Origin of the sequence: Streptomyces sp. NBC_01546 (genome assembly GCF_045208355.1) — a bacterium.
GTDB lineage: Bacteria > Actinomycetota > Actinomycetes > Streptomycetales > Streptomycetaceae > Streptomyces.
In genome coordinates, this window is the sequence record NZ_CP109380.1 from 230687 (window position 1) to 288357 (window position 57671).

43 protein-coding genes and 1 pseudogene (2 of these 44 running past the window's edge) are annotated in these 57671 nt (G+C 70.8%); 19 read left to right on the forward strand and 25 right to left on the reverse strand.

All coding sequences use genetic code 11. The features are described from left to right. Positions 1-19495, forward strand: partial view of a non-ribosomal peptide synthetase/type I polyketide synthase gene (locus tag OHA89_RS39790; RefSeq protein ID WP_331761765.1) — the 3' portion only. The gene continues 4223 nt to the left of window position 1, outside the view; 19495 of the gene's 23718 nt are visible here — the last part of the coding sequence; the start codon falls outside the window, past its left edge; the stop codon is at positions 19493-19495. Positions 19496-19569: 74 nt separating this feature from the next. Here OHA89_RS39790 and OHA89_RS39795 read toward each other — a convergent pair whose 3' ends face one another. After that, entirely contained in the window at positions 19570-20976 is a 1407-nt protein-coding gene (locus OHA89_RS39795; protein WP_266616081.1) for an MFS transporter, read from the reverse strand. A 179-nt stretch (positions 20977-21155) separates the two neighbouring features. Here OHA89_RS39795 and OHA89_RS39800 point away from each other — a divergent pair, with 179 nt between their 5' ends. Both OHA89_RS39800 and OHA89_RS39805 read left to right on the forward strand, forming a co-directional pair. Next, positions 21156-22073: a DMT family transporter gene (locus tag OHA89_RS39800; RefSeq protein WP_331761768.1), complete on the forward strand. Its 918-nt coding sequence runs from the start codon at positions 21156-21158 to the stop codon at positions 22071-22073. Positions 22074-22111: 38 nt separating this feature from the next. Then, positions 22112-22999 (forward strand): isocitrate lyase/phosphoenolpyruvate mutase family protein, encoded by an 888-nt coding sequence (locus OHA89_RS39805; protein WP_331761770.1) that lies wholly within the window; start codon positions 22112-22114, stop codon positions 22997-22999. 350 nt (positions 23000-23349) lie between these two features. Here the strand turns inward: OHA89_RS39805 and OHA89_RS39810 are convergent, their stop codons facing one another. Continuing rightward, positions 23350-23535: a DUF1737 domain-containing protein gene (locus OHA89_RS39810; RefSeq protein ID WP_266616085.1), complete on the reverse strand. Its 186-nt coding sequence runs from the start codon at positions 23533-23535 to the stop codon at positions 23350-23352. A gap of 558 nt (positions 23536-24093) precedes the next feature. Between OHA89_RS39810 and OHA89_RS39815 the strand changes: the two genes are divergently transcribed. Both OHA89_RS39815 and OHA89_RS39820 read left to right on the forward strand, forming a co-directional pair. Then, positions 24094-24573 carry a hypothetical protein gene (locus tag OHA89_RS39815; protein WP_331761772.1) on the forward strand — a complete coding sequence of 160 codons (480 nt, stop codon included), beginning with the start codon at positions 24094-24096 and terminating at the stop codon, positions 24571-24573. Positions 24574-25511: 938 nt separating this feature from the next. Next, entirely contained in the window at positions 25512-26321 is an 810-nt protein-coding gene (locus OHA89_RS39820; RefSeq protein ID WP_331761774.1) for a M15 family metallopeptidase, read from the forward strand. Here OHA89_RS39820 and OHA89_RS39825 read toward each other — a convergent pair. Further along, positions 26285-27247 (reverse strand): AraC family transcriptional regulator, encoded by a 963-nt coding sequence (locus OHA89_RS39825; RefSeq protein ID WP_331761777.1) that lies wholly within the window; start codon positions 27245-27247, stop codon positions 26285-26287. The genes OHA89_RS39820 and OHA89_RS39825 overlap by 37 nt on opposite strands. 87 nt (positions 27248-27334) lie before the next feature. Here OHA89_RS39825 and OHA89_RS39830 point away from each other — a divergent pair, with 87 nt between their 5' ends. Then, complete coding sequence (locus OHA89_RS39830) at positions 27335-28243, forward strand: MBL fold metallo-hydrolase (RefSeq protein ID WP_331761779.1); 909 nt, start codon at positions 27335-27337, stop codon at positions 28241-28243. A 97-nt stretch (positions 28244-28340) separates the two neighbouring features. Here OHA89_RS39830 and OHA89_RS39835 read toward each other — a convergent pair whose 3' ends face one another. Together OHA89_RS39835 and OHA89_RS39840 are read right to left on the reverse strand one after the other, a co-directional pair. Beyond that, complete coding sequence (locus OHA89_RS39835) at positions 28341-28694, reverse strand: transglycosylase family protein (protein WP_266616095.1); 354 nt, start codon at positions 28692-28694, stop codon at positions 28341-28343. Positions 28695-28824: 130 nt separating this feature from the next. Further along, on the reverse strand, positions 28825-29301 hold the full coding sequence (locus OHA89_RS39840; RefSeq protein WP_331761781.1) for a lamin tail domain-containing protein: 477 nt from the start codon (positions 29299-29301) through the stop codon (positions 28825-28827). Positions 29302-29831: 530 nt separating this feature from the next. Here OHA89_RS39840 and OHA89_RS39845 point away from each other — a divergent pair. Beyond that, positions 29832-30764 carry a sigma-70 family RNA polymerase sigma factor gene (locus tag OHA89_RS39845; protein WP_331761783.1) on the forward strand — a complete coding sequence of 311 codons (933 nt, stop codon included), beginning with the start codon at positions 29832-29834 and terminating at the stop codon, positions 30762-30764. 88 nt (positions 30765-30852) lie between these two features. Here OHA89_RS39845 and OHA89_RS39850 read toward each other — a convergent pair whose 3' ends face one another. From OHA89_RS39850 to OHA89_RS39870, 5 genes are all read right to left on the reverse strand, one after another. After that, positions 30853-31614: a PIG-L family deacetylase gene (locus tag OHA89_RS39850; protein ID WP_331761785.1), complete on the reverse strand. Its 762-nt coding sequence runs from the start codon at positions 31612-31614 to the stop codon at positions 30853-30855. After that, positions 31611-32735, reverse strand: a complete 1125-nt coding sequence (locus OHA89_RS39855) for an NUDIX domain-containing protein (RefSeq protein WP_331761786.1) — start codon at positions 32733-32735, stop codon at positions 31611-31613. Before OHA89_RS39855 ends, OHA89_RS39850 begins: the two co-directional genes overlap by 4 nt. A 116-nt stretch (positions 32736-32851) precedes the next feature. Then, positions 32852-33295 (reverse strand): NUDIX domain-containing protein, encoded by a 444-nt coding sequence (locus OHA89_RS39860; RefSeq protein ID WP_266616105.1) that lies wholly within the window; start codon positions 33293-33295, stop codon positions 32852-32854. Continuing rightward, positions 33292-34695 (reverse strand): MFS transporter, encoded by a 1404-nt coding sequence (locus OHA89_RS39865; RefSeq protein WP_406368875.1) that lies wholly within the window; start codon positions 34693-34695, stop codon positions 33292-33294. Before OHA89_RS39865 ends, OHA89_RS39860 begins: the two co-directional genes overlap by 4 nt. Continuing rightward, positions 34692-35240 (reverse strand): NUDIX domain-containing protein, encoded by a 549-nt coding sequence (locus OHA89_RS39870; protein ID WP_331761790.1) that lies wholly within the window; start codon positions 35238-35240, stop codon positions 34692-34694. Before OHA89_RS39870 ends, OHA89_RS39865 begins: the two co-directional genes overlap by 4 nt. A gap of 323 nt (positions 35241-35563) precedes the next feature. On the opposite strand from OHA89_RS39870, the gene OHA89_RS39875 reads away from it, so the two are divergent. After that, positions 35564-36829 carry a hypothetical protein gene (locus tag OHA89_RS39875; RefSeq protein ID WP_331761792.1) on the forward strand — a complete coding sequence of 422 codons (1266 nt, stop codon included), beginning with the start codon at positions 35564-35566 and terminating at the stop codon, positions 36827-36829. Positions 36830-36853: 24 nt separating this feature from the next. Here the strand turns inward: OHA89_RS39875 and OHA89_RS39880 are convergent, their stop codons facing one another. The 4 genes from OHA89_RS39880 to OHA89_RS39895 all read right to left on the reverse strand — a co-directional run bounded on the left by OHA89_RS39880 (position 36854) and on the right by OHA89_RS39895 (position 39754). Further along, complete coding sequence (locus OHA89_RS39880; protein ID WP_331761794.1) at positions 36854-37519, reverse strand: nucleotidyl transferase AbiEii/AbiGii toxin family protein; 666 nt, start codon at positions 37517-37519, stop codon at positions 36854-36856. Next, positions 37516-37881 (reverse strand): hypothetical protein, encoded by a 366-nt coding sequence (locus OHA89_RS39885; protein WP_257559793.1) that lies wholly within the window; start codon positions 37879-37881, stop codon positions 37516-37518. Before OHA89_RS39885 ends, OHA89_RS39880 begins: the two co-directional genes overlap by 4 nt. A 191-nt stretch (positions 37882-38072) precedes the next feature. After that, positions 38073-38648, reverse strand: coding sequence for an ester cyclase (locus tag OHA89_RS39890; protein ID WP_266616120.1), 576 nt, complete (start codon positions 38646-38648; stop codon positions 38073-38075). 74 nt (positions 38649-38722) lie between these two features. Continuing rightward, positions 38723-39754, reverse strand: a complete 1032-nt coding sequence (locus OHA89_RS39895; RefSeq protein WP_331762029.1) for a medium chain dehydrogenase/reductase family protein — start codon at positions 39752-39754, stop codon at positions 38723-38725. A gap of 165 nt (positions 39755-39919) precedes the next feature. Here OHA89_RS39895 and OHA89_RS39900 point away from each other — a divergent pair, with 165 nt between their 5' ends. Next, a complete protein-coding gene (locus OHA89_RS39900) occupies positions 39920-40588 on the forward strand; it encodes a TetR/AcrR family transcriptional regulator (RefSeq protein ID WP_266616122.1) in 669 nt (222 codons plus the stop codon). 449 nt (positions 40589-41037) lie between these two features. After that, entirely contained in the window at positions 41038-42195 is a 1158-nt protein-coding gene (locus tag OHA89_RS39905) for an alpha/beta fold hydrolase (RefSeq protein WP_406368879.1), read from the forward strand. A gap of 156 nt (positions 42196-42351) precedes the next feature. Here OHA89_RS39905 and OHA89_RS39910 read toward each other — a convergent pair whose 3' ends face one another. Together OHA89_RS39910 and OHA89_RS39915 are read right to left on the reverse strand one after the other, a co-directional pair. Continuing rightward, a complete protein-coding gene (locus OHA89_RS39910; protein WP_331761799.1) occupies positions 42352-43611 on the reverse strand; it encodes an MFS transporter in 1260 nt (419 codons plus the stop codon). 50 nt (positions 43612-43661) lie between these two features. Beyond that, positions 43662-44420 (reverse strand): GntR family transcriptional regulator, encoded by a 759-nt coding sequence (locus OHA89_RS39915; protein ID WP_331761800.1) that lies wholly within the window; start codon positions 44418-44420, stop codon positions 43662-43664. A 512-nt stretch (positions 44421-44932) separates the two neighbouring features. Here OHA89_RS39915 and OHA89_RS39920 point away from each other — a divergent pair. Both OHA89_RS39920 and OHA89_RS39925 read left to right on the forward strand, forming a co-directional pair. Further along, a complete protein-coding gene (locus tag OHA89_RS39920) occupies positions 44933-45898 on the forward strand; it encodes a hypothetical protein (RefSeq protein WP_331761803.1) in 966 nt (321 codons plus the stop codon). A gap of 62 nt (positions 45899-45960) precedes the next feature. Then, the gene (locus OHA89_RS39925) at positions 45961-46731 is read left to right on the forward strand and encodes a transposase (protein WP_331761805.1); all 771 of its coding nucleotides are present in this window, start codon (positions 45961-45963) and stop codon (positions 46729-46731) included. On the opposite strand, the gene OHA89_RS39930 is transcribed toward OHA89_RS39925, so the two are convergent. Next, entirely contained in the window at positions 46661-47161 is a 501-nt protein-coding gene (locus OHA89_RS39930) for a DUF6191 domain-containing protein (protein WP_406368882.1), read from the reverse strand. The genes OHA89_RS39925 and OHA89_RS39930 overlap by 71 nt on opposite strands. Positions 47162-47293: 132 nt before the next feature. Here OHA89_RS39930 and OHA89_RS39935 point away from each other — a divergent pair, with 132 nt between their 5' ends. Then, positions 47294-47920, forward strand: a complete 627-nt coding sequence (locus tag OHA89_RS39935) for a hypothetical protein (protein ID WP_331761807.1) — start codon at positions 47294-47296, stop codon at positions 47918-47920. A 331-nt stretch (positions 47921-48251) separates the two neighbouring features. On the opposite strand, the gene OHA89_RS39940 is transcribed toward OHA89_RS39935, so the two are convergent. Next, positions 48252-48512, reverse strand: a complete 261-nt coding sequence (locus OHA89_RS39940) for a hypothetical protein (protein WP_331761809.1) — start codon at positions 48510-48512, stop codon at positions 48252-48254. A gap of 119 nt (positions 48513-48631) precedes the next feature. Next, entirely contained in the window at positions 48632-49306 is a 675-nt protein-coding gene (locus OHA89_RS39945; RefSeq protein WP_331761811.1) for a hypothetical protein, read from the reverse strand. Positions 49307-49371: 65 nt separating this feature from the next. Between OHA89_RS39945 and OHA89_RS39950 the strand changes: the two genes are divergently transcribed. Further along, complete coding sequence (locus OHA89_RS39950; protein ID WP_406368885.1) at positions 49372-49686, forward strand: hypothetical protein; 315 nt, start codon at positions 49372-49374, stop codon at positions 49684-49686. Positions 49687-49727: 41 nt separating this feature from the next. Continuing rightward, on the forward strand, positions 49728-50309 hold the full coding sequence (locus OHA89_RS39955) for a hypothetical protein (RefSeq protein WP_331761815.1): 582 nt from the start codon (positions 49728-49730) through the stop codon (positions 50307-50309). Here the strand turns inward: OHA89_RS39955 and OHA89_RS39960 are convergent. Both OHA89_RS39960 and OHA89_RS39965 read right to left on the reverse strand, forming a co-directional pair. Further along, complete coding sequence (locus OHA89_RS39960) at positions 50215-50685, reverse strand: hypothetical protein (RefSeq protein WP_406368973.1); 471 nt, start codon at positions 50683-50685, stop codon at positions 50215-50217. The genes OHA89_RS39955 and OHA89_RS39960 overlap by 95 nt on opposite strands. 7 nt (positions 50686-50692) lie before the next feature. Next, positions 50693-51838 carry an RNA-guided endonuclease InsQ/TnpB family protein gene (locus tag OHA89_RS39965; RefSeq protein ID WP_406368887.1) on the reverse strand — a complete coding sequence of 382 codons (1146 nt, stop codon included), beginning with the start codon at positions 51836-51838 and terminating at the stop codon, positions 50693-50695. A 753-nt stretch (positions 51839-52591) separates the two neighbouring features. Here OHA89_RS39965 and OHA89_RS39970 point away from each other — a divergent pair. Both OHA89_RS39970 and OHA89_RS39975 read left to right on the forward strand, forming a co-directional pair. Next, positions 52592-53791 (forward strand): hypothetical protein, encoded by a 1200-nt coding sequence (locus tag OHA89_RS39970; protein WP_406368889.1) that lies wholly within the window; start codon positions 52592-52594, stop codon positions 53789-53791. A gap of 27 nt (positions 53792-53818) precedes the next feature. After that, positions 53819-54727 (forward strand): hypothetical protein, encoded by a 909-nt coding sequence (locus OHA89_RS39975; protein ID WP_406368891.1) that lies wholly within the window; start codon positions 53819-53821, stop codon positions 54725-54727. 6 nt (positions 54728-54733) lie between these two features. On the opposite strand, the gene OHA89_RS39980 is transcribed toward OHA89_RS39975, so the two are convergent. Further along, positions 54734-55087, reverse strand: a complete 354-nt coding sequence (locus tag OHA89_RS39980; protein ID WP_331761823.1) for a hypothetical protein — start codon at positions 55085-55087, stop codon at positions 54734-54736. A gap of 235 nt (positions 55088-55322) precedes the next feature. Here OHA89_RS39980 and OHA89_RS39985 point away from each other — a divergent pair. Both OHA89_RS39985 and OHA89_RS39990 read left to right on the forward strand, forming a co-directional pair. Further along, positions 55323-56521: pseudogene (locus OHA89_RS39985) on the forward strand (IS110 family transposase). 50 nt (positions 56522-56571) lie between these two features. Continuing rightward, positions 56572-57054 carry a hypothetical protein gene (locus OHA89_RS39990; protein ID WP_331761824.1) on the forward strand — a complete coding sequence of 161 codons (483 nt, stop codon included), beginning with the start codon at positions 56572-56574 and terminating at the stop codon, positions 57052-57054. Between the two features lie 66 nt (positions 57055-57120). Here the strand turns inward: OHA89_RS39990 and OHA89_RS39995 are convergent, their stop codons facing one another. The 3 genes in view from OHA89_RS39995 to OHA89_RS40005 are tightly spaced (at most 21 nt apart) and all read right to left on the reverse strand, a layout consistent with a single transcriptional unit that may run on beyond the window. After that, positions 57121-57330 carry a hypothetical protein gene (locus OHA89_RS39995; RefSeq protein WP_331761825.1) on the reverse strand — a complete coding sequence of 70 codons (210 nt, stop codon included), beginning with the start codon at positions 57328-57330 and terminating at the stop codon, positions 57121-57123. 21 nt (positions 57331-57351) lie between these two features. Next, a complete protein-coding gene (locus OHA89_RS40000; RefSeq protein ID WP_331761827.1) occupies positions 57352-57630 on the reverse strand; it encodes a hypothetical protein in 279 nt (92 codons plus the stop codon). Next, positions 57627-57671, reverse strand: the final stretch of a protein-coding gene (locus tag OHA89_RS40005; RefSeq protein WP_331761829.1) for a hypothetical protein. The gene runs 396 nt beyond the window's last position; only the last 45 of its 441 coding nucleotides appear in the window; the start codon falls outside the window, past its right edge; its stop codon occupies positions 57627-57629. The genes OHA89_RS40000 and OHA89_RS40005 overlap by 4 nt, the downstream gene beginning before the upstream one ends.

Here is a 57671-nt window from a genome sequence, read left to right on the forward strand (position 1 = left end):
CCCGGTCGACCCGGAGCCGGAAGGCGCCACCGGGGGAACTCCGGTACCGGAGGGAACGGCACTGGTCACCGGCGGAACCGGTGAGCTGGGCCGGGAGCTCGCCCGGCACCTGGTGCGCACCCGCGGCGTCCGGCGCCTCGTACTGACCTCGCGTCAGGGCGAGCGGGCCCCGGGGGCCGCCGGCCTCGCCGCCGAACTCACGGGGGCCGGGGCCGAGAGCGTACGGATCGTGGCCTGTGACGTCGCCGACCGGGAAGCCCTCGCCGGTCTGATCGGTTCCATCGACGATCTGGACTCGGTGTGGCACCTGGCCGGCGTACTGGACGACGGACTGCTCCCGGACCAGAACGCGCAGCGGCTGGAGCGCGTACTGGCTCCGAAGCTGGACGCGGCGCTGCACCTGCACGAACTCACCCGAGAGCACTCGCTGTCCGAGTTCGTCATGTTCTCCTCGCTCGCCGGAGTGCTCGGAAGCCCCGGCCAGAGCACGTACGCCGCGGGCAACGCCTTCCTCGACGCCTTCGCCGTATGGCGGACGCACGCGGGCCTGCCCGCCAGGAGCCTGTCCTGGGGCCTGTGGGAGCAGGCCGGCACGGGGCTGACCGCGCATCTCGGCCGGGCCGAGCTGACCCGGATCCGGCGCATGGGCGTCGAGCCGCTCTCCGTGGACCAGGGGCTGCGGGCACTGGACGCGGCGCTGGCGGTGGATTCGCGGGGACACCTGGTTCCCGTGCGGCTCGGGCTGGCCGCGCTGCACCGCGGCCAGGACGAGGTGCCGGTACTGCTCCGCGGCATGGTCAGGACGCGCCTGCGGCGGGCGAACGCGGGGGATGCCCCCTCGGGCCTGCGCGGCAGGCTCGCGGCGCTCTCCCCCGACCAGCGGCGGGAGACGGTGACGCTGCTGGTGCGGTCGGCGGCGGCGAACGTGCTCGGCCTTCCGGACAAGGGCGCGGTGCCGGCCCAGCAGGTGCTCAGGGACCTCGGCCTCGATTCGCTGATGGCCGTGGAACTGCGGCGCCGGATCTCGCAGGAGACCGAGGTCCCGCTGCCCGCGACACTGGCCTTCGACCACCCGACCCCGGCTGCCATGGCGGAGTTCCTCCTGGAACGGATGGACCTGTCACCGGCCGCGCCGCCCACCGGGGCCGTCGTCCGGGCCGCGGACGAGGACGACGATCCGGTCGCGATCGTGTCGATGGCGTGCCGGCTGCCGGGCGGGGTGGGGACTCCGGAGGAGTTCTGGGAGCTGCTGTCCTCGGGTGGGGACGCGATCGAGGGGTTCCCGTCGCGGTGGGACGGCTGGGACGTGTACGACCCGGATCCGGAGGCCGTGGGCAAGAGCTATGCGCGCACCGGCGGATTCCTGCGGGACGTGGAGGAGTTCGACGCGGGCTTCTTCGGGATACCGGCGCGCGAGGCGCGGGCCATGGACCCGCAGCAGCGGCTGGTGCTGGAAGCCTCGTGGGAGGCTCTGGAGCGCGCCGGATTCCGCCCCGAAAGCCTCGAGGGCAGCAACACCGGCGTGTACCTCGGTGCGATGGGGTCGGACTACGACCGTTTCCACCAGCACGACCTGAGCGCGCTCGACGCGTACGGCTCGATGGGCAGCGCCGGCAGCGTGCTGTCGGGCCGGGTGTCGTACTCCCTGGGGTTGCAGGGCCCGGCCGTCACGGTGGACACGGCGTGTTCGTCTTCGCTGGTGGCCCTGCACCTGGCGGTGACGGCCCTTCGCCAGGGGGAGTGCGACGTCGCGCTGGCCGGCGGTGTGACCGTGATGTCGACGCCGTCGGTGTTCGTGGAGTTCTCCCGGCTGCGGGGCATGGCCGCCGACGGCCGGTGCAAGAGCTTCTCCGCCGACGCGGACGGGGCCGGCTGGTCCGAGGGCTGTGGCGTGCTCGTACTCAAGCGGCTGTCGGCGGCGCAGGCCGACGGTGACCGGGTCCTGGCGGTCATCCGCGGCTCGGCCGTCAACCAGGACGGCCGGTCCCAGGGGCTGACCGCCCCGCACGGGCCCTCGCAGCGGCGGGTGATCCAGCAGGCCCTCTCGCGTGCGGGGCTGTCCCCGGCGGACGTGGACGCCATCGAGGCACACGGCACCGGCACCCCCCTCGGCGACCCGATCGAGGCGGGCGCCCTGGCCGAGGTCTTCGGACCGGGCCGTTCCGCGCAGCGGCCCGTGTACCTCGGTTCGTCGAAGTCGAACATCGGTCACGCCCAGGCCGCCGCGGGCGTCACCGGCGTGATCAAGATGGTTCTGGCGCTCCAGCACGAAGAGCTGCCCGCGACCCTGCACGCCGACGAGCCGAGCCCCCACGTCGCATGGGAGGGCAGCGGGCTCGAGCTGTTGGGCGAGGCACGCTCCTGGCCTCGGGAGGACTCCCGGGTACGGCGTGCGGGCGTGTCGTCGTTCGGGCTCAGCGGGACCAACGCCCACCTCGTCCTGGAGGAGGCCCCTGCCGTGGGGACCGTCACCGAACAGGCCGTTCCGGAAGGCGTGTTCCCGGTGGTGGTGTCGGGCCGGGACGCGGGTGTGGTGCGGGCGCAGGCCCGGCGCTGGGCCGCCTGGTGGCGCGAGCACCCGGAGGTGTCCCTGGAGCGGGTGGCGTCCACCGCGCTGTGGCACCGTGGCTGGTTCGACCAGCGGGGAGCCGTCCTGGCCACCACCCGGGACGAGGCCATCAGCCGGCTGGAAGCGCTGGCCGAGGGGATCGAGACGCCCGGTGTGATCGCCCCCGTCGAGGGACTGGGCGACGAGGCCCTCCAGGGGGCCGGTGCCGGGGGTGTGTGGGTGTTCCCGGGTCAGGGGTCGCAGTGGGAGGGCATGGGCCGGGCGCTGTACGAGCGTTCGCCGGCGTTCGCCCGAGCGGTCGCCGCTTGTGACGCGGCTCTGCTGCCGTGGACCGGGTGGTCGGTGACCGAGGTCCTCACCGGGCAGCGGCCTCTGTCCGGGGTGGAGGAGGTGCAGGCGGCGCTGTTCACGATGAGCCTGGGCCTGGCCGCCTGGTGGGAGTCGATGGGCGTCGCCCCGCGGGCCGTGATCGGGCATTCGCAGGGTGAGGTGGCCGCGGCGGTGGTCGCGGGCATCCTGACCGTCGAGCAGGGCGCGAAGATCGTGGCGGCCCGCTCCCGGGCCGTGGCCACCTGCCGCGGGCAGGGCGGCATGGCCGTCGTCGAACGCGGCCATGAGTGGATCGGCGAGCGCCTGGCCGGCACCGGCCTGTCGATCGCCGCGGTCAACACCCCCACGTCCACGGTGATCTCCGGCGACGCCCATGCCCTGGACACCCTGCTGGCGCAGCTGAAGACCGAGGACGTGTTCGCCCGCCGGGTGCAGGTCGACTACGCCTCCCACAGCGCCCACATGGACCCCCTCCTGCCCGCCCTGGCCGAGGAGCTCGCCGGCCTCCAGCCGGCAGCCGGACGGATCCCGCTCTACTCCACCGTCCACGGCCGTCTGATCCACGGCACCGAGATGGACGCCGGCTACTGGTGCGCCAACCTGCGCCGGCCGGTCCGCTTCGACCAGGCCGCCCAGGCGGCCACCGCCGACGGCCACCACACCTGGATCGAGATCAGCCCTCACCCCGTCATGGCCATGGCCCTCGACGAGATCACCCAGCACCACGGCGGGGTCGCCGTGGCCAGCGCCCACCGGGACCAGGGCGACACCACCGACGTCCTGTCCTCATGGGTCCGCGCCGGCCTCGCCCACGCGGACGCATGGCCCTGGCAGCAACTCGTCCCCCGGGCACCGCTGGCGAGCGAGTTGCCCACGTACGCCTTCGACCGCCGGCGCCACTGGCTCGCCGCCTCCGGCACCACCCCCGTGGACGCCTCCGGCCGGGGCGTGGGCGGGGCCGACGGGGTGGACCACCCGTGGCTCACGCTGTCGACACCGCTGGCCTCCGGCGACGGACTGATCCTCACCGGCACGATCGATGCCACCGACGGCGGGCAGGCCTGGCTGGGCGACCACCGCGTGTTCGGCACGACGCTGCTGCCCGGTACCGGGATCCTGGACATGGTCCTCACCGCCGCCGAACGGGTCGGCGCCGGCACGGTGGAAACCCTGACCCTCGCCACCCCGCTGGTCCTGCCCGAGACCGGGCGGCTGCGCCTTCAGATCGCCGTCACCGACATCGACGGCCACGGGCGCCGCCAGGCCACCGTCCACACCCACCCCGATTCCGACACCCACCCCGACACGCCCTGGACCACCCACGCCACCGCCCAGCTCACCCACGGCGCACCCCCGAACGACCCCGAACCCCTCGACTGGGCGGCGGCGGTCGAGTCCGCGCAGCACGTCTCCCTGGACGGGTTCTACGAGCGCTTCCGCGAGCGCGGACTCGACTACGGCCCCGCCTTCCAGGGCCTCAGTGCCCTGTGGCGGCACGGCGACGAGCTCTACGCCGTCCTCCGCCTCCCGGAGGACCTGCGGCCCGAAGGCTTCGGTATCCACCCGGCCCTCCTGGACGCCGCGCTCCACACGATCCTCACCGCCGAGGAAGCCGACGACGAGAACACGCGGCACCGCGACGGCAAGCGGGTCCTGCTGCCGTTCGAGTGGAACGACGCCCGGCTGTACGCGACCGGGGCCTCGGTCGTGCGGGTGCGCGTACGCCTCGACAGGACGCGCGAGCAGGCCGAGCTGTGCGTGACGGACGAGCACGGGGACCTGGTCGTCACGGCGGGCCTCCGCCTCCGGGAGGCCCGCGCGGAGGGCGTGCGGACGGCGGCGCAGCAGCACCTGTACCGGCTGGAGTTCCAGGAGTGCCCGTCGTCGCCCGCCGCCGCCGGGCCCGCGGACACCGTGATCACCGCCGGCCCCCTCGCGGCCGCGCTCGGACTGCCCGCGTTCGACACGGGAACCGCGACCGGACCGGCTCCTTCCCGCATCGTCGTGGATGCCACCCAGCCCTCCGGTACCCCGGAGGAGTTCACCGCGGCGGCCCTGGTCCGTGCGCGTGACCTGCTGGCCGATCCGCGGCCGGCCGGCACCGAACTGGTCTGGGTGACCCGCCGGGCGATCTCCGCGGACGAGGACGAGAGCGTCGACCTGACCTCGGCGCCCCTGTGGGGCCTGCTGCGTGCGGCACGCGCCGAGGGGCACCCGGTGCGGCTGCTGGACGTGGACGCCGGCGCCGATCCGGACACGGTGCGGGCGGCACTGACCCTGCCCGAGCCGGAGCTGGTGGTCCGCGGCCGTACGGTACGGGTACCCCGGCTGGTCCGGTTCTCCCCGCACGACACGGCACCCGACGGCGGCGCCACCGCGTCCGCGGCCGAGGGCACGGTGCTGATCACCGGCGGTACCGGTGAACTGGGCCGGCAGGTCGCACTGCACCTGGTGAGCGCGTGGGGAGTGCGCAAGCTGGTCCTGGCCTCCCGCCGGGGCGACGCCGCGGCCGGCTCCGACGAGCTGGTCGCCGAGCTGACCGCCGCCGGGGCCGCAGACGTGCGCGTAGTGGCCTGCGATGTCACCAGTCGCGAACAGCTGGCCGGACTCGTGGAGTCCGTCCCGGACCTCAGCGGCGTGTGGCACCTGGCCGGCGTACTCGACGACGGGCTGCTCACGGACCAGACTCCGGAGCGACTGGAACGCGTCTGGGCGCCCAAGGCACGCGCGGCGTGGTGGCTGCACGAGCTGACCGCGGACCGCCCACCGGCCTGGTTCGTGGTGTTCTCGTCCGCCGCGGGTGTCCTCGGAAGCGCCGGGCAGAGCGGTTACGCCGCGGCGAACGCGTTCGCGGACGCGGTCGTGCTCGAGCGCCGCCGGCAGGGACTTCCCGCACTGAGCCTGTCCTGGGGACTGTGGGAGCAGGCCGGTACGGGCCTGACCGCGCACCTGGGACGGGCCGAACTGGCACGGATGCGCAGGCAGGGAGTGGCCGCGCTGACCGGCGCCCAGGCGCTGGGGGCTCTCGACACCGCGCTGACCGGCCGGCGGGCGCATCTCGTACCCCTGCGGATCGATCTGTCCGGGGCCGAGGACGACCGCTCGCCGCTGCTGCGCGGCAGGACCCGGATGCGCAGGCTCGCGGACACCCGGACCGGCAGCGCCGACACCGGCTGGTCCGCTCTGCCGCAACCGCAGCGCGTTCGCGCGCTGGCCGACCTCGTGCGGCGCGAAGCGGCCGCGGCGTTGGGCCGCCCCGACGAGATCCGCCCCGACGCGGAGTTCACCGAACTCGGGCTGGACTCCCTGATGGCCGTGGAACTGCGCCGCAGGCTGTCCGCCGAGACCGGGCTGTCCCTGCCCGCGACGGCAGTCTTCGACCACCCGACGCCCGCCCGCCTGGCGGAGTACCTGAACGGCTGCCTGCGGGACCGGGGGGAGGACACGGTCCGTGCGCGCGTGGAACGCGTGGAGCGGCGCGACGTCCATCCGGCGACCGAGGGGCAGCGCAGGCTGTGGTTCCTGGAGCAGATGCGTCCCGGCACGGCCGAGTACAACGTGACGATGCCGGTCCGGGTCGCCGAACCGCTGGACCGCGCGGCGTTCGCCTCCGCCGTCGAGCACGTGGTGCGGCGGCACGAGGCACTGCGCACGGGCCTGGAGAGCCGCGACGGCGAGCTGGTCCAGGTGGTGTACGAGGAGTTCGGCACCCCGCTGCGCTTCGAGGAGGTCGCCGGCTCCGACGAGCTGGCCGACCGGATCCGGGGCGAGGCCGAGACGCCCTTCGACCTGTCCGGACCCGTGCTGCTGCGCTGCCTGGTGCTGACCGGCACCGACGAACAGGTGGTCTGCCTCACCCTGCACCACGCGATCGTCGACGCCTGGTCGCTGGTCATGACGCTGAATCAACTGTTCGCCGCCTACGGGGAGTTCCGCGCCGGCCGGGTTCCCGACAGCGGCAGCGCGCCGCTCGTGCACCTCGGCGACTACGCCGGCTGGGAGCGGGACTCCATCGAGCGGGGAGCCTTTGAGACGGGACTCGGCTTCTTCCGGGACGAACTGTCCGGGGTCCCGCGTCTGGAACTGCCCCCGGGCGATGCGGACTCCGGCGCGGACAAGGTCGGATTCACCGTGTCCGACGCCCTCCGCGGCGAGCTGGAGGCCCTCGCCTCCGAGGCGGGGGTCACCCTGTACACGGTGCTGGCCAGCGCCTTCGCGGTGCTGCTCGCCCGGTACAGCGACCAGCGGGACTTCGGCATCGGCACGGTGTGGTCCGGGCGCGGACTGTCCGGGTCGGCGGAGATCGTCGGCTTCCTCGCCAACACGCTGCCGCTGCGCTGCGACCTCTCCGCCGACCCGGACGTGCCCGGTCTGCTGTCGGCGATGAAGTCCCGCGTGCTCGGCGTGATGGAGCACCAGAACGTGCCCCTGTCCGAAGTGGTCAAGGTCGTCGACGCCGAGCGCAACGGCGAGGAGAACCCGCTGTTCCGGGCGGTGTTCAACTACGGCCTGGGCGCGGAGCCCGATGACGACACGTGGCGGCCGTTCGCCGGGTTCTTCACCGGCAACGTCGCGGGAACCGCCAAGTTCGAGCTGACCATGAGCCTCGCACCCGCCGCGGAGGGACTGCGCGGGGAGCTGGAGTTCCGGACACACGTACTGGACCAGGGATCCGCACGGCGCATGGTCGCGAACTTCGAGACCCTGCTGACCTCCTTCGTCCGGGACGCCGGTCTGCCGGTCAGCCGGCTGTCCCTGCTCCATGCCGAGGAGGAGGGCCGGTTCCGGCGGCACGGCGACGGCGTCACGCCGGAGCCCGCCGCGCTGCCCGCGCCGCAGCCGCAGCCGGAGGCCGCGGAGTCGGCCGCCGGCGGTGACCGGGTGTGGGAGACGGTGCTCTCGGCCTGGTCGCAGGTGCTGGAGGTGGAGCCGGACGAGGTGGACCCGGACAGCGGGTTCTTCGATCTGGGCGGCACGTCGTTGACGGCGGTGCGGGTCCACGAGCTGGTCCGTGACGGCCTGGGCCGCGAGTTCCCGCTCGCGACGCTCTTCCGCCACTCCACGGTGCGGCAGCTGACCACGTTCCTGCGCGGCGACACCACGCCCGCGGCGCCCGCGGCGACGGCGACGGCGGCGGCGGCCGAGGAGCGTACGGGCACGGGCACGGGCTCGGACTCGGGCCCGGACCAGGACGCGGTGGCGATCGTCGGCGTGGCCCTGCGCCTGCCGGGCGCGCGCGACGCGGAGGAGTTCTGGGCGAACCTGCGCGGCGGTGTCGAGTCGATCCGCCGCTTCACGGACCAGGAGCTGCTGGACGCCGGGGTGCCCATCAGCGTGCTGGACGATCCCGCGTTCGTCCCCGCCAAGGGGTACGTGGAGGACGCCGACCTCTTCGACGCCGAGTTCTTCGGGTACTCGCGGTCCGAAGCGGAGAACATGGATCCGCAGCACCGGCTCTTCCTGGAGACGGCCTGGCAGGGCCTGGAGGACGCCGGCGTCCTGCCCGGCGCCGACCACGGCCGCATCGGAGTCTTCGCCGGCGCCGGATTCGGCGGCTACAACACCGGAACCGTCCGAGGCGACGAGATCACCGAACTCCACGAGTTCTACCGCAATCTCCTCGGGAACAAGTCCGACTTCGTGTCCACGAGGGTGGCGCACAAGCTGAACCTGCGCGGTCCCGCGCTGACCGTGCAGACGGCGTGCTCCACGGGTCTGGTCGTCGCACACCTGGCCCGGCAGAGCCTGCTGCGCGGGGAGACCGACGTGGCCCTCGTCGGCGCCTCCGCGCTCACCTTCCCCCTGGAGTACGGCTACTACCACCAGGAAGGCTTCGTCTTCTCCCCGGACGGCTCCTGCCGTGCGTTCGACGCCGAGCGCCAGGGCACCGTGGTGGGCAACGGTGTGGTGGCGGTGGTGTTGCGTCGGCTGTCGGACGCGGTCGAGGCAGGAGACCGGATCTACGCGGTCATCCGCGGCAGCGCCATCAACAACGACGGCTCCGACAAGGTCGGATTCACCGCGCCGAGCGTGAGCGGCCAGGCCGCCGTCATCACCGACGCGCTCGCCGACGCCGGACTGTCGTCCGCTGACATCGGCTACGTCGAAGCGCACGGCACGGCCACCGCCATGGGCGACCTCATCGAGGTCCAGGCCCTCCAGGAGGTCTTCACCTCCGACCGCGACGAGCCGTGCTCGCTCGGGTCGGTGAAGTCGAACATCGGCCACGTCGACGTGGCCGCGGGCCTGGCGGGGCTGGTCAAGGCGGCGCTGTGCGTCTACCACGGCGAGCTGGTGCCCACGGTCAACTTCCAGCGCGTCAACCCCGAACTCGGCCTGGACCCGGCCGTCCTGCGGATCAGCGACGACACACGGGCCTGGTCGGGCACCCGACGGGCCGGAGTGTCCTCGTTCGGCATCGGCGGCACCAACGCCCACCTGGTCCTGGAACAGCCGCCCCAGCCGGCCACGCCACCCGCCCCGGCACGCGCCGCGGCGCCCGTGGTCGTCTCCGGACGGACCCCGCAGGCACTCCGGGACCAGGCACGGCAATGGGCCGACTGGCTCACCCGGCACCCCGACACCACCCTCACCGACCTCGTCCGGACCACCACCCGAAACCGCCGGCACTTCGACCACCGGGCCGCCGTACTCGCCCATGACCTGGACGAGGCGGTGCGCGGGCTGACCGCGCTCGGGGACGGACACGCCGACGACGCGGTGTGCACCGGCGTGGCCGAGGAACGCGGCAAGGTCGTGTTCGTCTTCGCCGGCCACGGTTCGCAGTGGCCGGGCATGGCCCGGCGCCTGCTCACCGAAAGCCCGGCCTTCGCCGACACGGTCGCCCGCTGCGACGAGGCACTGCGCCCCTGGACCGGCTGGTCGGTCCGCGAACTGCTGGCGGACCCCGAGGCGAGCGGGCTGAGCCTGGACGACGTCGAGGTGACCCAGCCCGCCCTGTTCACGGTCGCCCTCGGCCTGGCGGAGGTGTGGCGGTCCGTCGGCCTGGAGCCGGAGGCCGTGGTCGGGCACAGCCAGGGTGAGGTGCCCGCCGCCGTGGTCGCCGGAGCGCTGACCCTGGAGGAGGGCGCCAAGGTGGTCGCCGTCCGCAGCCAGGCGTTCGACCGCATCGAGAGCGGCTCGGGCGGCATGGCCGTGCTGGGACTGCCGCTGGCCGAGGTGGAGGAACTGCTCGCCGGATACGGCGGTGCGCTGTCGGTGGCCGTGGTGAACACCCCGGGTTCGGTGGTGGTGGCCGGCGCGGCGGACGCGGTGGGCGACCTGCTCGCGAGGCTGGCGGACCGTGACGTGTTCTCCCGCCGGATCAAGGCGGACCGCGCCGGACACTGCGGCCTGGTCGACCCCATGCTGCCCGAGGTCGAAGCGGCGCTGAGCGGACTGCGCCCCCGCGCGACGACGGTGCCGATGTACTCCACGGTGACCGGCGCGCGGATCGGCGGAGAGGCCCTGGACGCCCGGTACTGGTGCCGCAACCTGCGCGAGCCGGTGCGCATGGACCTGGCGCTCGACGCACTGAGCGCCGACGGCTTCGGCGTGTTCACCGAGATCAGCGCGCACCCGCTGCTGGCGATCCCGCTGACCGCCTTCACCGCCGACCGGGGCGGAGTGGTCCTGGGCAGCCTGCGCCGGGACCACGGCGGCCTCGACCAGATCGTGCGCGGCCTCGGCGAACTGCACGTCCACGGCCACCCGGTGGACTGGACCCGGGTCATCGACGGCCCCGGCCGCCTGGTCGGCCTGCCCGGCTACGCCTTCCAGCGGCAGAGCTACTGGATCGACGGCGGATCCCGTACCCGGCAGGAACGGCAGGCACCCCCCGCGGACCTGGCGGCCCGGCTGGCGGCACTGCCCGAGCCGGCCCGTGCCCCCGCCGTGCTGGAGGCCGTGCAGGAGGTCCTCCGCGGCGTCCTCGGACTCGGCGAACCCATGCCCGTGGACGAGCGGTTCCAGGAGCGCGGGCTGGATTCGATGATGGCCCTGCAACTGCGCAACCGGCTCAGCGAGGTGACCGGCACGCCGCTGCCGTCCACGCTCGCCTTCGAGCACCCCACGCCCCAGGCGGTCGTGGACCATCTGCTGGCCCACGCCTTCTCCGAGCTGCCGCCTTCCGGTCCGGTGATGGAACGCGCCGAGCGGCGCGACGTCCACCCGGCGACCGAGGGCCAGCGCCGGCTGTGGTTCCTGGAGCGGATGCATCCGGATTCGGCGCAGTACAACGCCGTTCTCCGGCTGGAGGTGGCGAGCCCCCTGTGCCCGGAGACGTTCGGCCGGGCCCTGCGTACGGTGATGGAACGTCACGAGGCACTGCGCACCGGGTTGGAGCTGCGTGACGGCGAACTGGTCCAGGTGGTGCACCGGGAGTTCACCGTCCCGCTGCGGCACGAGCGGGTGGCCGATGCCGACGCGCTCGACCGGACGCTGTACGCGGAGGAACGGACCCCGTTCGAGCTGGATGCCGAGACCCTGTTCCGCTGCCTGCTGGTGGACTCCGGCGAGATGTGGACCCTGTGCCTCACCCTGCACCACGCCATCACCGACGGCTGGTCGCTGTCCCTGCTGCTGAACGAGCTGTACGAGACGTACCGGGCCCTCGCCGGGCAGCAGCCCCTCGAGCTGCCGGAGGTCCGCTACCACCTCGGCGACTACGCGCGGTGGGAGAAGCAGGCCGTCGAACAGGGCGCCTTCGAGCGCTCGCTCGCGTACTTCGCGTCCGAACTGGAGGGAGCCCAGCGTCTGGAACTCCCCGCCCGGGACACCGCCGAGAACGACCGGGGCGACCAGGGTGACCGTGACGACCGGGGCGACCAGGGCGACGCCGTGCACTTCACCGTGCCCGCGGAGCTCCGGGCCGCTCTGGACGAGCTGGCCGCACGCAATTCCGTCACCGGGTACACCGTGTACGTCAGCGCCTTCGCGGTGCTGCTCGCCCGGTACACCGACCAGTACGACTTCAGCATCGGCACGATCTGGTCGGCGAGGGAGCTGCCGCAGGTCGCGGAGACCTTCGGATTCCTGGCGAACACCCTGCCGCTGCGCTGCGACCTGACCGGGGCGGTGTCCTTCGAGGACGTCCTCGCCCGCACGCACACCCGTGTGCGCGGGGTGTTCGAGCACCAGAGCGTCCCGCTGACCGAGGTCGTGCACGTCGCCGGCGGTGACCGGACCGGCGAGGAGAACCCGCTGTTCCGGGCGGTGTTCAACTACGGCGGCGCGGCCTTCCCCACGATCGGCACGGGCGAGGAGGCCTGGCGGCTTCCCACCACGGGCAGCGTGTCCGGCAACGTCCGGGGCGCGTCGAAGTTCGAGCTGGGCCTCACCCTGACCGCCGACGGCGAGGTGCTGCGCGGGGAGCTGGAGTTCCAGTCGCACGTGCTGGACCGGGACTCGGCCGACCGGATGGCCGCCAACTTCGGGACCCTGCTGGCCTCGCTGGCCGAGCGGCCCGCCCGTCCGGTCCGCGAGAGCGAACTGCTCTGCGGTGCGGAACGCCGCTGGCTCGCCGAGCACGGCGGCGACGTCGCGGCCCGGCCCGCCGGCGAGACCGCGTTCCAGCGGATCCTGGAACAGGCGGCACGGACCCCCGACGCGGTGGCCGTGGTGTCGGACGGACACGAGCTGACCTACCGGGAGGTGTCCGCGCGAGCCCGCGCGATCGCCCGGCGGCTCGCCGCACTGGGCGTGACCCGTGGCGACCTGGTCGGCCTCTGCCTTCCCCGCACGGCCGATCTGCCGGTGGCGATGCTCGGCACCTGGATGGCCGGGGCCGCCTACGTTCCGCTGGACCCGGCGTACCCGAAGGCGCGTCTGGACCATGTGGTGTCCGACAGCGGCCTCGGGGTGGTGATCTCGGCCGGCTCCCTCGCGGACGTCCTGCCGGACGGCCCGCGCGTGCTGTCCGTTGAGGAGATCACCGAGGAGGTCGCCGAGGAGACCGCCGAGGAGACCGCCGAGGAGACCGCCGAGGAGACCGCCGAGGACGGGCACCACGGACAGCAGCCGGCCTCGGCTGTGCCGGTCCGACCGGAACCGTCCGACCCCGCCTACGTCATCTACACCTCGGGCTCGACGGGCACCCCGAAGGGCGTGGTGGTCGAACACGCGCAGTTCGCCGCCTTCTGCCTGGCCATGGACGACCGCGTCGGCGGTGGCGCCGACGGCACCTGGCTCGCCGTGACCAGCGTGTCCTTCGACATCTCCGGCCTCGAACTGCTGTGGACCCTGACCAGGGGCCACCGCGTGGTCGTCGCCGGCGGAGAACTCGGCGCCTGGGCCGGATACCGGCAGTACGGGCCGACGCACCTGCAGTGCACGCCGTCACTGGCCAGGATGCTGCTGGCGGACGCGGAAGGCCGTGAGCTGCTCGGCGGGCTGCGGCTGCTCCTGGTCGGCGGCGAAGCGCTCGACCGCGGCCTGGCCGACCGGCTGCTGCGGACCTGCGGCGGCGACGTGCTCAACATGTACGGGCCCACGGAGACCACCGTCTGGTCGACGACCTGGCGCGTCGAGCCCGGCCCGGTTTCGCTGGGATCGCCCGTCCTCGACACCCGGCTGGCCGTGCTCGACCGGCACCGGCAGCCGGTACCGCGCGGCTGCCGCGGTGAGCTGTGGATCGGCGGGCGCGGTGTCGCGCGGGGCTACTGGGACCGGGCCGCGCTGACCGACGAGCGGTTCGTGGCGGACCCGTACGAGGGCGCGGGGCGGATGTACCGCACCGGGGACGTCGTCCGCTACCGCGAGGACGGCTCACTGGAGTACTGCGGCCGCGTGGACAGCCAGGTGAAGCTGGCCGGACACCGCATCGAGCTCGGCGAGATCGAGTCCGTGGTCGCCGGCTGCGCCGGCGTGCGGGAAGTCGCGGCGGTCGTACGCGAGGACGCCGGCCCGGCGGCCCTGTGGGTGTACTACTCCGGGGACGCCGGCCGGCAGGTCCTGGCCGAGCACGCCGCGGCGCGGCTGCCGGTGTCGATGCTGCCCGCGCGGTGGATCCGGCAGGACAGCCTGCCGCTGACACCGAACCGCAAGATCGACCGGCTGGCGCTGGCCGCACTGCCCGCGCCGCGGCCGGAGCCCGCGCACCCGGCCGCCGAGGGCGACCGGGTGTGGGACGCGGTGGTCTCGGCCTGGTCGCAGGTACTGGACCTGGCCGAAGTGGACCCGGACCGCGGCTTCTTCGAACTGGGCGGAACGTCGATGGCGGCGCTGCGGGTCCACGAGCGGCTCTGCGCCGCCCTGGACCGCGAGTTCCCGCTCGCGACGCTGTTCCGCTACTCCACGGTCCGGCAGCTCACCGCGTTCCTGCGCGGCGACACCACGCGCACGGTGACCGCGGCCGCGACGTACCGGCAGCGTCCGGACGAGGACGCGGTGGCGATCGTCGGCGTGGCCCTGCGCCTGCCGGGCGCGCGCGACGCTGAGGAGTTCTGGGCGAACCTGCGCGGCGGTGTCGAGTCGATCCGCCGCTTCACCGAGCGGGAACTGCTCGACGCCGGGATACCCAGGAGCGTGCTGGAGGACCCCGGCTTCGTCCCGGCCAAGGGGTACGTGCAGGACGCCGACCTCTTCGACGCCGAGTTCTTCCGATGCTCTCCGTCCGAAGCGGAGAACATGGATCCGCAGCACCGGCTCTTCCTGGAGACGGCCTGGCAGGGCCTGGAGGACGCCGGCATCCTGCCCGGCGCCGACCCCGGCCGCATCGGGGTCTTCGGCGGAGTCGGCTTCGGCGGCTACGACCAGGGCGATTCCGAGGACGCCTCGGAGGTCTTCCGCTCGGCGATCGGGAACAAGAACGACTTCCTCGCGACCCGCCTGGCCCACAAGCTGAACCTGCGCGGACCCGCGCTGACCGTGCAGACGGCGTGCTCCACGGGTCTGGTCGCCACGCACCTGGCCCGGCAGAGCCTGCTGCGCGGCGAGTCCGACGTGGCCCTCGTCGGCGCCTCCGCACTCACCTTCCCCCTGGAACAGGGCTACCAGTACCAGGAAGGCTTCGTGGCCTCGCCGGACGGACACTGCCGGCCCTTCGACGCCGACGGCGCGGGCACGGTCCTCGCCAACGGTGTGGTGGCGGTGGTGTTGCGTCGGCTGTCGGACGCGGTCGAGGCAGGGGACCGGATCTACGCGGTCATCCGCGGCAGCGCCATCAACAACGACGGCTCCGACAAGGTCGGATTCACCGCGCCGAGCGTGAACGGCCAGGCCACCGTCATCACCGACGCGCTCGCCGACGCCGGACTGTCGTCCGCCGACATCGGCTACGTCGAAGCACACGGCACCGCCACCGCCATGGGCGATCCCATCGAGATCCAGGCCCTCCAGGAGGTCTTCACCCCCGACCGCGACGAGCCCTGCGCCGTCGGATCGGTGAAGTCGAACATCGGCCACACCGACGTGGCCGCGGGCCTGGCGGGGCTGGTCAAGGCGGCGCTGTGCGTCTACCACGGCGAGCTGGTGCCCACGGTCAACTTCCAGCGCGTGAACCCCGAACTCGGCCTGGACCCGGCCGTCCTGCGGATCAGCGACGACACACGGGCCTGGTCGGGCACCCGACGGGCCGGAGTGTCCTCGTTCGGCATCGGCGGCACCAACGCCCACCTGGTCCTGGAACAGCCGCCCCAGCCCGCCGCGCAGCCCGCCCCGGCACGCGCCGCGGCGCCCGTGGTCGTCTCCGGACGGACCCCGCAGGCACTCCGGGACCAGGCCGGCCGGTGGGCCCAGTGGCTCACCGAACACCCCGACACCACCCTCACCGACCTGGCCTGGACCACCACCCGGCACCGCGAACACTTCGCCGAACGCGCGTCGGTGGCCGGATCCGACCTGACCGCGGTCATCGAAGGACTGACCGCCATCGCCCACGACCGGCCGGACGCGTCGGTCACCCTCGCCACCGCACGGCCGGGCAAGGTCGTCTTCGTCTTCCCCGGCCAGGGTTCGCAGTGGCCGGGCATGGCCCGGCGCCTGCTCACCGAAAGCCCGGCCTTCGCCGACACGGTCGCCCGCTGCGACGAGGCACTGCGCCCCTGGACCGGCTGGTCGGTCCGCGAACTGCTCCAGGACGAGGACCGCATCGCCTGGGACCGCCTGGACATCGCCCAGCCGGTGCTGTTCACCATGTACCTCGGCCTGGCGGCGGCCATGCGGGAGCTGGGCCTTGAAGCCCAGGCCGTCGTCGGACACAGCCAGGGCGAGATCCCCGCGGCCGTGGTCTCCGGCGCCCTGACCCTGGACGAAGGCGCCAGGATCGTCGCCGCACGCAGCACGGCCCTCGCCGCGCTGGACTCGGACGGCGAGATGGCGACGGTGGAACTCCCCGTCTCCGAAGTCGAGACGGCACTGGCCCCGCACGGGGACGCCGTCTCGGTCGCCGTGGTGAACACACCGGGATCCACGGTCATCTCCGGAGACCGGGCGGTCGTCGAAGAGCTGCTCTACGCGTGGGACGACCAGGACGTGTGGTGCGGCAAGCTGAACACCTCCTGCGCGTCCCACAGTTCGCACATGGACGCACTGCTGCCGGGCCTGCGGGACCGCCTCGCCCCGCTGCGCCCCCGCCCGACCGGCATCCCGCTGTACTCCACCGTGCTGGGCCGGCGGGCCTCGGGCGAGGAACTGGACGCCGCCTACTGGTGCCGGAACCTGCGCGAACCCGTACGGCTCGACCTCGCCCAGCAACAGCTGCTCGCCGACGGGTACACGGTGTTCGTCGAGGTCAGCCCGCATCCCGTGCTGGCCATGCCACTGGCCGACGGCGGCGCGGACCGGGACGCGGTGGTCCTGGCGGCCATGGAACGAGACCAAGGCGGCCTGGACCGGCTCCAGCGCACCCTGGGCGCGCTGCACGCGCACGGTGTCGGGATCGACTGGCCGGCGGCCGTCCCCGACGGCCGCATGGTCGGCCTGCCCGGCTACGCGTTCCAGCGGCAGCGCCACTGGAAGGAACCCGCCCGCCGCAAGACGACCGACCAGCGGTTCTGGGACGCCGTCGGGACGGGCGAGGCCGACGCGCTCGCCGAGCTGCTCGGCGCGTCCGGGCAGCACCGGGACAGCGTCATGGACCTGCTGCCGCTGCTCCGGCGCTGGCACCAGGGCCGCGACGACCACGCCGGGATCGCCGACTGGCTGTACGAGGAGACCTGGCAGCCCGCCGAACCCGCCCCGGCACCGGCGGACGGGGTCTGGGCCGTCCTCGGGGACCCCGCGTCACCCGCCGCGGAGCTGGTGGCGGCTCTCGGCGAAGCGGGTGCCGCCGCGCACCGGGCCGGCACGGACCCGGGTGACCTCGCCTCCCTGCCGGCGGAGCTCCAGGGCGTGATCGTCCTGACGCCCCCGGACGAGGACGGCACGCGGCACGGATTCCTCCGGACCGTACGACTGCTGCAGGAACTCGGAACGAGCCACCCCAGGACTCCGGTGTGGCTGGTCACCAGGGGCGCCGTCGGCGTGGACGCGGCCGATCCGGTCACGCGTCCCGAGCAGGCCCTGCTCCACGGACTGGGCCGGGTCGCGGCACTGGAACGCCCCGAAGCCTGGGGCGGCATCGCGGACCTGCCCGAACAGCCGCACCCGCACTGGGCCGGGCAGCTCGTCCGCGCCGTCCTCGCCGGCGACGACGAGGACCAGATCGCGCTGCGCGCCGACGGCCGGTACGTACGCAGGCTGCGCCGCACCACGCCCGCACCGGGCGCGCCGTGGACGACCAGCGGCACCGCCCTGATCACCGGTGGCACCGGCGCCCTCGGCCGGCGGCTCGCCCGCTGGCTCGCGGAACGCGGCACGCGGCGCGTCGTACTCGCCTCCCGCTCCGGCGAGGTCTCCGCGCGGTTCCGCGAGGAACTCGAGGCGACCGGGGCGGAGATCGTGACGGCGGCCTGCGACGTCGGTGACAGGAGGCAGGTCGCCGAACTGATCGACCGGATCGACGCCGGCGGCCCGCCGCTGACGGTCGTCGCCCACCTCGCCGGGATCGCCGGAATGGCACTCCTGGCCGAGCTCGACGGAGCCCGGGCCGCCGAGGAACTCTCCGCGAAGGTGTCCGGCGCCTGGCACCTGCACGAACTGCTCGGCGACCGGCCCCTGGACGCGTTCCTGCTGTACGGCAGCGGCGCCAGCCTGTGGGGTGCGGGCGGCGGGACGACCTACGCGGCCGGCAACGCCGCGCTGGACGCCCTCGCCCGGCACCGGGTGGCGGGCGGCCGCACGGCCACCGTCGTCCACTGGGGCGGCTGGGCCGACGGAGGCATGGTGACGGAGGAGGCCGAGGAGCAGCTCCGGGAACGGGGCCTGCGGATGATGGCCCCGGACCGGGCACTGGGCGCACTGGACCTGGTACTCGGAACGGACCGGGTGGCACTGGGCGTGGCCGACATCGACTGGTCCCGCTTCACCCCCACCTTCTGCGTCGCCCGGCGGCGTCCGCTGCTGCTGGGCATCCCGGAGGCGCGCGCCGAGATGACGGGCACGCGCCAGGAGAGCGGACTCGGCGAGCGGCTGGCGGGCATGGGACGGGACGCACGGCTGCGTACGGTGCTCGAACTGGTCCGCGTCGAGGCCGCCGCCGCCCTCGGGGTGGCGGACGTCCCCGCCGAACAGCCCCTCCAGCAGCTCGGGATGGACTCGCTGATGGCGGTCGGCCTGCGCGCCAGGCTCGCCAGGCGGACCGGCCTGCCGCTCGGCACGGACGTACTGTTCCGGCACGGCAGTTGCGCCGGCATCGCGCGACACCTGGTCGACGAACTCACCGGGCGCCCGCCCGGCACCGAGGACTCGGCCACCGCCTCGCCGACGGCCTCGGCCGACCAGCTGGTGCGGGTGCTCAAGCCGGCGCCGAACCCCAGGGCACGCATCCTGTGCATGGCTGGAATGGGCGGCACGACCACCGCCCACATCCCGCTCGTCCCGTACCTTCCCGAGGACGTGGAACTGCTGGGCATCCGGGTTCCCGGCCGTGAGGGCAGCGTCGGGGAGGCCCCGGTGAATGATGTGAACGTGCTCGTCGACCGGGTCGTGGCGGAGATGTCCGACCGTCTCGACGTGCCGGTCGTCCTGTACGGGCACAGCCAGGGCGCAAGCGGAGTCTGGGAGATCGCCCACCGGCTGGGCAGCAGGGCGGGCGGACCGGAACTGTCCCTCGTCGCCGCCTGCGCGCTGCCGCCGTTCACCGAGGCCCCGGAGGAGCTCCAGCGGTTCCAAGAGGTGTCGGCGCTGTGGGACACGGCGGAGCCGGCGACCCTGGCCGAGGCCTTCCGGGGGGTGCTGCCCGACGGGATCCTCGCCCACGACGAGGTCTTCGCCGGCTACCTGGAGAACCTGCGGAACGACTCCGCGATGTGGACCCGGTACCAGCGCATGCTGGACGCCGACCGCAGGGGTCCGCTGGACATCCCGGTCACGGCGGTGTCGGCCACGGCCGACCCGGTGCTGCCCGAGGGCACGATGAAGGGCTGGTCCGCGCTGACCAGGGGCACGTTCACGACCCGGAGCATCGAGGGCGCGCACTCGGCGCCGATGGAGAACCCCGAGGCCATGGCCCGGCTGCTGACCGCGGCCGTCCCCGCCGGCCCGACGCCCGGCGCATGAAACGCCCGTGGCGTCCGCCGTCTTCGGACGGCGGACGCCACGGGCGCGAGGAAGGGAAGGAAGGGAAGGGGGTGTCAGGCCCCGGGTCCGGCGTTCGCGCCCGAACCGGGACGGATCAGCAGTGCGGCCAGCAGCGCGACACCCGCGCACACCGCGCCCGCCGTGAAGCCCAGGGACATCCCGGACCGCGAGGCGACCGCCACCAGCATCGCCAGGCCCAGCGAACCGCCCAGCGTCTGCACGGCATTGAGCATGCTGGAGGCCGCTCCGGCGTCCCCGCGCCGCAGCCCGGACGTCGCCAGCACCGTCGGCGGGATCACGCAGCAGGCCATGCCCGCGCCCAGCAGGAGCAGCGGCGGCAGGATCCCGCCCGCGTACGAGGTGTCCGGCCCGAGCTGCGACAGCCACAGGTTGCCGGTGAGCAGCAGGGCGGCGCCCCCCGCCATCAGGTAACGGGCCCCCAGCTGGCGCTCCAGCCGTACGGCCGCCCACGCCATCACCGCCATCGTCGCGGCGAGCGGCGTGAGCGCGACCGCGGCGCCCAGCGGGCCGTAGCCCGCCTCCTGCTGGAAGTACCGGTTCAGGAAGAAGTACGCACCCATGATCGAACCGGGCACGGCCAGCGTCCCCACGTACGCGAGGACCCGGTTGCGGGACCGGAACAGGTGCAGCGAGACGATCGGATGCGCGGCCCGCCGCTCGACGCCCGCGAACACCGCGAACAGCACCACGGCGCCCGCCACGCACACCAGCGCCCGCACATCGCCGAGACCCTGCTCCGCCGCGCGCGCCAGCCCGTACACGAGGGCGGCCGCGCCCACCGCCGACAGCAGCGCGCCGGCCACGTCGAAACGGCCCGGATTGCGGCGGGTCTCCGTGATCGCCACCGGCCCGAGCGCCAGGATCAGCACGCCGAGCGGCACGTTCAGCAGCAGACCCCACCGCCACGAACTCAGACCGGACAGTGTCCCGGCCAGCAGCAGGCCGCCGGCCGTACTGACCGCGCCGGCCGCCGTGCACACGGCGATCGCACGCTTGCGCGGCGCACCCTCCTCGAACATGCTCAGCACCAGGGCCAGTCCGCTCGGCGCGGCCAGCGCCGCCCCGATGCCCTGGACCACCCGGATCGCGGTGAGCAGCTCCACGTCCGACGCGAGCCCGCGCACGGCGGCGGCCGCGGTGAACAGGGCCACGCCGGTGAGGAACACCCGGCGGCGCCCGAGGATGTCGCCGGCCCTCCCGCCGAGCAGCAGCAGACCGCCGAAGGCGAGCAGGTAGGCGTTCAGCACCCACGACGAACCGACGTCCGACAGCCCGAGATCGGCGCGCATGCCGGGCAGCGCGATGTTCACGATGGCGTCGTCGAGCTGGATCATCGCGTTGCACGAGGCGATGACGGCGAGGGCGAGCCCCGGCCGGGGGCGGGGGGTCTTGGGCGCGGGCGGTGCCTCCACGCGCGGTTCGAGCACGGGCGCGGACATGACCAGCCTCCTGAGGACGGCAAACAGATTCCGGACACGGGTCCGGTGCCGACACTGTCCCGCCGGCCCCTCGAGATCCCGCTGAGCCCAACCGGAGGCCTCGCGCCTACCGCCGCCCGCCGCCCGCCGGCCCGGAAAACGCGCTGTGCAGCCCAAACGCCCATGAGTACCGTGCGCACATGGATCACAAGGCCGACCACCCCGCCATCGACCGACGCGCCCTCGCCGCAGCGGCCGTCACCGTAGTCCTCTGGGCCTCGGCATTCGTCTCGATCCGCTCGGCGGCGGCGTACTACGCCCCCGGAGCGCTCGCCCTCGGACGCCTGCTGACGGCTTCCCTCGCCCTCGCGCTCGTCCTCGTGATCAAGCGGGTCCCGCTCCCGCCGCGCCAGGCCTGGCCCGGCATCCTCACCTCCGGAGTGCTGTGGTTCGGCCTCTACATGGTGGCGCTGAACTGGGGCGAGCAGGGCGTGGACGCCGGCACCGCGGCCATGGTCGTCAACATCGGCCCCCTCGTGATCGCCCTGCTCAGCGGCTGGCTGCTGAAGGAAGGCTTCCCCCCGATGCTGCTCGCGGGCATGGGAGTCTCCTTCGCCGGCGCCGCCGTGGTGGGCCTGTCCACCTCCGACGGCGGCTCCTCCTCCCTCGGCGGAGTGCTGCTCTGCCTGCTCGCCGCGCTCGCCTACGGCGCCGGTGTGGTCGCGCAGAAGCCCGCACTGACGTACGCGACCCCGCTCCAGGTGACCACGTACGGCTGCTTCGTCGGCACCGCCGTCACCCTCCCCTTCGCCTGGCAACTGCTGGCCCAGCTCCCCGAAGCCCCGCTGACCGCCACCCTCAACATGGTCTATCTGGGCCTGTTCCCGACCGCCCTGGCCTTCACCACCTGGACGTACGCCCTCGCCAGGACCACCGCCGGCAAGATGGGCGCGACCACCTACGCGGTCCCCGCCGTCGTGGTCCTCATCGCCTGGATCGCCCTGGACGAGGTCCCCGGCGCCCTGACCCTCCTGGGCGGCGCGATCTGCCTGGCGGGAGTAGCCGTCTCCCGCAGACGCGGAGCCCGCCGCCCCACCCCGGCGCCCGCACAGCGGTAGGCAGCAAGTCAGCAAGCGAGCGCGGAAGCGAGAAGACCATGACCCCGCACCACACCACCGACGTCCAACTCCGGCAGGGCATCGCCTTCCGGGACCTGCACCACGGCCCCCGCCCGTTCGTCGTCCCCAACCCCTGGGACGCGGGCAGCGCACGCATCCTGGCCGCCTTCGGCTTCGCCGCCCTTGCCACCACTGGCGCCGGCCTCGCCCACAGCCTCGGCCGCCCCGACGGCGCCGACCGGGTCAGCCGCGCCGAAATCCTCGACAACGCCCGCCTGATCGTGGAGGCCGGCGGCCTGCCCGTCACGGCCGACCTGGAGAGCGGCTTCGGCGACACCCCCGAGGACGTCGCCGAGACCATCCGCCTCGCCGCCGCCGCGGGCCTGGTCGGCGGCTCCGTCGAGGACTCCACCGGCCGCGAGGACACCGGACCCGAAGGAAGCCCGGTCCGCCCGCTCGCCGAAGCCGTGGAACGGGTGGCCGCCGCCGTGGAGGCCGCCGAGCGGCTGGACTTCCCCTTCACCGTCACCGCCCGCGCGGAGAACTTCTTCCAGGGCCGCCCCGACCTGGACGACACCATCCGCCGCCTCCAGGCGTACGAAGCCGCCGGCGCTCACGTGCTCTACGCCCCCGCCCTGCCCGACGCCGAAGCCGTCGCCGCCGTCTGCTCCTCGGTGACCCGGCCCGTCAACGTCCTGATGGGCGGCGCCCTGAAGCTGTCCGTAGACGACCTCGGCGCCCTGGGAGTACGTCGCATCAGCACCGGATCCGCGCTGTCCCGCGCGGCACTCGGCGCCCTCACCCGGGCCGCCCGGGAGATCACCGAGTCCGGCACCTTCACCTTCGGCGCGGACACCCTCCCCTACGCCGACGCCAACACCCTGTTCACGGAGCCCACAGCATCCCGAGACGGTCGAGCTGTGTGACCCGCCACCCACTCATCGACGGCTTCCTGCTCCGGCAGTTCGCGACGAAGACACCTAGCCCGAGCAGGGGCCCGTGCTCGGCGGCTCGCTCCGCGCGCCGGTGAGACCTTACGGCCTTGGGAGCGATTGATTTCGGGGTGTGCTGGCCTGGTAGTTCGGCTCGTGGTTGATCAGCAAGCAGGGTGCCGGGCGAGCACTTCGAGCAACTCGCCGAAGTGTGCGCGGGAGACGCCGCGCAGGGCAGGATGGGAACAGGCCGCACGGGCCCAGGTAAGCCTCACAACTCACCCAACCTGTGCGGCCCTTCTCACCTCACGGGCCGATCACGACCACCACTGCGCCCAAGGCCGCTACGGCAGTGTCGGCCAGACGAGCGCCTGGGCGACGATGACATTCTCACCGTTGAAGGTGACAGCGGGGCCTTCGTGCAGCTCGTAGCCAAGGCCAATCGCTTCGCTCACACGTTGGCAGAAGTTGGCGTCGTCCGGACCCGTCAGGACTCTGTACACAGGCAATCCGTCTGGTGGTGTGCTCATGAGGAGAAGGATCTCAGACTCACCCGTCAACCGATCCGCCGAGCCAGCCTGTCCCGAACTCAATCGCTCCCGAGGTCGTTAGTGCAGAGCGTCACCCGGCCGGTCGAACGGAGCGCCGGCCCATCGGCGTGGTGGACTCGTCGGCTGGCGTCCCCCTTCTAGGGCGGCCGACCAGAAGACAAGTGCCCAGCCGAGCCGCAGCCTGCGCGCTCCCCAACCGTTGCACGGCTTGCCGGGGATCTCGAGTCCGGCCGTGTGCGCGGAGCGCCGCGGTCCGGCTTGGGTCGCACGGTGTAGGGACACGCGGTTTCACCCCAGCTATTCGAGCAGATGTTCGCACTGGAGCCCGTGAACGGGCTGTCTTCGGGTGGCGGCGGGGGATGGGTCGAGCTGGGGTGGTGCTTCCCGTAAGGGTGGGCAGCCTGAGCGGGTCATCGCACCGGATGGGCGCGCGCGTGAGCGGGAGCGAGTCAATCTTGTGTGTAAAGAATTGCCTGTAGCGGTTGCGGGTTCCAAATAAGGGGGAATATTTTGAAGTAAGAACGGGAGGAGGTAGTCGTGACTCAGACTTTGGATCGTGAGGAAGCCCAGGTAAGAGCACTCTTTGACCGTGTCGAGAGAGTGGAGGCGGTTGCTGAGCAGATCGAGGAACAGCAGCCGGCCAATGCTTCGGAACTCCGGCATGTCGCTGAGGACGCACTCAGCAACGCTGAGCCGATTCGAGTGAAGACAGCGGCTTCTCTGCTCGACCTCAGCGATCGCACAGTCCGAGCCTGGGTCGAGGAGGGCGTGCTGGCGCTGGCAAGCGAGCACCCCAAGAGAGTCGACCCAGTCCGGCTGCACCAGGTCTTGCATCTCGTGAGAGATCTGCGGGCGGCGGGCCGGAGCAGAGACCTGCTCAGCGCCGTGTGGTATCGACTGCAAGACGCGGCTCTGCTTGATCGAGAAGACTTGGCGGCCAGCCTCGGACAGCTCCGAGAGGGCAAGGCCGAACCGGCTTCGACCAAAGACGAGGAACTGGCGGTTCGAGACCACTAGGCTGCGCCGGTGTCCGTCATGGTTACCGTCACACCACTTGCTAAGCAGCAGATCGCAGGACTGCGCCGAACTGATCGCAGTTCATACGACCAGTTCCTGCAAGAGCTGAGGAGTCAGGGCTGCAAGGCGCTCGGGTACAGGCTCACGGGAGACGTGGTCGAGCACCTGTGCGTAAAGCACTTGGTTCGGTCTTTGCGAGTGGTAGTGGCCTTCACGGCTGAGGACGAGGCGACAGTGGTCCTCGTTGGGCCACATCAAGATGACGATCCACACATCGATGTCTACACGCTTCTCTATGCACTGGCTGGTCTGGAGCGCCCTCCCCAGGGAGAGCGTAAGAAGCCTGCCTGCTGCGGCGCTGAGGACGGCCTTCCGCCCTTCGCCGATCAGGACCTAGCTGATGACCTGGCGAATCAGGCCCGAGCTCTGCCTCGTGCGCGAGGCCAGAGGTCTCGCAGGCGCTGAAGTCTGCTGCGGCCACGCCTGGCAAGTGCGCCGCCATGAGAACTGCGGGACATCGGCTCGGAGGACAGGACCCAGCTCGTTCCGAGGGCCGGGGGCAGAGGAGAGCTGGGCGGACACGCGTCAACGCGTACGTCGCGACCGCGCTGCCGTCGACCCTCAGGACCTGGAACGTGCAGAAGCAGGTGTTCCCGGGGCGGTCGTGTCGTCCGCGTAGCTCCTGGTGGTGGCTGGCATCAGCCCGGTGTGCGGCGGCTCGCACAGCGGGGCGTCTGTGCACTGCCGCGTGACGGGCGCGTTCGGGCCGGTGACCACCCGTGCAGGTTCGGAGAAACAGGGCTGTCAGCGCCCGGCGCTCGAGCCATGCACGATCCTCGGCGATCACCCGGCGCTGCCGACGCGAATACGCCATGAACCAGCCGGCCTCACCGAAAGGCGACTGGCCAAGACCGTTGGGCGGCGGGCTGAATGGGAGGATGTCCGTCCTCGTTCGTACCGCACGCGCGGCAGCCCTGTCCGCCGCGGTCGCCGTCGCCGTGTCCGCCGCCGCACCCCCGTTCGCACCCGCGCCTGCCGCGGCAGCGGCCCCCAAGCCGCCCAAGGGGTTCGTCGCGCTCAGCGACGTCGACCCGACCATCCGCCAGGAGATCCGCTACTACACGCCGAACAACTTCGTCGGCGAGCCGATCAACGGCTACCTCCAGCCGACCTGCATCCTCACCCGGCCGGCGGCCCAAGCCCTGCACCGCGCCCAGCGCGCCCTGCTGCGCCAGGGCTACTCCCTCAAGGTCTACGACTGCTACCGGCCGCAGCGCTCCGTCAACCACTTCGTCACCTGGGCCAAGGACCTCGACGACCAGGCCATGAAGGCCGAGTTCTACCCACAGGTCGACAAAAGCCGGCTGTTCGAAGACGGCTACATCGCCGAGCGGTCCGGCCACAGCCGGGGCAGCACCCTCGACCTGACCCTGGTGAAACTCCCCGTCCGGCCCACCCCGCCCTACGATCCGGACCGGCCGCTCATCCCCTGCTACGCCGCCCAGGAGGACCGCGCGCCGGACAACTCCGTGGACATGGGCACCGGCTTCGACTGCTTCGACACCCTCTCCCACACCCTCGACCCCCGGATCCAGGGCGAGCAGAAGGCCAACCGGCTGCTCCTGAAGAGCACCCTCGAAACCGCGGGCTTCAAGAACCTGCCGGAGGAGTGGTGGCACTACACCCTGCGCGACGAACCCTTCCCCGACACCTACTTCGACTTCCCCGTGTCGAAGCCCGCCCGGTAGCGCCCCGGAGTGGTGCCGAACTCGCGGCTGAAGGCGTGCGAAAGGGCGTACGGGCTTCCGTAACCCACCCCGCGGGCCACGGCCGACAGCGAGTCGGCGGTGTCGCGGAGCCGGACGGCGGCCAGGTTCAGGCGCCACCAGGTGAGGTAGGCCATCGGGGGACGGCCCACCAGCGCGGTGAACCGCCGGGCCAGGGTGGGCCGGGACACCCCCGCCGCGGCGGCCAGCCGCTCGTTGGACCACGAGGCGGCCGGGTCGGCGTGCAGCGCCCGCAGGGCTGCGGCCGCCACCGGGTCGCCCAGCACGGCCGGCCACGCCCCGGTCCCGCCCTCGGCCGTCCAGGAGCGGATCATGTAGACCAGCAGCAGATCGAGCAGGCCCGGGACCGCGATGGCGGAGCCCGGCCGCAGCCCGTCCAGCTCCCGGCCCAGCAGGCCGATCGCGGAACGGAGTTCGGGAGCCGCACCCGCCCGGTTCGGCAGGTGCACGACCTCCGGCAGCTCCGCCATCAGCGGATGCGCCCGGCTGCGGTCCAGCCGGTACTTGCCGCACAGCAGCTCCACCACGCCCGCGCCGTCCCCGGCCGTCTGCAGCTCCTGCGCCCCGGCCGGCCCCGGCGCCCCGGCCCGCCGCTCCACTGCGGCCAGCCGCTCGAAGGGCACGGCCCGCTCCACGGCCGCCGCGTCGGCGGGGGAGTCGGCCATCACGTGCCCCGTGCCGTGCGGCAGCAGCACCGCGTCGCCCGGGCCCAGCTCGATGGGGGAGCCGCCGTCGGGAAGCAGCCAGCAACTGCCCTCCAGCACGATGTGGAATCCGGCGCCTTCGTACGGCGCCAGCCGCGTGCACCAGCTCCCGCCCACCCGCAACCGGTCGGAGGAGGGACGCCCGATCCGCACGGCCGAGATCGCGTCGCTCACCACGTCCATCCGGCCAGGCTAGCTGAGCCGCACGCGTATTCCCCTGAGCGGAACAGGTATTGAGAGGCTCACCGGGCCCTTCGTAGGGTCGAGGGCATGGAGAAGAACGAGAGTGAACAGCCCCTCGTGCTGGGGGACGTCGAGGTCATCCGGATCACCGAGTGGGCGGGACCCTTCGGCCCGGCCCGCGACCTCGTTCCGCAGTCCACGGCCGAGCTGTGGAAGGACAACGAGGACTGGCTGGCGCCGGACCACTGGCAGCCGGACCAGGACCTGGCGGTGATGGCCCTGCAGACCTGGGTCCTGCGCAGCGCCGGACGGACGGTCCTCGTCGACACCGGGGTGGGCAACGGACGTGAACGGCCCGGCTCGCCGGCCTTCCACCACCGGCAGGGAGACTTCCTCGACGGCCTGGCCCGGGCCGGGATCCGGCCCGAGGACGTAGACACCGTCGTCAACACCCACGTCCACGCCGACCACGTCGGCTGGAACACCCGTGACGCCGACGGGGAGTGGGTGCCGACCTTCCCCCGCGCCCAGTACCTCATCCCCGCGGCCGACGACTTCCACTTCGGGCCCGGCAACGCGTACGCGAAGGGCCTGCGCCAGGACGACCGGCTCATCTACGAGGACAGCATCGCGCCCGTCCACCGGTCCGGGCAGGCGGTCCTGTGGGATGGCACGCACCGCATCGACGAGCACCTCACCCTGGAATCCGCACCGGGCCACACCCCCGGCTCCAGCGTGCTGCGCCTCAGCTCCGGCACCGACCGGGCGGTCTTCGTCGGCGACCTCGTGCACAACCCGGTACAGATCCTCGACCCCGCCTGCAACAGCTGCTTCTGCCTGGACGCGGAGCAGGCGGTGGCCACCCGCCGCCGCATCCTCGAACGGGCCGCGGACATCCGGGAACTGGTGGTCCCCGCCCACTTCGGCGGCCCGGGAGCGGTGGAGGTCCGCAGGTCGGGCGGAGCCTTCACCCTGACACCCCACGGGAGGCGGTGAGCAGGCCGTCTCCCGGCACGCCGAAGACCCGCCGCGGGGCGCAGCGCGCGCCCCGCGACGGGTGATGCCTCTGCTCGATCTCTCTACCGGTCGATCTCTACCGGCGGGCGCACGTCCAAGCACCCATGCCCTGGATCGCAGCCAGCCGCCTGGCAGTGGCGATCTGCTCCGACTTCGTGGCCAGATCGGCCCGGGCGGCGTACCTGCGGCCACCCGCGGCCTTCCAGCTCGACTGGGTGAACTGCAGTCCGCCGTAGTGCCCATTGCCCGTGTTGGCACGCCAGTTGCCACCGGACTCGCACTGGGCGATCGCGTCCCAGTCGACGCGAGGTCTCGAGGCTGCGGCCGCATCGGCACTGGAAACGCCCAGTATGGCCTGACACAAGAGCACTGCGCACAGCAGTGCCGTGAAGGTGCTTCCGGTTCGCCGACTGTCCTGGAAACGAGACATCAGTGCTCCCTCCGCTGTCCACGACTCCTTGCCGTTCCCGGCGGCGTGCCGCGGCTGGGTTGCCGTGGCACGCCGTCCGGTTCAGTTGCCGGCAGCTCACGTTCCCCGTGGGTGTGGCTGCCGGATGGGGCTAGCGGCTGTGGTGGTGCCCGCGGCGGCCCCAGGACTCGGTGTCGACGACGCGGCCGCTGTCGTCGCGGAGGGTGGCGGTGTCGCGCTCGTCCCAGATCTGGTGGCGGCGGTTCTGGTAGAGGTCGTGGTGGGTGTCGCGTCCGTTGCCGGTGTGGACCTTGACGCTGGAGCGGCCGTCGAGGCGGAAGCCGTGGAAGCGGTAACGGTTCCCCTGCTTGTCGGTGAGGGTGAAGCCGCGCAGGTCGACCGAGTGCCGGCCGGTGTTCTTGACCTCGATCCATTCGCGGTTCAGGGCGCGGTTGTCGCGACCGTGGCTGTCGTTCTGGACGTCGCCGATGACGATCGAGGAGTGCGGGCCACGGTGGCCGCGCCGGTCGTCGTCGTGGGCGGCGGCGGGGATGGCGGCCGCGCCGACCAGGGCGCCGGCGGCGAGGACCGCGGCGAGAAGACGGCGGGTGGCGGGAGAAGCAGACATGGAGACGACTCCTTCGAAAAGTCAGCCCGGTCCGGCCTCGTACAGGCCGGACGGACTCCGTGCGGTTCCCGGCGACCTGCCGGGGAGCCACACACTGGCCCCACGCACCGCCAAACACCCCAACCCGGGATCTGTGTTACCTAATGCGGACATGTCCGTAACTCTCACTTGTAAGAGGCACCCGTCAACGCCCCGTTGACGGGTGCCCGTACGAGGGATCGAGACGGCCTGTGCGGCATCGGGGCCCGGGGCGTCCGCCCAGGCAGGCCGGCCACTCACGCCGCGCTGCGAGCGGTGCGCCGAATGGATTAAGGCCTCTGTAACAAGCACTTCTGCCATTTCTTCGCACGCCGGTGCGTCATTCCGTTCTGACGTACGGGTGCGAAGGGCCGTTCCGTGAACTCCCGACCGGCGCGGGCTACCAGACCAAGATCTTTTGAAGTTCTTCTCTCCGGCCCCGTCCAAATCGGGTTCTGTTTGCCTCACCTGCTGCGACCGACCCACACGGGGCGGTCGTGAGGAGAACCGAGATGACGAACCTGACACCCCTGGCCACGCCCTGCCTGAACTGCGCCGCCCCCGTCGACCTGCTGGATTCTCAGGCCCGTGCCGGAGACGGCACGGCGGAGTACCTCGGCCCGTCACGCTGGTGCGGCCGGTGCATGCGGTACCTGGACGACTGGGACCGGTTCTTCCTGCTCTACCAGCCACGGGTGCGCAACTACTGCCTGGACAGGCTCGAGGGACTCCTGCCGGACAACGAGGACTTCCGGCAGGTCGCGGAGGACATCGCTCAGGAGACGATGATCACTGCGCACCGGTGCTTCCGGCGCTGGGACCGCCCGGAGCGGGCGATCTGGCGCACGGCCCGCAACAAGGTCTACAAGAAGTGCGCGGCCTACCGCATCGTGACCACGGACGGCTTCACCATCACGATCAGGCACGCCTCCCCCGTCCTCCTCGAGGACTCCGGCCGCGGCGCGACCGCGGACCCGGCCCAGGCGCTCATCGACAAGGTCGTCCTGTACTCCGCGCTCTCCCGGCTGCCCGTCCGGCAGCAGGAGGCCCTTGTCGTCCACAAGGCCTTCCAGGTCCCGGCGGCAGCAGCCGGCGACCTGCTGGAGCGGCCGGGATCGACGGTCAAGACACAGGCACAGCGCGCACTCGAGGTTCTGCGCGAAGCCGCCGCGAAGGGAGCGCTCGTCATCCTGCCGGGCGGAGCCCTCGTGGGGCTGTACAAGGTGCTGGAACACGTCCCCTTCGACACGGTCTCCAACAGCGCCATCGACTTGCTCACCCAGCCCCAGGTGTACCCGGTGATGGTCGCCCTCGCGGCCAAGAAGGGAGTCCCCTACCTCCGTGACCTGTACCGCACCCACCTCGGTGACCGGTCCCGCACCCCCGGACTCACCCCCCGACGCGACCACGCGTCCGACAAGCACCGGCACCGCGGCGAGCTCTGACACCTCCGAACCCGCGGCTGTTCCACCCCGGTGCTCCCGCGCCTCAGCCTCCTCTGCCTCGGGTCCGGCCCCGAAGTCGACTTCGATGTCAAGCGGTCAGTTCTCGCGGGCCTCCGGGTGTGGGGGTGAGTTCGTGGCGGATGAACCACTCGGTGGCCAGGATCCTTTCCCGGGCCCTGGCCGGGAGCCCGGACAGCAGGCCGGGGAGGGAGCGGGCCCGGGCCGCTTCGGACTGGTGCGCATGGATGGCGGCCCACTTCTGTGCGATCCAGGGGCGGACATCGATGGTCGCGGTGATCATGTCGTCGGGGACGGTGCGCAGACGCTTGCCCACGCCCGCGACCAGGTCGCCCAGGTCGCGGGCTCCCGAGTGGGGGTGTGCGGAAAGGCAGAGGGCGCTCGGTTGCCATGGAGGGCCGGCTTGCGGGTAGAGGTCCTCGAGCCCGGCGGCATGTACGGCCAGGAGGACGACCTGGTGGGTTCGGATGTGATCGGGGTGGCCGGAGGATCCGTAGGCGTCGTGGGTGAGCACGATGTCCGGGTGGAAGGCGCGCAGGTGGGCGACGACGCGTTCGACGGCCTCGTCGAGCGGGGCGTCGCAGAGCCGCGGTTGGCCGGGCGCCGAGGACGGAATCCGGTGATCGGCGTAGCCGAGCATGCGGGGTTCCCCGGCCCCGAGGATGCGCAGGGCTTCGGCGAGTTCGCCGGCGCGGTGGCTGTCGGGGGACCAGGTGACGGTAACGACGGCTGTGTGGGCGCCGGCTGCGGCATGCTGGGCCAGGACTCCGCCGGCCGCCAGGGATTCGTCGTCGGGGTGGGCGAAGACGCCCATCAGGCTCGGCACGGTCACGGGTTCTCCAGGGAGATGAGAGGGGGCCCTCCATGGGCACGGCCGCCGTGGCGTTCAAGGCGGTGGGCCGGCGCGGCCCCGCTCGTGGCCTCATAGGCACGCACGGGCGGCAGGTTCCTGATGATGCCGGGCCACACGGCGTTCAGGGCCAGGGCAGTTGGGGTGAAAACGGGGCCCAGGCAGGCCAGGGAGTCGGGGTCGTGCCACTCCCAGCGTTCGAACAGCATCGGCTCCCGGTTGGCCGGCTCTCCGCTCCAGGCGGCGATGCGGACGACCGCGGTCAGACGGGGCAGGCCCTGGGCGTCGTCCAGGAGCACGGTCAGCAGATGCGCGTCGGACTCCGCGGCGAGGAGGCCGGTCTCCTCGGCGAGTTCGCGTACGGCCGCGGCCTCGAATCCCTCGCCGGCGGCGTTCTTCCCTCCGGGCAGCTCCCACATCCCGCGGGTGGAGCGGCCCAGCAGAACACGGCCCGCAGGGTCGGTGACCATCGCGTACACGCCGGTCAGCGCGTGCCCGGTGGTGGGGCCCTTCTCCGCGGCCGTGGTGTGCGCGTGGCAGGGCCCGCGCAGGACCAGCATCGCCAGCTCATCGGCAGGCAACCGCCCGGCATGCTCCCAGCCGGAGGTGAGCAGGCCGATCTCCGCCTCGCCGAGCGCGATGTCGCGTCGCTCCTCCGGGGTGTTCTCCTTCAGCGGCGTGATCACCACGACCGTGCCACCGGGCCGCAGCCGCTCGCCGAGCCCGTGGAGGATCCTGGTGCGGTCCCGCAGGAAGGAATAGACCAGCCGCAGGGTGATCACGTCGTAGCCCTCGTCGCTCAGCCCGGCAGCATCGCCCGTCTCGATATCCAGCTCCAGCCACCGCACGCGGCCGGCTCCCGCGTGCTCGGCGCGCGCTCGGTCGACGGCGCTCGCGGCGTAGTCCACGGCGTCCACCTGATAGCCGAGGCCGGCCAGGAACACGGCGAGTTCCCCGGTCCCGCACCCCAGTTCCAGGGCCCGCCCGCCCTCCGGGGCGGGGACGTGCTCCGTGAGCAGGGCCCGTTCCGTCTCCCCGAGCGGCCGGAAGCCCTTCCCAGCGGCGTAGTGCTCGTGCCATTCGTCCTGCCTGACATACCCCAAGTGAGCTACTCCTCCGTGTGGTGGTGAAGGGTTCAAGGACGCCGGTCTTCGCGGAGGTGCGCCAGGCCGACTTCCGGCCACCGGCGCCTGCGTACGCCGCGCTGCGCCGCACCACCTCAGCCCCAGCCCATCTCGGTGTAGAGGCGCCCGGCCTGGATGCCTTCGATCGAGGCCTTCGTGTAGGGGACGATCGGCTCGGGCAGGGCGTGCGGGCTCCACCAACCCCAGGACAGGCACTTGTCCGGCTCCCGCACCCGCGGGGTACCGCTCCACCGCCGCGCCCGGAACACGAGCTGCAGCCTGGGACGGGTGCCGGGCTCGTCGATCACATGGACGAGGTGCGCGAGCACGAGGTCGCCCGGGTCGATCCTCAGCCCGGCTTCCTCCCACGCTTCCCTGACCAGACCGGCGCTGGCTGCCTCCTGCTCGCAGTGGCCCGCCAGATAGTGGTGGGTGTCGCCTGCGTACGCGGAGTCGGGGTGGCGCAGCCCCAGGAGGACCCGTCCCTCCGGGTCTTCCAGATGCAGGTGGACCCCGACGACGTTCAAAACAGCGCTCATGCCCCGCCTCCCGCGCCCGCGCCACCGCGCCGTGTTCCGCCGTTGTCCGGCGGCGTCGCGGGTACCACCTCGTCCGGGCGGCTGTCGGCCGGGGCAGGCAGGGGCGCGGCGGGGGCAGGAGCGGGCATGGACCGCAGCGTGCGGACGGGAGAGAAGTACAAGACTGTGCAGGGGACGACCAGAGCGAGCGCGCCGACCGCGAGGGCGGTCCGTACGCCGAACCGGCTTCCGATCCCACCGGCGATGACGGCCGCCAGCGGGCGGGAACCGGCGGTCAGCCACGTGGAGACCGCCTGCATACGGGCCTGCATGCCGGCGGCCGCGACACATTGACGGATGGAACGCTGCGTCGTGCCGGCCATGCCCGCGCAGCACAGCTGCACGAAGAGCGCGACCGCGACGGCGATCTGCCATCCGAAACCGCGGCGGGCGAGGAGCAGCGGAAGCTGGACCGCGGGCGTGACCATCAGGGCCGCGAGCATCATCGGGCCGGGACCGTACCGTCGCGTCATGGCCGGTGCGAGCAGGGACCCCGCGGCGGCGCCGAGCGCGCCCAGACCCATCACCGCGCCGAAGACGCCCGCCGGCATGGCCAGTTCGCGCAGCAGGTACAGCGCCCACAGGGTATTGAGCAGGCCGAGGCCGAGCGAGGTAGTGGCGTTGACCAGGGTCAGCGTGCGCAGGGTGACGTCAGCGAAGACGTAGTGCATGCCCTCGCGGATCTCCTCGCTCAGGCAGCCGGTCCTGTGATCCGCAACGGGAACCTCGGAGACCTCGTCCTTCTTGATCCGGGCGGTGCACCAGGCACTGATCAGGTACGAGAGCACGTCCACGAGCAGGGCCCGGGCTGTCCCGACCAGACCGGCGAGCGCCGCCCCGAGCTGTGTGCCGCACACTGCGGCGATGGCGAAGAGCGCCCCGATGCGGCTGTTGCCCTTCTGGATCAGGGAACGGTCCACCAGCGCCGGCACGATGCTGATCGCCGCGGCGTCGTGCATCATCGTCGCTGTCGCGTTCACCACGGCGACGACCATGAGCTGGCCCATGGTCAACGCTCCTGAAGCGGCGCCGAGCGGCAGGGACAGCACCGCGCAGGCGCTCACCAGGTCACCGCAGATCATCACCATCCGCTTGGGCCTGCGCTCGGCGATCACCCCCGCGTACAAGGCGAACAGCAGCGGGGGCAACTGACCGACCACAGCCAGCAGCGCCACCTGGCCGGTGGAGGCCTCCAGCTCGATCACCGCCAGGAGCGGGATGACCACGATGCTCAGGGACGATCCCGCGACCGATGCCGCCTCACCTGCGAGGTACAGGCGGAACGCACGGTGGCGCCACAGCGACGACACCTCCGCTGCCGGCTCCTGTGATGAAGACCGGGCGTCAGGCAGCGTGTTCACGCAGGCCCTCCGGTCCGCGTTGCTCCCGGCCGGTCCGAGGGGAACGCGGCGGTGCTGTAGAGGGTGCCCGCGACGTACTGGTCGAGGACGGCATGGGCCAGGGGATGGCAGTCGGCCGGCAGACCGCCGGGATCCGCCCACACCACCTCGCTGTGCAGACCGGGCGCGGCGTTCCGTGGCTCCCCCGCCCAGCGCTGTGCGGGGGAGATGGCGCACAGCCGGCCCGCGCCCGACTCGCATCGGTGATGCAGCAGGCCCGCGAACTCGATGTCCTGCGACTCCACACGGATGCCGAGGCTCTGGAGGGCCTCACGGCGCACCGCCGTGTCCAGCCATTCCGCTGCCTCCAGCCGCCCCCCGACGAGGGCCAGCCGGCCCCGGTCGACGCCGGAGGCGTGACGCACCAGAGCCGTCCTGCCGTCGGGGCGAAGCGCAACCAGGACGACGCTGGTGAGGGGCCGGTAACCAGGTCCGCGGAGAACAGGTTCCGAGGCGTTCTGTTCGACTGGGACCGGGGTTGTGCGGGGGGTGAGCGTTGTCGGCAAAGGTCCTCCCAGGACGCCGGAACCGAGCAGTGCTCGAACAACCCGCCACCCCTGGGTGCCGTAACGGCCCCGGGAGGGCGAAAACTTCGAACGTGATTGCGGGATCGTTGTCCAAGCCAGTCCCCTCGGGCATGGGCACGTTTGAACTCACACGTTCGAGTGGCCGCGGCGGCGCAGCACCCCATCAGGGACTTGCGCGGCCCCTCGGACAGCAGTTGGCCGGCTCCCGCCGGGAGGGGAACGGGCGCTGGCCCGTGCCGCCGGACGCGGAGCAGACGTCAGTGGGTAACAGTTCCACCGGACCCAGTGAGTACCGTCTGTTCATGCGCAGCATCGGGCTGGAACAGCAGCGGGGCCATGTGCTCCTCATAGCGGGGGACATCGCCGTGAGGCGCCGAGGTGTCCAGGTGGCGCCGAGCGCCAACTTGGCCGCGATGGGCGTCGTGCCGGTGTCAGCGGTGCTGAACAGCGATGTCGCCTGTGACACGACGTACCTGGACGGGGCACGGGATCCGAACACGGTGCTGACGCGCCTGCGGGCGGCGGCGGCAACGCCGGGTCCGCTGCTGGTCTACCTCACGGGCCGGCTGACGGCCGACCGGCGGGGCAGCCGCATGCATCTGGCGCTCGCGGGGACGACGGCCGCCACGGTGCGCTACACGGCGCTGCCCTGGGAGTGGCTGGGCGCGGAGCTGCGTGACCGTCCGCCCGGGCTGACCACGGTGCTGCTCGATCTCGTGGCGGACAAGGCGGCGTGGCCGCTGCTCCAGGAGTACGGCAGCCTGCCCGCCTCCCCGTCCGCGGAGGTGTACGGCGTCGTCTGCCCGCCCGGATGGAACGGCCTGGGCCCGGTCGTGAGCAGCTACACCCGGGCCTGGATCGACCAGCTCCGGGCCAGCCCCACCCGGCCCACCAACCTGCAGCTGCATGCCCTCGCGGTGGGCGCCGCCACCCTGCCGCCCGGCGTCCTGGTCCTTCCCGGCGCCCGCGAGCTCAGCGGCGTAACGACCACGCCCGGAGCGGCTTCAGGCGTGTCCGCGCGGTCGGCGCCTGGGCACGGCAGCCCCGGCGCCGAACCGACCCAACCCGTCCCCCTTCCGGGTGATGAACTCCAGCGCGGACAGCCGCAGCCGCAGCACACCCCACCCACCGCCCCGATCGACGATCCGCGACCGCACATCCACGCCCTGGCCACCGCAGGCCGGCACTCCGAGGCAGCGATGCTCGCGCAGGCGTGGGAGCAGTACATCCATCAGACGCACGGTTCCTCGTCGACCGAGGCGCTGCACTGGGTGGAGATCCGGGCCGACCTCGCCCGGATGGCGGGCGACTTCCGGCTCGCGACCCAGCTGTGGTCCAGCGCGGCCCGCACCCGTCTGGGCTGCCACGCCCCGGACGCCGCCGAGGTGCATGCCGCAGCCGCCGGCGCGCTCTACTGCTGGACCCAGCTCAAGGACCCGGACGCGGCCCTCGACACGGGGCCCGACCTCATCCGCCTCCTGCGCGTACTGCCGGCCCTCGATCCCCGGCACCTGCAGCTCGCCCAGCACCGCCTGGAGTTCCTGCACCGCGCACCGAGCCGGCACTGAACGCCGTGCCACGCATCCGGGACGTCAGGCCTCGTCGCCGTCGTCGTGCAGGCGCCGGTCGAGGTCGCTCACCCACCGCTGGGCCCAGGCGCGCAGCTCCGCCGTAGCGTCCTCGGTGAGGCCGTAGGCGGCGAACTCCTCGTCATCGGCCCAGTCCGCGCCGGAGAGGCGGTCGCGGAGGTCGTGGAGACGGAACTCGTCGCGGCCATGTCGCCTGCCGAGGCGCTCCAGCTCGTTGGTGGTGCGGTGGCGTGAGGCCGCGTGTACGTCGATGAGGTCGCGTACGGCGCCGCGGTCGGCCAGGGCGCGGACCTTGGTGCCGATGACGGAGTCGAAGGCGAGGACCGGCCCGTACTCGGTCTGGGCGGGGGGCGTCCAGAAGTGTTCCTTGAGGATGTCCACCTCGCACTCCTCGCCGGTGTCGGGGTCGGCGGCCATCAGGCGGGCCGACAGCGCGTCCACGTCGATCACGCGGACCTGCCAGCCCCGTGCGGCCAGGCCCTGCTCCAGGCTCGTGACGATCTCCGCCATCGGAGCCGGGTTCTCGGTGGCGACGTCGAGGTCCTGGCTGAGCCGCTCGACGAGGCCGTGGGCCTGGACGGCGTACCCACCCGTGATCACTAGTGGGTACGGGGCGCCGATGTCGAGAACGGCGGCCAGCAGCCGCTGGTGCAGGTCGCTCAGCTTCACGCCGCGGCGGACCTCGCGCTCGCGAGCTCGGGGAACGCTTCCTCCCAGACCTGCCGCACATGCCTGCTGACCAGGGTGCGCAGGATCGGCCACTGGGCCAGGAGGAGGTCGCGGTTCAGCAGGGTCACGAGGTCTTCGTGCTGCCCTTCTGCCAGGACGGTGCGGTACAGGCCCATGCGAAGGCGCGGGCGGTCCAGGTCGTAGGCCCGCAGTCCGGACCAGGCCACGTGCAGCGGCAGCTCGACCACGCCGTTCCGCGGACCTGCGAGTTTCTCCAGCGAGGCGGGCAGCCGGCCCGCGTACCGGGCGTGCAGTACCTCGGCGGCCGAAGGCGCCGCGCTGCTGGAGGAGAGCGTGACCATGGACCCGATTATCCCGCGTCCCGCCCGTCCCCGGTACCGCAGACGCGGCACACCGCCCCGTCGGCTACACCACGAGTCCCGCCTGTGGCTTATCCGGCCTACGCGAGGCACAGTTGCCGAGTTCCTCGCGCTCGGTGCGGCGCCTTGAGGACTTGAGGAGGAGGGCGGCGGCTCGGGGTCCGGTGCGTGGTTCAGAGTGCCTGGAGCTGGGTGAGCAGTTGCAGGGTGTCGGAGTTGAGCCAGTACTCGACGAACTTGCCGTCTCGCATGCGGAGGGTGTCGGTGCCGGTGAAGGTGACCCGGGTCCCGGGCTCGGCCCTGGCGCCGGGGAAGCCGCCGGCGTAGGTGCCGGTGGCCGTCCAGCGGACGGACGCGTAGCGGCCGTCGACCAGCGGGTCGACCTGCAGGGTGAAGCGCAGGTCAGGGAAGGCCGCGCGGGTCTGGCCGATCCAGGCGACCAGGCCGTCGACGCCTCTGATGGAGCTGCCGTCTCCGCCGTCCAGGAGTGCGGCGTGGACCCGGAAGTCGGGAGAGATGATGCCCGGCGCCCGGGCGGAATCGCCGTTCCAGAGGTCGAGCCATGCGTCGAGCATCGCCTTCGGCTTCTTCGCACCCTCGCGGTGGTCTTGGGCGGCGACCGTCCGATCGGCCGCGGTGGTCGGCGAGGTGTGCGCGACGGCACTCGTGGACGTGAGGGCCAGGGCGGCGATCGCGGCGGGGATGAGCAGCCGTGCGCGGTAGCGAAGGGTGGTGTGGGTGGCGGTCATGGCATTGCCTCGCGTTTCCGGTAGGGGGAGGGGGAAGGAAGGGAGCGTGCGAGCAGTGGCGACGGGCGGGTGCGCTACGGGTTCAGCACGACCTTTCCGGCGACGGTGCCGGACTCGGCGAGCCGCATGGCGTCGGCGATGCGGGCGAGGGGGAGCTCGGCGGCGATCTGGGCAGTGATGTCGCCGCGCTTGAGGGCCGCGAAGACCTGGGTGAGGTCGGCGCTCAACCGGGTCCGGAACCGGTTCTTGGCGTAGGCGCGGCCGGCCCAGACGTTGAAGAAATAGGCGCGGCGGCGGTTGGGCAGCGTGTTCCACAGCCACACCCGGCCGAGCAGCTTCAGTACAGGCCACGAACCCGAGCCCTCGTCGTCCCGGGTGGAGGCGCTGCCGTACGAGACGAGCGTGCCGCCGGGTGCGAGCAGGTGCCACGAGTCGACCGCGCTTCGGCCGCCGACGTGGTCGAAGACGGCGTCCACGCCGCCGGGGGCGAGCTCGCGGACGCGCTGGGGGACGTCTTCGGTGCGGTAGTCGACGGGGATCACGCCCTTGGCCCGCAGAGCGGCGTGGTGGCGGGCGGAGGCGGTGCCGATCACCTTCGCGCCGGCGGCGAGGGCGAGCTGGACGAGGACCGTGCCGACGCCGCCGTTGGCGCCGTGCACCAGGACGGTCTGGCCGGCCTTGACGTGGGCCTTGCGGTGCAGCATCTGCCAGGCGGTGATCCCGTTGACCACCACGGTCTCCGCCTCGGCCGCGCCGACCCCCTCGGGCACCGGTACGACATCGGCGGCGTCGACGAGGACGTGGCTGGCCCAGCCGCCGACCTTGACCAGCGCGGCCACCCGCATGCCGGCCAGGCCGGGCTCGACGCCGTCGCCCGTCGTCACGATCGTGCCGACCACGTCGTAGCCGGGCACGAAGGGGAACGCCGGCTGGTCGTAGTAGCGGCCGCGCCGCATCTGCTGCTCGGCGAAGGAGACGCCGGTGGCCTCCATCCGGATCACGACCTGGCCCGTGCCCGGGACGGGGACGGCTCCGTGCCGGATCTCCAGGCCCTCGGGCTCGACCTTGCCCGGCAGGACGATCTCGACGAGTTCCTCGGTGTTCATGTTCATGGCGACCTCCGGTGCGGGTGCGATCTGTGTTCGTTAGCGGGTTTCTCGTTCGTTAGAAGTTGTAACTCTTTTCGCAGGGTGCCGTCAAGAGGATCCGTGATAGGTTCTAACTAAATCTTGAACATCTATCCCAATGAGTGTTGAGGAGGGTGGCAGGCCATGGCGGAGACCGGCACGACGACCCCGCGTGAGCGCTACCGCGTCCAGGTGCGCGCGGAGGTCAAGGAACGGGCGTGGGAGCAGATCGCCACGGCAGGGGCGACCGCGCTCTCCCTCAACGCGATCGCCAAGCAGATGGGCATGAGCGGGCCCGCGCTCTACCGGTACTTCGCCAGCCGCGATGACCTGATCACCGAGCTGATCAGGGACGCGTACCGCAGCCTGGCCGATACCTTCCGCGCGGCCGCCGGGTCCGGTGACGAATCCGGTGCCGGCGCCGACCTGGCCGCACTGGCGCACGCCCTGCGCGGCTGGGCACTGGAGGACCCGCAGCGGTACTTCCTCGTCTACGGCACCCCCGTCCCCGGCTACCAGGCACCCGACGACGTCACCGCGATCGCCTCCGAGATCATGGCGACCCTGCTCGATGCCTGCGCCGCACTGCCCTCGGACGGTCCCGCCGCGCCCTTCGCCACGCACCTCGAAGGCCACCGGCAGTGGGCGCAGGGGCATCCGGCCCCAGCCTCCACCCTCCACCGGGCCCTGATCTTCTGGACCCGGCTACACGGTGTCCTCTCGCTGGAACTCGCGGGCCACTTCACCGGAATGGGCTTCGACCCCGCCCAGCTGTTCGCGGCCGAACTGGAGGACCTGCAGTCGGCGCACTGACCCCGACGCCCCCGACCCGGGACGACGGCCCTGCGTCCGGGACCTGCCCGGCCGGCCACCGCTTACGGCGGCCGTGATCGGGAAAGTTTGCCGGGTCGCGGCGTCCGGTGTGGTGCATCGCAAGACGGAGTGCCACGGCTCGTACTGGGCGTACTTCCGTTGCCCGACAAGGCGGCGAGGCGCCGTGCCGGGCGTCGCGACCCGGTGAACCTTTCCGGTCACAGCACTCGATCCAGCAGGAACGCCCGGCGGAGACCGACACCCTCCTGCTGGTCTGGCCGGGCCAACCTGCCTGCCTGAGGCCCCCGTAACCGGAAGGGCTTCGCCCGCCTGCCCCAGGGGTAAGGGGAGCGAACACCGTTGCGACGGGGGCTGCGGCGCGGAGGACGGGGTGACGGGGTGCGGAAACGGACAGGGGTGCGGGCGTCGGCGGGGCCGCGGGGCACGGGATGACAGCTCCAGGACCGGGACCCACCACGGGCATGGTGACCCGGGTGCGTGCGGCCCTGGCCGGGGTCGGGGGCACGCTGGGGATCCTGATCGGGATCTACGCCGATGAGGCCCGCGCCGTGCTCGCCTGGGTCGGGGCGCATGCCGTCGCGCCGGCCGGTTCCGCGCTCCTCGCCGCGGGCGCCGGTTTCGGCCTCGGGTGGTGGGGCGGCAGCAGGGCGGGTTCGGGCGGTCGGGAAGCGGGGCCGGTGGTGGTCGAGGGTTCCTTCGAGATCAGTGCCGACGACTTCGACGTGGACCTGCCGGCGGACCACATGGTCTTTGGGCGCCGACTGCGCTACCTGGAGCGGGCCACGACTTCGCGTGACCTGGTGGTCCTGCTGCACGGTCTGGCCACGGACGCCTCGGAGTTCCGCCCGTACATGGCCTCGGCCCGGCCGCACACCGTCGCGTTGACGGCGTTCGGTCACCATCCGGAGGAGGCGCGGGACGCGCGCTACCGGCCAATCGGCCTGGCCACGCACACCGAGTTGATCGCGGGCGCCATCAGGGCCCTCGCCCGGCGCCACCCCGGCAAGCGGCTCGTGCTCGTGGGGTTCTCATACGGGGCCGACACGGTGCTGCGCCTCGCCGAGCGGTGGGCGGAGCGTCCGGAGCAGCGGCCCGCGCTCGCGGGGGTGTTGCTGTTGGATCCGAACATGAACCGGTCCACTCTCCCCGTCACCCGGGCCCTGGCCGGGTTGGACCTGTCCGATCCGGCGGCGGCGTTGCGCGGGATCGTGGCGGGGACCCGGGACCTGGACGCCTTCGCGAACTTCTGCGATTACCTGCACCGGATCGTCGGGAAGGACCTAGCGCAGGTGTGCCGGCACGCGGGCGAGGTGTGGGAGGACGCGGAGGAGGTGGGATCCTACGAGCGGTTCGTGCGCCGGTGCGAGCGGCTGCGGTCGGTGTGCGGGGGCCCGGTGCGGATCCATTTCTCCACGCGCTTCGAGACGCATTTCAACGATCTGGTCGCGCACGCGCGGCGGCATGGCCTGCGGGGGATGTTCGACCTGCGGCGGACCGATCACTTCGCGTTGTGCGCAGAGCCCACGCTGCGGCCCCAGGTAGAGGCGCTGGTGGCGGGTTCTCCAGCCCCCGCTCCCGAGGGGTAACCAGCACAACGACCAACCCGGCCTTTGGCGGGAGGCCGACGTCAGCCGAGCCACCATGAATCGCGCCACCGATGCGCCTGCCGATTGAGACGACTGCATCGGCCAGAGCCCTACAGGTCATACGTACGCACTTGTTTGTCAGCCATCTGCGACGCCTCAACGCGCGAACTCGGGGGGCCTCTCCGTTGGCAACGTGCGCATTGTGCGAAGCGGTGACAGGAAGTTGGGAAGGACACTCAGCGTCATACCGGCTGCGCCAATCCACAAAGTGCCTGTTGCCCCGAACACAGAGCCCGAGACTCCACTCAAAAGCCCACCGAGAGGAATGCCACCCCAGGAAACAAATCGAGCTGTTGCGCTCATCCGACCCAGAAGCCGATCCGGCGTCAGGGCCTGTTGGAAGCTTGACTGAGCCACCACGCGGACGACTCCCCCCAGTGACAGAGCCGCGAGCCCGATCGCAGCCACATACACGCTCCAACCCGTTCGCGCTAACGGCATGAGCACGGTCAACGGGCAGGTAACCAGAGACGCGAGCCAGATGACCGGACCTTGCCCGACTCGCTTGGAGACCCTGGTGGCCACCAGTGCGCCCAGCAAGGCACCACAACCCATTCCCGACAGAATGAGGCCGATACCAAAGGACTGGAGTCCTATCTCTCGCTCCAAAAAGACCAGCAACATGGTCTGATACATGACCAGGAAGAGGTTGAATATCGCATCCGCTAGCATGATCGCACGGAGAGTGGGGTACTTGATGGCGAACTTCAGCCCCTCCTTGATCTCTCGGGCCAATTGAGGGTGTTCACTCACCTCAGGCTTCTTTTCGCGTTTCCGGATGGTGATCGCGAGCAGTCCCGACATAGCCATCCCGGCCGAACTCGCCAAAAGCGTTGCAGGAGCTCCAACCAGGCCGACCAGCGGTCCCGCCACCGTCGGCCCGCTGATACTGGTCACCGAGCGTATGGCCGACAGTTTTGAGTTTCCTTCCACGAGATTGCTGCGTCCCACCAAATGCGGGAGATAGCTGACGTATGCAACATCGAAGAAGACAGTCAGGACTCCGTGAATCAAGGCGACTGCATAGAGCCACCAGATGGTGAGAAGGCCCGCCCACCACGCCACCGGAACCGCCAAGAGGAACAGCGCGCGGGCAAGATCAGTACTGATCATCACCGATTGCTTCCGCATGCGGTCCACCCACGCGCCTGCCGGCAACCCGACCAGGAGCGATCCTGCCGAAATCATCGCAGTCAGTAAGCCCACCTGGAACTCGTCGGCATGCAATGCCGCGATGGCAACCAGAGGCAAGGCCAGAAAGATGACGCGGTCGCCCAACTGGCCGAGCGCAGTGGCAGCAAACAATCGCCCGAAGTCCCGATTAGCTAAGAGGCCAAGTCGGGAGGATTTTTGCATGGAATACCCTACTGTCGAATTTTCGATGTCTCTCTAAATGGCTTCAACGACTACAGTCGGCCGACTCCGAACTCGTAGACCACTTCCCGGCGCACGTCCGGAATGACCATGTCGGCCGTTTCCACCGGACGTCCGTCCGTGTCGAAGATGGTCCGCTCGATCTGCAGCACGAGGTCCCCCACGCTGATCCCCAGAAGGTTCGCCTGAACCTGGGTGGCACGAGCCGGGCGCGGCACCTCGACCACAGTCGAGATGACCACGCCAATGGAGCGCATGCGCTCGACCACCCCCTTTCCCGCCAGGGGTCCCATCTCGGGCAGCACAATTGGCGTTCCGTCCGTGATAGCCATCGGCTCCCAGGATTCGGAAAGCTGGACAGGTTGCCCGCCGGCGAGGAACTCGTAATGCGTATTGACACAGAGGTCCCCGGGGCTGATGGCGAGCCGCTCGGCGATTGGCTCGGGTGCGGGGACGCGCACCTGACTGTGTGAATCCCAGGCGTCGGCCCTGCCCCGCTCCCTCCTGTCCTGCCAGGGAGGGGAGCCCTCCCGGCGTTCGCGGTGCCGCGAGCGGACCAGCCGCAGGCGCTCTCGCGGCATGCGGACGTAGGTGCCCGAGCCGGCGCGTCCTTCGAGGAGACCGTCGATGATCAAACGGTCCATGGCCCTCTGCATGACGTTGCGTCCGACCCCGTACTCCACGGCGAGCCGTGCCCGGGACGGCAGGCGCTCCCCGATCTCCCACTCTCCCGCGAAAATCCGTGCGCGCAGCACGTCGGCTACTGCGAGGTACGGCGCCACTCGGGGCATGGATGATCCTCCGGTTGTCCTGCTCTGCGGCAGCTGGTCATTCCCAGGGGGCGTTGGCAAGTTACTGCACCAGGAAAAAGCTGCTGGAGTAGAAATACACACCGAGCTCAGGCGCCTACGGAAGCGGTCGGCAAGCAGACCAACTCGACCTGCTGATCGGCTGTCGGCCGCCAAGGCGTGGACCCGGCGTGCTGGTGCGGGGGAAACAGTCCGGCAGGACGCCCAGCTTCTGCTGGCCTAAGAGCTGTCCCGTAACTGATGGTTAGGGCGAGGTGGCTGAGTGCCTCTCGAGTTGGCGAGTCGTGCGCTCGGTCCCTTCACGTGGCGACGTTGCACTCCTCGTGGGGCTCGCGCACCGCACTGTGCGGGAGGACTCGCCGTGGTGGTCCTTCGGTACTCAGTTGCCACCCGCCCGCCTCCCCCGGGTGGGGGAGGCGGATACGTCCGGCGGGGGACGTGGCCGGGCCGGTAAGGCCGGAGGCTGGGATTCCTGCTGATGGAAGGGAGTTCGGGTGGATCGCTGGGATCGGGTCGGGCGGAACGCGGCGTACGGGGCGGCTCTGGAGCTGTCGCCGTACTTGCTGATTAAAGTCTCGTGGGTGGTCGGCTCTCTCGTGGGGGTGCTGCCGATCGGCAATGGGTTCGGCTTGGCGGAGTGGGTGGTGCTCAACACCGTCACGGTCGGTATGGCGGTGATCGGGATTGCTCTGGCGCTCGCGCTGGTTCGGCCGTGGGGGATGCGGATACCGGGGCCGCTGGTCGCCTTCTGTTCCTGGGTGGGGTCGGGGTTCCTCGTCTCGGTGCTGCCTTTCGGTCTGTTCAGTGCGCTCCTGAATGTGGGCGGTGACTCGCAGGGCGGCGGCGGTGACGACCCGGCCATGCCAGTCTGGGAGGGCGTACTGGTCGAGTTCAGCTTCGTGGGGATGGGGCTGGGGCTGGCTCTCGCCGTCCCGGCGTATCTGCGGCGCCGCTGGCCGGATGCGTTCATCGGATGCGTCGGTGACGGGCCGCGTACGGTGCCGCCGTGGGCGGCTTTCGTCGGTGCCGTAGTCGGTCTGGTCTGGCTCTACTGGGCGGCCGGAGGCACTCTGGGAATCGCCCACCCGGCCCAGCGGAACACCGACTGGCACGTGCTGGCCGCTGTATGGGGGTTCTGGGCACTCGCCGGATCCGCTGGCATCTGGACGGTCGCCCAGGCGCGTCCTGCCGGGTTGCCGCGCTGGCTCCCGCTGACATTCGGGTGGGTCGGATCAGGCTCACTGTTCGCATGGAGCGCCTGGAAGCTGCCCCTCATGCTGTATGTGGCGCTGGCGGATCCGGCCGAAGTCACGCCGCCGGAGAGTCTCACCGTCGCGGTGGTGCTGCATCTCTGCGCTGTGGTGGCAGGCGCGGCGATGATGCGGACACTGGTCCGCACGCGTATCCGCGTCGCCGAGTCCCATGCCTTGCGCGAGGTTGCCATTCGGCTCGAGGGCTGAGTGCCTCAGACGGGCGAAGGCCGCCTCCTGAAGCGCCCAATCGAGGGTGAGATGATCTCGTGGTGGCTGGTGTGATCACGGCGTCGGAGCCGTCTTGGATAGCCCCGTTCACCGGGTTGAGCCCGCGCCTGTTCGGCAGGCTGGTGACCGCGCTGCGGCGGAAGGGTGCTGATGTGGTCCGCAAGGGCCGGCCGTGGAGCCTTCCGCTGGAGGATCGGGCACTGCTGGTTACGGCTTACTGGCGCACGAACTTGACGATGCGCCAGCTCGCCCCGCTGTTCGGAGTGTCCAAGTCGGCAGCGGACCGCATCATCGACCACCTCGGGCCGATGCTCGCGCTCCAGCCCCGCAAGCGGTTCACCAAGGACACCGTGCTCATCGTGGACGGCACCCTGGTGCCCACCCGCGACCATACGGTCGCCGCGCAGTCGAAGAACTACCGGTACTCCACCAACCACCAGGTTGTCATCGACGCCGACACCCGGCTCGTCGTCGTGGTCGGCCGGCCCCTCGCCGGAAACCGCAACGACTGCAAGGCGTGGGAGGAATCCGGCGCCAAGGCCGCCGTCGGCAAGACCATGACGATCGCCGACGGCGGCTACCCGGGCACCGGACTCGTCATGCCCCACCGCCGCCGCCGCCAGGGCGAAGAACTTCCCGACTGGAAGCAGGCGCACAACACGTCCCACACGCAGGTCCGCGCCCGCGTCGAGCACGTCTTCGCCCGAATGAAGACCTGGAAGATCCTGCGCGACTGCCGCCTCAAGGAAGACGGCGTCCATGACGCCATGCGCGGCATCGCCCGCCTGCACAACCTCGCCCTAGCCGGATAGGCGAGCAGGTCGCACACCGCACGTCCGCCTCCGCACCCGCTAAAGGATCATTTACGGGACAGCTCTTAGCGGATGCACGGGGCTGGAGGAAACCGAGAACTTCCTGGCAGTCGTGCACGGGCGCATGGTGATGTAACGAACCGTTACGGCGCGTCGTCCCTGCTCGTGGCGCTCTGCACGGGGCGGATAACCGCCTTGCCGGAGTCGAGGTCAACAGAGCTGGGGGCGCACCGGATTCAGCGTCGTCCCGGAGGACAAGTTGGCGTTCCCGCTCCTGTTGCACGTGTCGCCGTGACGGATGGAAGAGCTCGGCCCACGCCTCAGCAGTGGATGCTCCGCCATCGCCATGCCTGCGCCGCCGCCAGCCGGCCAACGCAAAGAGGATCCGTACTGGCAGCCTCAGTACCGGAAGGTCGATGTCCCGTCTCACCGAACTTTGACGAGTCTCATCAGAGTTTGACCGCCTGGCTCTTGAGGCTGCGATCCGAGAATCCCCTCGCGCGAGGTGGCGGATCTATAGGATCGACCTCCATTGATGATCTTGAAGTGGAGGAGCTGAACGATGCCTGCCATATCCAGCCCACCGCGCCTCAACACGGCGCTCGACCAGGCCCTGGGTCCATACCTGCCCTACGAGACGGACCTGGTCTTCGAGCTGCCGGACCCGGCGACGCTGATCCGCCCAACGGTAAGCATGGCCCTGGTCGAGACCTCTTTAACCGCCGACCCCCAAGCCCGCCCGGAGCAGCGGTCTGCCTATATCGGGGCGCTGGACTACGTGATCACGTACTGGAGGCCTGTCGCGGAACGGGACCGCGGATCGTTCCTCGACGGGTCTGTGCTGGTTCCGTTGTTGAACGGCCTGCTGCGCGCCCAGCCGCTCCAGGGCATCGCCAACTCGACCACCCGGGTCCTGTCCTCCGAGGACCTATCCCAACGAGCCTCCCGCCTCCTCCAGGAGGCCGGCGTCGACTCCGTCGCTCCCTGCCTGCGGGTGCGGATCACGGCACCGATAGATCAGCTGGGGCTGGCCGAGGAACAAGACGTCTCCGGCAAGGTCTCTGAACGGCTGCACACCATGGGCCTGGCGCTGAACGCCACGGACAGGCAGCGCGCTGCGGAGTACCTCCAAGAACACCCCGACGCCACCGGAGAGCAGCTCATCGGCTTCCTGACCTCCGACTCGTAGAAGCCAGCCTTCCCGGCACCAAGCTGACCTCCCGGGATAGCCACGGCCACCGTTCCCCTCCCTGCTGCCAGATGCCCGGTGGCTGACTCGACGAGCACCCTACGGTTGCCGACCAAGTGCAGTCAGCTCAATCCCAGGCGGTCAAACTCCGATGAGACTCGTCAAAGTTCGGTGAGACGGGACAGAAACGCAAAAAAGCCCTGTCCCCAGCTGTGCCGGGGACAGGGCTTCGGTGGTGGAGAGCTGTGAGGTCAGTGCGCCCACGTCGCGGGCACCGGCCCGTGGTCGGGGTTGGGTATGGCGGCGGCTGTCGCCTGGGCGGCCGGGTGCCTCATGACGGTGATCGGGATGGCGCCGGGCTCGGTGGGCGGGGCGTAGACCAGGCGGTGTGGACGGCGCGCGGGATGCGGGGGATGAGCTCTGCCGGGTCGTCGCCGGGGTAGAGGTGCAGGCTTCGCCAGCCGTGGACGCGCTCCATGTAGGCGGCTGCGGCCTTGATGACGGCGGCCCACAGCTGGTGTCCGAGGGCCACGAAGGCGGCCGGGAAGACGCTCTCGTCGTCGGCCGGCCCTCCGATGCCGCTGATGTGCACGCCGCCGTGGGCGAGGAAGCCGTATGCCTTTGCGTCCTCGCCGGGGGTCCAGATCTATTCGGCGGGGTGTGTCGTGCCGTCGGCGGCCTCGGTGGTCTCGATCTCGTACAGGGCCGTGGTCACGCGCCCACCCCCGCGACGGCGGCGGCCAGGAGCACGGCGACGTCGACCTCGTACGGGTCGCTGTAGTTCTCGTGGTCGCTGACGTCGAACGGCGCGCCCTTAGCGGTGACCGTGAACCCGGGGACGACGGTGGCCGCCCTGCCCTCCAGTTCGGTGTTGAAGCGGTCGGCATCGCGGGAGGCGAGCCAGGTCTGGGTATAGGGGCCGAGGCGGAGCAGGATGTAGCCGGTGCCGTCGGGCTTCCGGGCTTCGACGTGGACGCCGTAGTGCGGGGGGGCCATGCCGACGTCGTCGGGAAGGTCCAGGCCCGCTGCGGCGTGGGTGAGCATCGCGTAGGCCGGGTTCCAGACGCCGAGGATCGCGGCCGTCTGGCGGCGGAGCCAGCCCTTGCTGGTGTAGCGGTGGGCGTAGGCCGCGGCGTGCGGGGTGTCGGGGTGGACCAGGGCGACAGCGATCAGGTCGGGGCCGTAGTCGTCGCCCGGGCGCGTGTGCGCGCGCTCGACGAACGGGCCGACCCGTACGGCGACGTCCTGAGCCCGGCCCGGTGTCCAGGGCTCCGGGTCCCGCACAGCGGCGAGCATCGCGCGGAAAGCGTCGACGGCGGCCTGGTCCTCGGGGGAGAGGGCGGTGCCGGGGGCGTTGCCGCAACGGCGGAACATGCGACGGATCATCGGGCGGTCTCCTTCTCGGGGTTGGCAGTGCGGGGGCTGGCGGGCGCCTTGAGGACGCGCGGCAGGTGGACGTACAGGTGCTCGACTTCGACCTCGCGGCCGCGGTCGCGGAGTGCTCGGGCCAGGAGTTCGGTAAGACCGCTGGCACTTTTCCGGACTACGACGACCAGGACGACGTCGGTATCGGCCTGCCGGCCAGGTTCAGTGCGGGCCAGGGCGATGATCCACGCCGCTCGATCGCGACGTCGGTGGCGGATTGCCATAGCTCGGGCTGCTTGAGCGCGCGGCAAGCAGCGCGGCAGTCTGGTCGCCAGGTTGGTGATGGACGGTCCCGTAGTCGCAGCGCCTCCAGCTACAGCTCTGCAGACCGATTTATCTAAAACAAGGACACAGTCTTTGATGCGCCAGAAAGATAAGGCCTATGAACGGCGATGTGGCTGTGGGCTTGATCGGTCTGGGCGGCGCTTTGCTAGGCGCAGCCGGTGCCGTGGTAGGCGGATGGGTTCAGCAGTGGCAGCTGGCCAAGAACGCTGCTAGCGAGCGCCGGGAGCAACGGGCACTCGCGGCGGGAGACGAGGCTCTTCTGCAACTCGTACACCTGGTACGAGAGTTGCAGATGGCTCAGATGACTCGCAGTGCGGGATCTGATACGGACCACGTAGGAGATCTGATCAGACGATTCGGCCGCGACGCCGAGACGGCGCTGCTCCGTCTGCCTGGAGCTGCCGACCTCCGGGAGCGCATGGCCGCCATCTTCATCTGCCTCAACGCATATGAAGGACCTCCCTGCACCAACGGACTCCTTGATCTCATCTGCACGGAGGGGGCAGCCGAGGACCAGAGAGGAAGAGAGTTCCAGTGGGCTTTGTTCTGGGCCGACCGCGGAGTGGAAGTTCTGGGCGCCTTCCTCAGAGGCGAGAAACTCCCAACGCCGGACAGCGCCGAACACACAGCGTCCTTGGGAACGCTAGTACCCAATGGTTCGCTGGCGGAAGCCAGCTAGCGTTGTGGAACATCCACCGACTGAGCCAGGGATGCGTCCGCCCAGCATGTTCCCCAGTAGTCCGGTCAATGGCACGGTGCCTACCTCCTGCACAGCCGATGGCGATGTGGCTGGGGCCGGCGGGGAGGCCGGCGTAGTTGGCGAGGTTGGCGAGCAGCTCGCGGGCGCCGGGGGTGTTCAGGACGACGTCCTGGACGCGGGGGTGGAAGCCGTCGAGGTCGAGGATGTCGGGGGCGGCGGCCGGGTCGTGGAGCCGGTCACGGACGTCTTCGATCCGGTTGGCGGCGGGCGAGACGGGGGAGCTGCTGTCCGGGCCGGTGGGCAGGTGCAGGTAGCCGAACGAGTTGACATCCTCCCGGCCATGAAGGACCGGGATTCCCTTTTCAGGTGGCTTGGCCGGTCGCCCGGCTGCTGGGTTCCTGCTTCACGGACCGGCCGGTGCCGAGGTCTCCACAGGCTGAGACGGCCTGTCCGGCCGTCTTGATGTTCTTCGCCGCGTTCACGTCTGCGTGATCGGTGTTGCCGCATCCGGGGTTCTTGCACACGAAGACGGCTTGGCTCTCGCGGTTGCCTTCGGTGACGAACCCGCAGGCGTGGCAGCGCTGCGAGGTGTACGCGGGGTTGACCTTGACCAGTGTCGTGGCTGTGTACCGGGCGGCGCTGGTGAGGGCGAGTTCGAGGCGGTGCCATCCCTTGTCCAGGATTGCCCGGTTCAGGCCGCGCTTCTGCGCAACGTTACGGCCAGGCTCGGCCACAGTGCTGGCGGCTGAGGCGGACATGTTCTTCGTCTTGAGGTCTTCGAGGACGACCAGGGCATTCCTCTGTACCAGGCGCACGGCCGTCTTCGCGCAGAAGTCGCCGCGCCGGTCGGTGACGCGGCACATGATCCGCCCCATGGCCAGGACTGTCTTGCGGCGGTTGACGCTGCCCTTCTCCTGCCGAGCCGAACGCTGCTGAAGTCGCCGGTACCGGGCCGTCTCGCCGGGTGTGATGAAATCCCGGTCGAAGAACTCGCAGTCCGAGGTGACGGCAGCGGTCTTCACGCCCCGATCGATCCCTACAGCCGTTCCCGGCATGGCGTGCCGGTCGGGGGTGGCGGTCCGGTCGTCCACGAGGAACGAAACGAACCACCGCCCGGCCTTGCGGGACACGGTCGCCGAGCGGATCTCTGCGCCCAGAGGCCGGGACCAGCGGAAGCGGACCCACCCCAGCTTCGGGAGTTTCGCCCGCCCCCACTTTCGGCCCAGCGGGCACTGCTCACGCACGGCTCTCGCCGGGCCGTCCTGCCGAAGTGCGCCGCCTGCTCCAGCACGAAAAAGCTGACCAGTCTGCGGGACGACGGCAAGCGCATCTGCCAATCCTGCGACCACAAGTCCCGTGCTGCATCCCTGAGCTGTGTCGAGTGCTCCCGGCCGGCTCGCGTCTATCGCCGCACCCGCACCGGCGAAGCGATCTGCCGCAACTGTTGGCGGCTGCCCGACGGCGACCCGGTCGTCCTGATTACTGCGGCCGTCACCTCCGTCGCCCAAGACGCCGACCCTGCAGCCGTCCGCCGGGTCGTGGAGTCCATCGCCCCGGTCGGCAACGTCTACGTGATGTTCCGCCTCCTCTGGGAGATCGAGGACACACCGGGCTTGCTGACCGGCGAGGGTGCCAAGGCGTCCGCACGGGTCGCCCGGCTGATCACCGCCCTCAGCGACGTCGGCGTGTCCGTCACCGTGCCAGCTTGCAGCGGCTGCCGCGAGGTCCGACCGCTTGAGCACGTGTTCGACGGCCTGAGGTGCTGCTACCTGTGTTACCGCAAAGCCCACTCGACGGCTCGTGGGCACTGCGGACATGACAGAGCTGTCGCGTCCCGGCGCCCGGACGGGACTCCGCTGTGTTCGTCCTGCACGCGCTACGAGGCCGACAGGGTGATCACCTGCGTTCTTTGCGACTTGGTCCGTCCCGTCGGGCGACGCACCAAGGATGGGCCGCTCTGTCGTGCATGCTCCCGGCCGACGTTGCGGACCTGTTGGTTCTGCGGCAGGGGGCCTCGCCGCTGCTACCGGGCCGCGACCGGCATGCCCCGCTGCGACACCTGCTCTCGCACGCGACGCACGTGTGTGGGTTGCGGCAAGAACAAGTACGCCCTCGCCCGCACCGACGCCGGCCACCTTTGCGGGGACTGCTGGCGAAAGGATCCCCTCTCCTACAACCCCTGCCGGCTTTGCGGGACGATCGAGTATCTGCACAGCTACGGACGCTGCCACAGCTGCGTCCGTGACCAACAGGTCCTTGATGTGCTCTCCCGCGATGGCGCGATGCGGCCCGATCTGCAGCCGGTTCACGACGTCCTGGTCGCAGACGGAGCGAAGGCCGGACTGAAGCGGCTGGAGCAATCCAGCTTCCGCACGGTTCTTGACGCGCTCGTGGACGGCAGCTGCCCGCTTGCCCATGAGGGCCTGGACACGTTGCTGCCAAACAAGTCCGTGGCCTTTCTGCGGGCCGCGCTCGTCACCGCCGGAGTACTGCCCTCGCGCGACGAACAGTTCGCAGCCTTGGAACGGTGGATCGCCTCGGCGACCGAGGCCGTCACGGACGACAACGAGCGCAAGCTCGTTCGGCGCTTCGCGACCTGGCACCACCTGCGACGTCTCCGGCGTGAATCCGAGAAGCGTCCTCTCAGCCCAACCCAGGCCGCGACCGCTCGGGCAGGGATCCGCGCCGCCGTCGCCCTGCTGGCCTGGCTCCGCGGGCAGGGCGCCAGCCTCGGGCAGTGCACCCAGGGTCACCTGGATGAGTGGATGGACAGCGGGAACTCGACCCGTTACAACGCTCGTGGATTCATCGAGTGGTGCCGCAAGAACCGACACATCGGCGAGGACTTGTCGATCCCGGCATTCGAGAGGCTGAACCATGTCCGACCGACGGACGAAGACGAGCGTTGGGCGATCACCCGCCGCCTCATGCACGATGAGGACCTCGCCATCGAGGACCGGTTCGCCGGGCTCCTCTTCCTGCTATATGCCCAGCACATCACCGTGATCTCACGACTGCCGACCACGGCAGTGACAGTCGATGGACCACGAACGTCCCTGCTGCTGGGCACCGAACCGTTGCTGCTGCCAGATCCTCTGGACACACTGGCCCGGCAGCTTCTCGCTCGACGTCGCGGGCACACCACGATCGGCTCCGCGTCCGATTCGGTCTGGCTCTTCCCGGGCGCTTACGCGGGCCAACACCTGAGCAGTTACCACTTGGGAGAGCGGCTGAAGCGACTCGGCATCTACTCCCGCCCGGGCCGGACCTCCGCCTTGATGGGGTTGTCCACACAGCTGCCGGCGGCGGTCCTCTCGAAGCTTCTGGGCCTCAGCCCCGAGAGCGCCACCGCATGGACTCAGTCCGGAGGCAACTGGGCCCGATACGCAGCAGAGCTCCAGAGCCGCCCTCACCCCAGGCTTCACCTCGCAGCGGATGAGAGCGAATCCCCGGGCGCTTGACCGCTCCGTGGTCCTATCGTCTCGGTCATGGACTCAGAGCAGCTGAAAAGATCATCACAACGATGGATGAGTGCCGCACTGGCGGCCTTCGTCGAGGGCCCGGAGAGCTACGACTTCGCCGTTCACCACGCTGGGATCGCTACGGAGCACCTGCTCAAGGCCTACCTCGCTGGGATTCACCCGGCGCTGATCGTCGACGGCCGGCACTTCGATTCGCTGCTTCATGCCACGGGCCTGGGCTCCTACGCAGCCCCTCTGACCAAGGTGAAGACCATCGGTCTCGCTGAGGCTCATGAACGGGTACTCAAGCTCCTCCCCAAGAAGATCCCGATCGACAAGAAGGCTCTGGAGCCCCTTGCGGACGCCCGAAACGGAGTCGCACACAGCGCGATACACGACGCGACGCAAGCCGAGGCCGTCTTCACAATCTGCTTGCGCCTGGTCGACCCGGTTCTCGAAGAACTGAAGATCGATCCGAACGGATACTGGGGCCCCTACCTCGTCCTGCATCACAAACTGGTCGATGAGCAGGTGCGACAGGAACGCGTCACAGCGGAAGCCCTGCTGGTCAAGGCTCGCGCAATGTTCGAACAACGCTTCGAGCACATGTCGAGCAAAGAGCGCGATGTGGTGCTGGCCTCGATCACCAGTCAGCCCCTGCTCACCATGAGCCGGGAAGCCCCGAAGAAGTGCCCGGCCTGCGGATCCCAGGGGTGGGTGGCTGGCGAGGTAAACCTTTACGCAGACAGCAGCGGCCTGAATGAGGTCTACCTCGTCCCCTATGGCTTCCACTGCGCAGCATGCGACCTCGAAGTGGGCAGCAAGCTCCTCATCCACTTGGGTGACCTCAACGAGGACGTCCTACTGGATGACGACCCCTACGACCACATCGACGACGAACAGCCGATTGACGAAGACATCATCAGGGGCCGATGAGCCAGCTCACCCGACAGCACTCCGCAGTTTCTGATATCCGCAGTTACCAATAACCGGGATGAGCGCGGTGGCCAGGACCTCGAGGGCGTCGACGGTGAGCCGGGCGTGCTCGCCGGGCACCGTCGGCTGGACCAGGGTGCCGGTCGCGCGGAGCAGGTCGCCGGGCTGTATGCCGTTCAGCAGCTCGTGGGTGATCCGGGGGTCGCCGCTGGTGCAGGTGATGACCGTGTCGGGGGCGTCCTCGTCGGCGGTGTCGAAGTCGGCGGGCCGGACGACCAGGTCGAAGGTGGCGGTGCCGTCCGGTCCGGGTGCGGGTATCGCGTCGACCCAGCCGTCGACGGCGCAGTGCTTGGTGTCCATCAGCTGGCTCTACCTTTCTGACCACGGGTTGACCGCAGCCATTCGTAGGGTTGAGGCACCCAGGGGTGCGGGGTGTGGCTTTCAGCTGGCTGCCGATCGTGGTTCCGGAGGCTTGGCCGCCCCGCTCCCCACGACGACTCGGCCGCCGATTGGGAAGTGCGAACAGGTCGCTGCGTAGAGCAATGCCGGCGAGGTCGTCCGTGGTACGCAGACAGGGACGAACGACTGGAGCACGATGAGCCGGATATGGGCGGGGACCGACTGCGGCAAGGGACATCACCACTGCCTGGTCCTAGACGCTGAAGGCGACACGTTGCTGTCGCGACGAGTAGCCAACGACGAGCCTGAGCTGCTCGCCTTGATCGCCGATGTGCTGGAGCTCGCCAACGGGGACCGGGTTACGTGGGCGTTGGACATGACTGGCGGTGAGCCGGCTCTTCTGATCGCCCTCCTGGTCAACCACGGCCAGGAGCTCGTTTACATCCCGGGCCTCGCGGTCAATCGAGCCACGGACAGCTACCGCGGAGCAGGTAAGACGGACGCCCGTGACGCGCGCATCATTGCCGACCAGGCGCGCATGCGCCGGGACCTGGAACCGATCCGGCCTGGCGACGAAGCTGCCATCGAGCTGAAGCTGCTGACGGAGCACCGCACGGATCTCGTCGCCGAACGCACCCGCACCGTCAATCGACTCCGATCACTGCTGACAAGCATGTTCCCGGCGCTGGAACGGACGCTTGAGCTCAACACCGCAGGGCCGCTGGTGCTGCTGAGCGGCTACCAGACGCCTGCCGCCATCCGTCGGCTGGGCACCAGGCGCCTGACGACGTGGCTGCGTAACCGGAAGGTGCGCACTGCCGAGTCCCTCGCTGCAAGAGTCGTCGAGGCCGCTGAGCGTCAGCACACCGCCGTCGCCGGAGAGTCCGCCATCGCGAGGTGGTCCACACCCTCGTCAAGGAGGTGATGGCCCTCAACGAGAAGGTCGCGGAGACCGACAAGCTCATCGAGAGCCAGTTTCGCGAGCACGAGCTGGCTGAGGTGATCCTGTCCATGCCGGGTATCGGCGTCACTCTGGGCGCAGAGTTTCTGGCCGGCGTCGGCGGCAGTCTGGATGCCTTCCCCACACCGGACCGGCTTGCGGCCTTCGCTGGCGTCGCCCCTGCGCCGCGTGACTCAGGGCAGGTCAGCGGAAACCTGCGCCGACCACAGCGTTACCAAAGGCGCCTACAACGCGTCTTCTACACCTCCGCGCTGCTCAGCGTCCGTTCTGATCCGAACTCGCGACGGTTCTACGATCGCAAACGTGCCGAGGGAAAGCGCCATGCCCAGGCCGTGATCGCCCTCGCCCGCCGCCGCGTGAACGTCCTGTGGGCCCTGATCCGTGACCGGCGCCTCTACGAGGTCATGCCACCACTGGTGACGGCGTCACCCTGACCCTTAGCCCACCCCATACAGAGCGGCGAGGCCCGTGACATCCTGCGGCGGTGCGATTGAGCGATCAGGCAAACAGTGTCGACCTCCGCCCGCTGCGCTATCAGTTCCCCACAGTCAGGGGCGACTCTTACGACGACAACTGGCTGGTCATCGGTGGTTCCGTCACAACTCCCGATGCCAGCTGGTCCTTTGCCGATCCCTGCTTGCTGACCGATGAGGCGCGTGAGGTGGCCGCCTGGCTGCGCGCGGTAGCAGAGGGGACGGTGGCTGTGACCGGACCTGATGCCGACGGCGAGTTGTCCCCGGACACGTGGTTCGTCGAGCCGGTCCTGGCCTTCAGTCTCGCCGACCGAAACGAGGCTGGAGTGGTGCTTCGCGTTCACCTGTCTTTGGAGGGGGCGCCCCCTTGGCAACAAGGCGATGACGGAGCGGACCTCTACCAGTACGTCGTAGAGGTGCAGCTGGATACGGCTGCACTCCTGCACGCGGCTGACCAGTGGGATCTTGCTTTGGCGTCTTTTCCAACCCGCTGATTAACATCCCCTCTCGATGGATGCGGTCCGCTGGGAGCCCAGCGCAGGCTCCATGCCTTGACTTCTCTATTGGGAAGCCTCCGCCAGGGTCTCGGTGGGGCGAGGGGAGCGGGGTCGGGGGGTGTGCTGCGCGAGCACCAGCAGCTCGCGGTTGCGCTTCTTCTCCGCGTCGGTGAGGGGCCGGGCCTGCACGGCGCCGTGGCGGTGCCAGAGCGGGGAGGCGGGCGGCTCGGGGTAGGCGAGAGCGTGGTCGACGTGACGGTCGGTGCTGCTCATGGGAGCCTCCGGTGGGAGGGTTCAGGCGTGGGTGGCGCGCTGGCTGCTCTTGGGCTGGGTGTCGGAGGCGAACCGGCCGAGGCGGGCCTCAACCGGGTTCGCGGCGATCCAGTTCTCTGCGCACGCCTTGTGGACGGGCTCCCCGGCGTGGGAGCGCATCGGCGTGGGCTTGTCGCACAGCACGCAGGGGCGGTCCTGCCAGCGGTCGAAGTGCTGGCTGTCGCGCCATTCGAGGAGAGCGCCGGGAGCCGGGACCAGGCCCGGCTCGAATGGCGGCTTCTTGCCTCGGGTACGGGTCACGGCCGGAAGTCGGGCAGCTGCTGGAACACGCGCTCCAGCAG

What these genes read in the sequence shown, in the direction of transcription:
- OHA89_RS39795 (WP_266616081.1), bottom strand. Translation starts at nt 20,976, where the DNA reads ATGTCCGCGCCCGTGCTCGAACCGCGCGTGGAGGCACCGCCCGCGCCC.
- OHA89_RS39800 (WP_331761768.1), top strand. Translation starts at nt 21,156, where the DNA reads ATGGATCACAAGGCCGACCACCCCGCCATCGACCGACGCGCCCTCGCC.
- OHA89_RS39805 (WP_331761770.1), top strand. Translation starts at nt 22,112, where the DNA reads ATGACCCCGCACCACACCACCGACGTCCAACTCCGGCAGGGCATCGCC.
- OHA89_RS39810 (WP_266616085.1), bottom strand. Translation starts at nt 23,535, where the DNA reads ATGAGCACACCACCAGACGGATTGCCTGTGTACAGAGTCCTGACGGGT.
- OHA89_RS39820 (WP_331761774.1), top strand. Translation starts at nt 25,512, where the DNA reads ATGTCCGTCCTCGTTCGTACCGCACGCGCGGCAGCCCTGTCCGCCGCG.
- OHA89_RS39825 (WP_331761777.1), bottom strand. Translation starts at nt 27,247, where the DNA reads ATGGACGTGGTGAGCGACGCGATCTCGGCCGTGCGGATCGGGCGTCCC.
- OHA89_RS39830 (WP_331761779.1), top strand. Translation starts at nt 27,335, where the DNA reads ATGGAGAAGAACGAGAGTGAACAGCCCCTCGTGCTGGGGGACGTCGAG.
- OHA89_RS39835 (WP_266616095.1), bottom strand. Translation starts at nt 28,694, where the DNA reads ATGTCTCGTTTCCAGGACAGTCGGCGAACCGGAAGCACCTTCACGGCA.
- OHA89_RS39840 (WP_331761781.1), bottom strand. Translation starts at nt 29,301, where the DNA reads ATGTCTGCTTCTCCCGCCACCCGCCGTCTTCTCGCCGCGGTCCTCGCC.
- OHA89_RS39845 (WP_331761783.1), top strand. Translation starts at nt 29,832, where the DNA reads ATGACGAACCTGACACCCCTGGCCACGCCCTGCCTGAACTGCGCCGCC.
- OHA89_RS39860 (WP_266616105.1), bottom strand. Translation starts at nt 33,295, where the DNA reads ATGAGCGCTGTTTTGAACGTCGTCGGGGTCCACCTGCATCTGGAAGAC.
- OHA89_RS39875 (WP_331761792.1), top strand. Translation starts at nt 35,564, where the DNA reads ATGCGCAGCATCGGGCTGGAACAGCAGCGGGGCCATGTGCTCCTCATA.
- OHA89_RS39885 (WP_257559793.1), bottom strand. Translation starts at nt 37,881, where the DNA reads ATGGTCACGCTCTCCTCCAGCAGCGCGGCGCCTTCGGCCGCCGAGGTA.
- OHA89_RS39890 (WP_266616120.1), bottom strand. Translation starts at nt 38,648, where the DNA reads ATGACCGCCACCCACACCACCCTTCGCTACCGCGCACGGCTGCTCATC.
- OHA89_RS39895 (WP_331762029.1), bottom strand. Translation starts at nt 39,754, where the DNA reads ATGAACACCGAGGAACTCGTCGAGATCGTCCTGCCGGGCAAGGTCGAG.
- OHA89_RS39900 (WP_266616122.1), top strand. Translation starts at nt 39,920, where the DNA reads ATGGCGGAGACCGGCACGACGACCCCGCGTGAGCGCTACCGCGTCCAG.
- OHA89_RS39905 (WP_406368879.1), top strand. Translation starts at nt 41,038, where the DNA reads ATGACAGCTCCAGGACCGGGACCCACCACGGGCATGGTGACCCGGGTG.
- OHA89_RS39910 (WP_331761799.1), bottom strand. Translation starts at nt 43,611, where the DNA reads ATGCAAAAATCCTCCCGACTTGGCCTCTTAGCTAATCGGGACTTCGGG.
- OHA89_RS39915 (WP_331761800.1), bottom strand. Translation starts at nt 44,420, where the DNA reads ATGCCCCGAGTGGCGCCGTACCTCGCAGTAGCCGACGTGCTGCGCGCA.
- OHA89_RS39935 (WP_331761807.1), top strand. Translation starts at nt 47,294, where the DNA reads ATGCCTGCCATATCCAGCCCACCGCGCCTCAACACGGCGCTCGACCAG.
- OHA89_RS39945 (WP_331761811.1), bottom strand. Translation starts at nt 49,306, where the DNA reads ATGATCCGTCGCATGTTCCGCCGTTGCGGCAACGCCCCCGGCACCGCC.
- OHA89_RS39955 (WP_331761815.1), top strand. Translation starts at nt 49,728, where the DNA reads ATGAACGGCGATGTGGCTGTGGGCTTGATCGGTCTGGGCGGCGCTTTG.
- OHA89_RS39975 (WP_406368891.1), top strand. Translation starts at nt 53,819, where the DNA reads ATGGACTCAGAGCAGCTGAAAAGATCATCACAACGATGGATGAGTGCC.
- OHA89_RS39980 (WP_331761823.1), bottom strand. Translation starts at nt 55,087, where the DNA reads ATGGACACCAAGCACTGCGCCGTCGACGGCTGGGTCGACGCGATACCC.
- OHA89_RS39995 (WP_331761825.1), bottom strand. Translation starts at nt 57,330, where the DNA reads ATGAGCAGCACCGACCGTCACGTCGACCACGCTCTCGCCTACCCCGAG.